Genomic DNA, 49567 nt, shown 5'->3' with positions numbered 1-49567 from the left:
GCGGGCAGGCCGGAGGCCGGTCGGAAGTCACCGCGGGCAGGCCGGAGGCCGGTCGGAAGTCACCGCGGGCAGGCCCACACGGTGATGTCGGCGTGGACGACCTCGGTGCCGCCGGCGTCGCGCAGGCTGACCGGGATGACGAGTTCCACGCCGCTGGTCACCGATTCCCAGTCCGGCCGATCGTCGAGCAGCGCGGTGGCGGTGAGCCCGGATCTGCCGGGGGCCAGGTACTGGACGTTCATGCCCTTGGGGATCCACCGGTGGGTCGTGGGGATCGTCGCCTCGGCGAGCATCCCCATCGCCACCTCGGCCAGATTGCAGGCCGCGATGGCGTGGAAGGTGCCCAGGTGGTTGTGCACTCCGAACCACGTGGGCCCGGAGACCACGCACCGCCCGGGGGCGAGCTCCCGTACGCGGGGGAGGACCGTGGCGAAGAAGGGCACGCGGACACACATTCCCGCGGAGAACGCCAGGGAGCGGGTGATCCCGCCGGGGAGTCGCTGCCAGAGCGCGTACGTGCTGGTGACCGTTGCCATGGCTGCACCTTACTCGGCGGTAAGTTGGTCGGGCGCGGTATATCCGCGCGCTGACCGGTCGTCCGTGCTGGTTGCACCACGTGCGGATGGGTACCACCTGCGCGGATCGCTGCGATCGACCGTGCGTTCCGGCCGCGGTACCGCCTCGATTTGAACTCGACCCCCGGCGTGGGTCATACTGTTCGGGTTGCCTTGACCGAGGTGATCTCTGTCGTGCGTGTTGCGACGTGATCTCGCGGTCGAGGTATGCGACGAGAACGACATGCAGTGATTGCGCCGGCACGATGGGCGCATCCGGTCCGCGTTCTCCCGCCGGTCGAGTTCGGGCCGAGGGAGAATCATGTGCGGGAATGCGACACGCCCGACCGCGTGGACCGGAGAACCATGACAGATGAACAGCGGCAACGGATTCCTCCTGGCCACGCGTGTGCGTGGATGCGAGAGTCCGCCACGTTCGTCCTCATGGATGCGCCTCGCGCTCGGCTTCATGCCGGCGTCGGGTCAGCACACTGCCGGGTTCTCCGGATCGACATCCGGAGACGAGAGACCTGACCAACGGTTAACCAGGGCAAGGAAGAGGACATAAGCGTGGCGGGACAAAAGATCCGCATCAGGCTCAAGGCCTACGACCACGAGGCGATCGACGCGTCCGCGCGCAAGATCGTCGAGACCGTGACCCGCACCGGGGCACGCGTGGTCGGACCTGTGCCGTTGCCCACCGAGAAGAACGTGTACTGCGTCATCCGTTCGCCGCACAAGTACAAGGACTCTCGCGAGCACTTCGAGATGCGCACGCACAAGCGACTCATCGACATTCTCGACCCGACGCCGAAGACGGTCGACGCGCTCATGCGCATCGACCTGCCGGCAAGCGTCGACGTCAACATTCAGTGAGCGCGGAGACAACCATGACTGACAACATCAAGCGTCCGGCCAAGGGCATTCTGGGCACCAAGCTCGGCATGACCCAGGTCTTCGACGAGAACAACCGCGTCGTCCCGGTCACCGTCGTGAAGGCTGACCCGAACGTCGTGACCGCGATCCGTACCGAGGAGCGCGACGGCTACAGCGCCGTCCAGGTCGCCTTCGGTGCCATCGATCCCCGCAAGGTGAACAAGCCGGTCACCGGCCAGTTCGCCAAGGCAGGCGTCACGCCTCGCCGCCATCTCGCGGAGCTGCGCGTCGCCGACGCCGCAGGCTACGAGATCGGCCAGGAGCTCACCGCAGCCGAGTTCGAGGACGGCGCTTTCGTCGACGTCACCGGAGTCAGCAAGGGCAAGGGCTTCGCGGGAACGATGAAGCGCCACGGCTTCAAGGGCCAGGGCGCGAGCCACGGTGCGCAGGCTGTCCACCGCCGCCCCGGTTCCATCGGTGGCTGCGCGACCCCCGGCCGTGTCTTCAAGGGCATGCGCATGTCGGGCCGCATGGGTAGCGACCGCATCACCACGCAGAACCTCTCGGTGCACAAGGTCGATGCCGAGAACGGTCTGCTGCTGATCAAGGGTGCGATCCCGGGCCGCAAGGGCGGCGTCGTGATCGTCAAGAGCGCAGTGAAGGGTGGTGCGCGAGCATGACCAGTCTCGAGAAGAAGACCGAAGCCAACCTGACGCTCGACGTCAAGGAGCTCGGTGGCAAGACCAACGGCACCGTCGATCTCCCCGCCGAGATCTTCGATCGCACCGCGAACATCGCGCTGATGCACCAGGTCGTCGTCGCGCAGCTCGCTGCGGCACGTCAGGGAACGCACTCGACGAAGACGCGTGGCGAGGTCCGCGGTGGCGGCAAGAAGCCGTACCGCCAGAAGGGCACCGGCCGCGCACGTCAGGGCTCGACCCGCGCACCACAGTTCGTCGGCGGTGGCACCGTCCACGGCCCGCAGCCGCGCGACTACAGCCAGCGCACCCCCAAGAAGATGATCGCTGCAGCTCTCCGCGGTGCTCTCTCCGACCGGGCGCGCAGCGAGCGCATCCACGTGATCACCGAGCTCGTCGCGGGACAGGTGCCCTCCACCAAGGGTGCTCGCACGTTCCTCGCGGAGCTCACCGATCGCAAGAAGGTTCTGCTGGTCATCGGCCGCGCAGACCTGGCCGCATGGAAGTCCGTCCAGAACCTCGACGGCGTTCACCCCATCGCGCCCGATCAGCTCAACACCTACGACGTCCTCGAGGCAGACGACGTGATCTTCAGTGTCGAGGCACTGAACACGTTCATCGCAGGACCGGCCAAGGCAGCAACGGATTCACAGGAGGAGGACAAGTGAGCACCATTGCCGATCCCCGCGACATCCTGCTGGCCCCGGTCATCTCGGAGAAGTCGTACGGGCTCATCGAGCAGGGGACCTACACGTTCATCGTGCACCCCGACTCGAACAAGACGCAGATCAAGATCGCTGTCGAGAAGGTCTTCGGCGTGACTGTGACCAGCGTGAACACCGCCAACCGGCAGGGCAAGCGCAAGCGGACCCGATTCGGCTACGGCACGCGTAAGAGCACCAAGCGCGCGCTCGTGACCCTCTCGGCCGACAGCAAGCCCATCGAGATCTTCGGAGGCCCGGTCGCGTAAGCGGCCGGAGCTCAGAGGGTCCTCGAGGATCAAGGGACGAGACAAACATGGCAATTCGTAAGTACAAGCCGACCACTCCCGGTCGTCGTGGCGCGAGTGTCTCCGATTTCGCGGAGATCACGCGTTCGACACCGGAGAAGTCGCTCATCCGCCCGCTGCACGGCCGCGGTGGCCGCAACGCACACGGCCGCATCACCACCCGTCACAAGGGTGGCGGTCACAAGCGCGCCTACCGGCTCATCGACTTCCGCCGCAACGACAAGGACGGCGTGCCGGCCAAGGTCGCTCACATCGAGTACGACCCCAACCGCACCGCCAACATCGCGCTGCTGCACTTCGCAGACGGTGAGAAGCGCTACATCATCGCGCCGAAGGGCATCTCGCAGGGTTCGCCCATCGAGTCGGGTGCCACGGCCGACATCAAGCCCGGCAACAACCTCCCGCTCCGCAACATCCCGACGGGTACCACCATCCACGCGGTGGAACTTCGTCCGGGTGGCGGCGCCAAGATGGTCCGCTCCGCCGGTGCCGGTGCTCAGCTCCTCGGTAAGGAAGGCGCCTACGCCACGCTGCGTATGCCGTCCGGTGAGATCCGTCGAGTCGACGTGCGCTGCCGCGCCACCGTCGGCGAGGTGGGCAACGCCGAACAGTCCAACATCAACTGGGGCAAGGCCGGCCGTATGCGCTGGAAGGGCAAGCGCCCGACCGTCCGTGGTGTCGTCATGAACCCGGTCGACCACCCGCACGGTGGTGGCGAGGGCAAGACCTCCGGTGGTCGCCACCCGGTCAGCCCGTGGGGACAGCCGGAAGGCCGTACCCGCAAGAACAAGCCGAGCGATCAGCTCATCGTCCGCCGCCGCCGCACCGGCAAGAACAAGCGATAATCAGGAGGGAGTAGCAGATGCCACGCAGTCTGAAGAAAGGCCCGTTCGTCGACGACCACCTCCTGAAAAAGGTGGACGTTCAGAACGACAAGGGCACGAAGCAGGTCATCAAGACCTGGTCACGCCGCTCGACCATCACCCCCGACTTCATCGGTCACACCTTCGCCGTCCACGACGGTCGCAAGCACGTCCCGGTGTTCGTCTCGGATGCGATGGTCGGACACAAGCTCGGTGAATTCGCGCCGACGAGGACCTTCAAGGGTCACATCAAGGACGACCGGAAGGCGAAGCGGCGATGACCAACTTCACCCCCACCGACAACCCGATCGCCCGGGCCACGGCCAAGCACGTTCGCGTGACGCCGATGAAGGCCCGTCGCGTCGTGGACCTGGTCCGCGGAAAGAGCGTCGAGGATGCCCTGAACATCCTCAAGTTCGCACCGCAGGCTGCCAGCGAGCCCGTCGCCAAGGTCGTTGCCTCGGCAGCGGCCAACGCGGAGAACAACCTGGATCTCGATCCGAGCACGTTGATCGTCTCGGCTGCATTCGTCGACGAGGGCGCGACCCTCAAGCGTTTCCAGCCTCGTGCCCAGGGTCGTGCGTTCCGCATTCGTAAGCGCACATCTCACATCACGGTCATCGTGGAGAGCCTGCCCAAGACCGGCGGCTCGACACGTGGTCGCCGGAAGGGAGCTCAGTAGTGGGCCAGAAGATCAACCCGCACGGCTTCCGCCTCGGCATCACGACCGACTGGAAGTCCCGCTGGTACGCAGACAAGCAGTACGCGGAGTACGTCAAGGAAGACGTGCAGATCCGCAAGCTCCTCGCCACGGGCATGGAGCGCGCCGGCATCGCCAAGGTGGAGATCGAGCGCACCCGTGATCGGGTTCGCGTCGACATCCACACCGCGCGTCCGGGCATCGTCATCGGTCGCCGCGGCGCCGAGGCGGATCGCATCCGTTCCGAGCTCGAGAAGCTGACCGGCAAGCAGGTCCAGCTGAACATCCTCGAGGTCAAGAACGCCGAGTCCGAGGCACAGCTCGTCGCACAGGGTGTGGCCGAGCAGCTCTCGAACCGTGTCGCTTTCCGTCGTGCGATGCGCAAGGCCATTCAGTCGGCCATGCGTCAGCCGAACGTCAAGGGCATCCGCGTTCAGTGCTCCGGTCGCCTCGGCGGCGCGGAGATGAGCCGTTCCGAGTTCTACCGCGAAGGTCGCGTTCCGCTGCACACGCTGCGTGCGGACATCGACTACGGCCTCTACGAGGCGAAGACCACCTTCGGTCGCATCGGCGTGAAGGTCTGGATCTACAAGGGCGACATCGTCGGTGGCAAGCGTGAAGCTGTCGCCGCCGCTGCTCCGGCAGGCGATCGTCCCCGTCGTGAGCGTCCGTCTCGTCCGCGTCGCAGCGGTGCCTCGGGCACCACGGCGACCAGCACCGAGGCCGGCCGCGCAGCGACCGCAACCGCTGATGCACCCGCTACGACCGAGCAGAAGGAGGGCTGACGCATGTTGATCCCCCGTCGGGTCAAGCACCGCAAGCAGCACCACCCCAAGCGTTCGGGTGCCGCCAAGGGCGGAACTCAGGTGACCTTCGGTGAATACGGCATCCAGGCTCTCGAGCCCGCCTACATCACCAACCGTCAGATCGAGGCAGCCCGTATCGCCGTCACCCGCCACATCAAGCGTGGTGGCAAGGTCTGGATCAACATCTACCCGGACCGTCCGCTCACGAAGAAGCCTGCCGAGACCCGCATGGGTTCCGGTAAGGGTTCGCCGGAGTGGTGGGTCGCCAACGTCAAGCCCGGCCGCGTGCTCTTCGAGCTCAGCTACCCGGACGAGCAGATCGCTCGTGAAGCACTGACGCGCGCGATTCACAAGCTGCCGATCAAGGCACGCATCATCACGAGGGAGGTTCAGTTCTGATGGCTACCGGTACCCCGGCTGCCGAGCTCCGCGAGCTCGGCGACGAAGAACTGATCACCCGCCTTCGTGAGTCGAAGGAGGAGCTGTTCAACCTCCGCTTCCAGATGGCCACCGGCCAGCTGGACAACAACCGTCGGCTGCGCGTCGTCCGCCACGAGATCGCGCGCATCTACACCGTGATGCGCGAGCGTGAGCTCGGGCTCGCCGCAGGTCCTTCCGAGGACACGGCAGGTGACGCAGCATGAGCGAGGAAACAGTGACCACTGAAGAAGCACGCAACAGCCGGAAGACGCGTATCGGTTACGTCGTCTCCGACAAGATGCAGAAGACGATCGTCGTCGAGCTGGAGGACCGTGTGAAGCACGCCCTCTACGGCAAGATCATCCGACGCACCACCAAGGTCAAGGCCCATGACGAGAACGGAGTCGCCGGCGTCGGCGATCGCGTTCAGCTCATGGAGACCCGCCCCCTGTCCGCCACGAAGCACTGGCGACTGGTCGAGGTCCTCGAGAAGGCCAAGTAGGACCTGCAGCACCCATGGACGACCCCGCACTCCTCGTGAGTGCGGGGTCGTTCTGCGTTCTCCTGTCCTCGCTACGATGGCCGGACGAGAGGGGATCGGCATGGACAGTGTGATGCAGTTCGCCGGCCAGTACTGGTGGCTGTGGTTCGTCTTCGGCGGGTCCATCGCGGGTGCGGCCAAGGCGGTCAGCGCCGCCAACGAGCGACGTGCGGATCGTCGCCTCGAGCGGTACCGCATCAAGCAGCAGGCCAAGGTCGCAGCGCTCGAACTCTCGAAGTCCACGAAGCAGGACGCGGAGACACAACGTCGATCCGTCGAGAAGGCGCTCGCCGAGCACGACGACGTGAACGCTCGGTGGTTCGCCTACGAGACCGACGTCATCAACCTGCTCGAGTTCCCCATGATGACGAACATGCGCGACCCGATGACGGTGGCCTTCCACCGCGCCAAGCTCGAAGCCGACTCGCTCCGGCCGTCGGCGGCGGACGAACTGGTCGGCGATCCGGAGGCGCAGCGGCTCTACCGCTCGGCCGTGCACGACTACGCCGTGGCGTTCACCGCCGCCGAGTCCGAGGCGAAGCGTCGTCGCCGCGGAAACTTCAGCGAGGCGGAGCAGAACCGACTCACTCGCGCGCAGTCGCTGCTGCGCATGGCCTTGGACGGCGCCTCGACCCCCGCCGAGCGGCAGGCGGCGTACCGCAAGGCGCGCACCGAGCTCGAGGGCCTGGTGACGTTGCCGACGACGGCGTACGCACAGATCGAACAGCGGATCGCGGGGGCGTTGGAGGCGTAGGCGCGGTCAGCCCGTGACGTCCACGTCGTCGACCGCCACCGTCTCGCCCCGGCGATGCGCCATGTAGTCGCGCAGCTCCCGCTTCACGACGGGAAGCAGCAGGTAGAGGCCGATGATGTTGACGAAGGCCAGGGCGAACAGCGCCGCATCCGCGAAGTCCAGTACGGATCCGAGCGACAGCACTGTGCCGACGACGGTGAAGAGGCAGAAGATGACGTTGAAGCTGTGCTTGGCGAGGGCGCTGCGGCCGAAGAGGGACGTCCACGCCTGCGACCCGTAGTAGGCCCACGTGATGGCGGTGGACAGCGCGAAGAGCGCCACCGCGACGGTCAGAATGTACGGGAACCAGGGGAGCACCGTCTCGAACGCGTCCGAGGTGAGTGTGACGCCGCCGGCAGGAAGAGCGCCGGTCTCCGCGACGATGGCGCGCTGGTCCTGCCAGGACTGCGTGTTCGCGATGACGATCGTCAGAGCGGTGGCCGTGCAGATCACGACCGTGTCGATGAACGGTTCGAGCATGGCCACGAATCCCTCGGTGACCGGATGACGCGTCTTGACTGCCGAGTGCGCGATGGAGGCCGATCCCAGTCCCGCCTCGTTCGAGAACGCGGCGCGCTGGATGCCGATGATCATGACGCCCAGTACGCCACCCGCCACGCCCGTGGGGGAGAAGGCGCCCGTCACGATCGCACTCATGGCGCCGGGGACCTGCTCGATGTTGACGGCGATCACCACGGCGCATCCCAGCACGTAGACGATGGCCATGGCGGGAACCAGCTTGGCCGTCACGGCGGAGATGGACTTCATCCCGCCGATGATGACCAGCCCGATCACCACGGCGACGACTAGCCCGAAACCGAACTTCGCGCCGTCCGAGCCGAGGAAGCCGTCGTCGCCACCGGTGACACTGCGCACCTGAGCGTAGGTCTGGTTCGCCTGGAACATGTTTCCGCCGGAGATGCCGAAGAAGATGATGATCACCGCGTAGACGGTGGCCATGATCTTTCCGACCCGGCTCATCCCGCGTTCCGCGAGCCCCTTGGTCAAGTACTTCATGGGACCACCGGAGACGGTGCCGTCCTCGTGGACGTCGCGGTACTTCACACCCAGCGTGCACTCGACGAACTTGGTGGCCATACCGAGGAAGCCGGCGAGGATCATCCACAGCGTGGCACCGGGTCCGCCCAGGGTGACGGCGACCGCGACACCGGCGATGTTGCCGAGGCCGACGGTGCCGGACACGGCGGCGGTCAGCGCACGGAAGTGACTGACCTCGCCGGGTGCGGTGGGGTCGTCGTGCTGTCCTCGAACCAGTTCCACCGCGTGTTTCGCGCCGCGGACCTGCAGAAACTTGAAGGTGATCGTGAAGATGATCGCGGCGGCCAGGAGCCAGAGCACGACCAGTGGTACCGATGCCCCGCCGATGTCGACGGAGAAAAAGACGACGGTGGTGACCGCCTCGGTGACGGGTTCGAAGGTGGAATTGATGGCATTCTCGATGGTGGTGAGGGTGCCACCGTCGGCCGCAAGGATCCGGGGTACGGAAGTCATGTCTCATTCGACCCCGGCATCCCGGATCCTGCACGCCTTCAGACGTATCTGACCGATCCTTTACCTGATCTTGACCTCAGACCAGACGCTTCTCGGGACTCACCGTCTTCGACGGATCCTTCTCGACGATGTCGCCCAGCGCCTCGTCGATCTTGGCGAGCACGTCGGCGTCGAGGGTGACGTCCTGCGCCTTGACGTTGTCGGCGATCTGCTCGGGACGAGACGCGCCGACGAGAGCGGCCGCGATGTTGTCGTTGGCCAGCACCCAGGCGATGGCGAGCTGGGACATCGTGATGCCCAGGTCGTCGGCGATCGGCTTCAGCTTCTGCACGCGCGTCAGCGTCTCGTCGTTCATGTAGCGCGAGATCATGTCCGCGCCGCCCTTGTCGTCGGTCGCGCGCGAGCCCTCGGGAAGCGGCTGTCCGGGAACGTACTTGCCCGTGAGGACGCCCTGAGCCAGCGGTGACCAGACGACCTGCGAGATACCGAGTTCCTTGGACGCCGGGACCACGTCGGACTCGATGACGCGCCAGAGTGCGGAGTACTGAGGCTGATTGGAGACGATGGAGAAACCGCGCTGCCGGGCCAGTGTCTGCGCTTCGCGGAGCTGGTCCGCGGTCCACTCGGACACACCGATGTACAACGCCTTGCCCTGCTGGACGACGTCACCGAAGGCGGCGATGGTCTCCTCGAGCGGCGTCTCGTGGTCGTATCGGTGCGCCTGGTAGAGGTCGACGTAGTCGGTGCCGAGGCGTCGCAGAGAGTTCTCGATGCCCTCGAAGATGTGCTTGCGCGAGAGCCCCGTGTCGTTCGGGCCCTTCTCGCCGACCGGGAAGTACACCTTGGTGAAGATCTCCAGACCTTCACGACGCTCGCCCGCCACCGCCTTGCCCAGCACGGTCTCGGCCGCGCCGTTGGCGTAGACGTCCGCGGTGTCGAACGTCGTGATGCCGGCGTCGAGAGCCGCCTTCACGCAGGCGGTCGCGACGTCGTTCTCCACCTGCGACCCGTGGGTGAGCCAGTTGCCGTAGGTGATCTCGGAAACCTTGAGTCCGCTGTTGCCCAGAAATCTGTAAGCCATGCGAACAACGCTACTCGCGCGCCGGCGCCATGACTTCTCCTCTCACTCGCGCGCCAGCGCGAGGACCTCCTCTTCGGTGGGGGGACTCTTCGGGTGGAAGGTGAGGCACAGGGGAGTGGCCGTACGCCGGAACTCCGAACCCTCGACGGCCGCGTAGAACTGACCTGCGGGGAGACGTCCGACGTCGGGTACGGAACCGCCCTTGGCGCGCGCCATTTCCTGCGCCGCCTGGATCTGGGCGGGACTGTTCAGCAGGCCGTAGAACTGGGTGGCCGCGTTTCCGGCGATGCGATTGTGCAGCCCCTTGGGTGCCTGTGTCGCAAAGACGAGGCCCAGGCCGTACTTCCGGGCCTGCGACGCGAGTGCGAGCGTGCTGTGCGTGGCCGGTGTCGCTTTGTCCGAGGGCGCGTAGTTCTGCGCCTCGTCCATGACGAAGAGTCCGCCGAGCGGTCGATCACCCGCCGGGTTCTTCTTGATCCAAGCGAACAGACCCATCTGCAGCTGATTGACGAAGCTCTGCTTCTGCTCCTCGGTGGTGAGCCCCGAGAGGTTGATGACGGACACGCGCGCCTTCTTTCCCTCGGCCGGGGTGAGCAGCACGCCCGGATCGACGGGAGTGCCGGACCCGGCGAACATCGGGTCGTTGGTCATCGCGGCCTTGAGGTTCTCCGCGAGGTCCGCGGCGATGCGAACCGCGTCCCGCATCTCGCTCGCATCCGCCGGCAGGTTCTCCAGCAGGTCGATGAAGTCGGACATGTCGCCGGCCGAGCGCCGGCCGAACCCGTCGAGTGCCGCGCGCAGCACCGCCTGGCGGTGCTTCGCCTTCTCCGTGGTGCCCGTCGCCAGTGCGGCGGGAGCCAGCGCCGCGAGGCCCGACTCGACGGACGCGTCGAACTCGTCCTTGTCGTTCACGACGCTGGCGAAGTCGGGGAGCGGCTGGAAACTGAGCGGCCGCCCCGACGACTTGCGCGGAGTCCAGATGACGACGTCCGTGTCCCGCAGGTACGCAGCAGCTTTCGCCTCGTCGCCCGGCGGCCACGTGCGCTCGTCCTCCGGCCACGGTGTCCCGAGGCGGGCGAGATCGTTGTTGATGTCGAGCACGATCGACGAGACACCGTGCAGGGCACACTCCTCGACCAGCCGGCGGATGAGCACGGTCTTACCGCTGCCCGATCCGGCGAAGATCGCCGTGTGCTTGCGCAGCGCCTCGAGCGGAATGCGGACCTCGGCGTTGGTGCTGAGCTCCGTCCCCATCTCGATCTGCTCCCGGCGCGGAGTTGCCGCTGGAGCCTGCGACACCTCGGGTTCGATGAGTGCCTGATCGTCGTCGACGACGCTCGCGTCGGGCAGCACCTCGCGGAACAACGCGATCTCGTGCGCCGGCTTGCGGGCGAGCAGCCACGACGTGAGGGCCGGCGAGTTCTCCGACCGGAGAGCGCCCAGGGCGTGCAGCGAGCGCCGATCGTCCTCGCTCAGCGGCACCTCGACACCACCGGCGCGGTGCAGCGCCGCCACGGTCTGTTCCGTCTTCGCGCCCTTGGGCCACGGTGCGTTGCGGATGAGGATCAACCGACGGCGCGGCATGTCGATGTGGAGACCCGCCGCGGTGACGGCCCGCTCGATACGGGCCAGGGCCGCACGGGCATTGGTGGAGGAGACGGCGCGGAAGCACCAGTGTTCCTCGTCGTCGGTGTCGCTGTCGACGGTGTGGCGGAGCCGTGCGTGCAGTGCCGGGCGGCCGCTCGGCGGAGGATCCTGCGCGAGGCTGTCGTCGGACGACTGGTGTTCGTGGATCCACGCGTCGAGACCGGCGGAGAGCAGTGCCGGGACGAGGCTGTCCTCGGTGCCGGGTTCGAGCGGTGTCGAGACGTCCGCGGCGCTGCGCAACTGCGCGTACCGCTCGTCGAGCGCCTCGAGTTCGGATCGCTTGGCCGTGGGGAGCGACGGTGTGTCGGATCCCCCTCCGCTGGAGGCGAAGTCGGTCAGTTCCGTCGCGACCCCCGTCTCGAGGCAGTGGCGGATGTGCTTGTCGACGGCGATGAGCAGCTGGCGGGGAGTGAAGTCCGGCGCCTTGTCGAACGCGTCGACGGCCACCGGCCATGTCGGGTGCGGGGTGGCGAAGCCGACCTCGCGGAAGCACGCCTCGAGGCGACGCTCGAGCAGCAGGCGGCCGACGTCCGACGACGGAATCGGCTTGAGCCGCTGCGTCACCCGGAACCGGTCACGCATCGGTGCGACCCCGCGAGCGGCGATCAGATCCCACGCGCTCGACAGCGCCGACAACACGGAGGCGGTGCGCGGCAACGTCTCACGGAGAGTCATCAGACCGTGGGCGAGCTGCTCGACCACCTTGTCCTCCTGCTCGTCCGCGTAGTCCTTGTCGGCGCCGGTGCGCGCCTGCGCGACGAGGGTGTCGATCTGATCGATGGCGAGGATGGTGGGACCCGTGATCGCGAGCAGTCGGGAGATGTTCTCCGCGATGCCCTGGTGACCGAGCTCCGCGCGGCGGATGCCCCACGACTCGAACTCGTCGGCGTCCACGTCGTCGATCGACTGCAGGTAGGCGTCGCCGATGTCCTGCACGGCCGCGTCGGGTGCGATCGAGAGGACCAGGGCACGCAGGGTGTGCTGGGAGGTCCGACGATGGCGGGGATGGGCCTTGTAGACGCCGGTGACGAACTCGTTCAGCGTGTCGGCGTCGATCATGGTCTCGCCCATGACCTGTCGCCGCTGGTCCTCGCTCACGCCGGCGATGTCGCAGAGCCGCCGCAGGACCAGGCGGAGCTGACTGTCGTCACCGCGACCCGATGGGCGGTTGAGATCGTCGAGCATGCCCATCAGCGTCGAGCGCCAGAAACCCGCGGCGTCGAGGAGCCGGATGAGGAAGAAGTAGCCGCCGCGCGACTGCACCTCCTCGCGGACCTGCCCGAGAAGGTGCGTCTTGCCGGAACCCGCGGGGCCCTGCACGACGACGCCGAGCGGACTGGCGTCGTCCGAGTTCTCGGCGTCGGTGTACGCACTCATGACCTCGGTGAACACCCGCTCGTGCATCCCGGGCACGTGGACGTCCGACTGGGACCGCCACACGTCGTCGGGTGTGGGGGCCCAGCTCAGCCGCACCGACTCGAGAGCGCGGATCTGTTCGGACTTCGTGGTCGTCATCGTGGAGCCGCCCATCACTGTTCGATCGCCAAGAGGTGGTTCTGCTGGTTGCCGACATCGACGGCCGCGGCGCGGTCCTCGTCGGTCAGCGTCTTCTGGTTCTCCTCGGGGATGAGGGAGACGTCGGGGGCGCGTCGCAGCCGGGCGAGCGCCTCGTCGAGATCCGTGCGCGAGATGTCGGACAGGGCGGGCCGCAGCCGCGACAGCCGCACCCAGGCCCCGGGCTCACGAGCGAGGTCCGCGTACGTCGACCGGATCCGCTGTTCGACGTCCGCGGCGGACAGTTCACTGCGGACCGCGGGGGCGACGATGGCGTTGGGTGGCGTCGGCGGCGCCGTGATCGACGTCGGAGTGTCGCGCGGGAAGAAGACCTCGGCGGGACGTACGTCGTCGCGGTGGAACCACCGGCCGAGGCCTGCCATGACGGTGAACAGGGCCTTGCCGGGGCCGGCCGCACCCTTCGGCGCCTGCGTGCCCATCAGGTCGGAGCAGTGCTTCCAGCCCTTGTCGGTGAGCTCGACGGTCATCGTCCGACCCTGCTTGCCCACCTCGATCAGGCCGAGCGACGCGAGGTGGTCCCGGTGGGGCTTCTTCAACTCGGGCCCGAGTGTCGACAGTTCGGGGTTGCGCACTGCGCGTGCCTCGGCCATCAGCACCATCAGCACGGACACCTCGGTGCCGGTCAACTCGTTCGCGCTCACGTGGGAGTCCCCTTCGATCGTCGTCGGTGCAGTGCCTGTTCGATCATCGTCATCACGCTCCCGTGGTCCGCGAGCACGTCCTCGTTGGTGAAGCGCAGCACGATCCAGCCGTGCGTCTGCAGCAGGTTGTCACGGGACCGGTCGTCGGCGAACTGAGCACGCGCACGGTGCTCGTGGCCGTCGATCTCGATGGCGACCTTCTCATCGACCCACGACACGTCCAGCGTGAACGGTCTGCTCAACGTCGTCGGCCGGACGGACCGGTTGTGGCGTCGGCCCGCCGCCCACTCGCGGGTGGAGAGGACGCGATCCAGCAGGATCTCCGCCGCGCTGGCCGCGTGCGGACGCCCCTCGACGGGCGGGTAGCTCAGCGGCCGGAAGCGGTCGACGATGGTGTCGACGTCGTCCGGGGTCGACGGAGTGCGCACGGTCAGCACCGGGAACCTGTCCACGGCGGGTGCACCGGCCCCGGTCAACCACACGCCCGTCCCGGTGCTGCACCACCATTCCGCGGCGGTCGCCACCGCTGCCGGGTCGGCGTCGGCGGGGACGTCCACGACGAGGACGGCGCGCTCTCGCCCGTGGACGTCGGCGATCACGCGGGCGGCACCGGCGGCTCGGGTCTCGCGAGCGAAGGCGTCGACACGCAGGGGGCGTCCGGACGTCGACGCGCCCGCGAGATGGGCCAGGTACGGGCCGAAGTGTTCGCTCGAAGACGCGTGCTCGTGAGCTCGTGCCCGAGCGGCGTCGCGGGCCAGCGACGAGCGGTCGCCGACGTCGCCGGGCAGCAGGAAGGGGACGAGGTCGAGCGCGGCCTGCTCGATCGCGGCGACGACGGCGTCCACCATCTCCGACGCGGAGCCGTTCGACAGGGTGAAGAAGAGTGCGGCCGGAGCATCGGACGGCAGCGGGTCCACCGACTCGGCGAGATCGCGCATCGCGGCGCCGGACAGTCGTACGACCCGGTCGAGCGGGGCGTCGTGCCACCAGGGCGTCGCGGTGTCGACGCGTGTCGTCACGTCATCACCCCCGCCCTGGTGTCGAGGCCGACCGGACCGGCCACCGCCCCGCGGCCGATTTCGGCCGACTTCAGGCCTGCCCTGTCGGTTACCATCCCCGAAACCGTACCCGGGGACGGGAACCCGTGTCGCGCGGGTCACCGTCCGAGCAGGCCACCCAGCGCGCCGCCGACACCGGCCTGCTGCCCGCCGCCCGTGCCGCCGACGAACCCGCCGGGCGGCTGCTCCGACGGCTGCACGACGACGAACCCCTGCCCGGAGAACTGCAGGGTGAAGCGCTCGCCGGTGCTGCGGCCGATGAGGGTGCCGAAGTTGAGTTGATCGTTGCTCTTCACCGAGGTCTGCAGGCTCGACGACCACGCGACCGCAGCCTGCGGATCCGCGAAGGTGGGCTGGTCGACGTTCAGCACGACGGGTTGCCCGTCGGTGGTGATGGCGATGCGCCCCTGCCCGGTGAAGATGCAGTTGAACAGGCCCGCGTTGCTGCTGGCGGCCGCACCCTGGACCCGGCCGATGCGGTACGACAGCGACGAGTCGAACGCGAGCACGTTGGCGCCGTTGATGGTGAGACCGTCGCTGCCGTCGAGGTCGATGATGTGCACGTCCTGGGCGGCGTTCGCGAGGAAGAGGTCGCCGCGGCCGGACACCTTCATCAGCGGCACACCCTCGCCCGTCACCGTGCGACGGATCATGTTGCCGATGCCGCCGGATCCCTGCGCCTCGAACTTCAGGTCGCCCTGGTAGGCCACCATCGATCCCGAGCGCGCCATGATCTCGCCGTTCATCGCGACGCGGGCCATCTTGCTGCCCTGCTTCTGGATGCCGACGCCCTGGACCTCGGCGTGGGTGGGGGCGAACAGTTCACTTCTCACGGCCAGTGCTCCCTGCGTCGGTACGGGTGGTGGTGCTGCTGTGGTGGGGACGACGGTCGGTGCCGGTGTCGTGGCCGGCGCGGGCTCGTCGTCGACGGTGATGCCGAAGTTCGTCGCGATGCCCGCGAGCCCGTCGTCGAAGCCCTGGCCCACGGCGCGGACCTTCCAGGCGTCGCCGCGTCGGTAGATCTCGACGCACACGACGGCGGTCTCGCTCGTGAGTCCGCTCATCCGGAACGACAGGTCCGGTCCGATGGAGATGGTCGGCTCCAGGCCGCCGAACGTGGTGGGGCCCGATCCGTCCAGGCTGGCGGTGACGGCCACGGTGTCGACGTCGCGGGGCACCGCACCGGTGTCCACGCGGATCCCGCCGCTGCCGTACGTCACGCCGGGGCCGACCGGGTTGTTGAAGAAGACCAGGTCCGCGTCCGATCGAACCCGGCCCGCGGAGTTCAGCAGGAGCGCCGAGACGTCCACGGCGGCGCCGGACACGGAGATGTCGAGGCTGTCCGAGGGTGCGGGGCGGTTCTCCCCCCGTGCGAGGCTGTCCACGGACCTCAGTGTGCCACCGGCGCCTGACAGAGTCCTGTGCCGTCGCCGCGGTGGAGGATTTGGATCCCGTCCGCGTGTTCCCTACACTAGAGCGGTTGCCCGTGGTAGACGCATGCGTCGGCCAGGGCCACAGACCGCGCGCGTCGGGTCGGTATCCGCCGCGTACGTACATCCAGGTCACTAGGAGACCCATGATTCAGCAGGAGTCGCGGCTTCGCGTCGCCGACAACACGGGTGCCAAGGAAATCTTGTGCATTCGCGTTCTCGGTGGCTCGTCACGCCGTTACGCCGGGATCGGCGACGTCATCGTCGCCACCGTCAAGGACGCGATCCCCGGTGGAAACATCAAGAAGGGCGAGGTCGTCAAGGCCGTCATCGTCCGCACCACGAAGGAGCGTCGCCGCGCCGACGGTTCGTACATCAAGTTCGACGAGAACGCTGCCGTTCTCATCAAGCCTGACAACGATCCCCGCGGTACCCGCATCTTCGGCCCGGTCGGCCGCGAGCTGCGTGAGAAGAAGTTCATGCGCATCGTGTCGCTGGCTCCGGAGGTGTTGTGAGATGAAGGTGCACAAGGGCGACACGGTTCTCGTCATCTCCGGTAAGGACAAGGGAGCGAAGGGCAAGGTCATCACGGCCTACCCCGAGACCTCCAAGGTCCTCGTCGAGGGCGTCAACCGCATCAAGAAGCACACCGCTGTCTCGGCCAACGAGCGCGGCGCCTCCTCGGGCGGCATCGTCACGCAGGAAGCCCCCATTCACGTTTCCAACGTTGCGGTCATCGACTCGGACGGCAACCCCACCCGCGTGGGCTACCGCACCGACGACAACGGCAAGCGCGTTCGGATTTCCCGTAAGAACGGGAAGGACATCTGATGACGACCACCGAGAACAAACTGTCGGATTCTCGCTCCGCAGGCTCCGCTCCGGCTCCGCGCCTGAAGACTCGCTACCGCGAGGAGATCAAGGACGCGCTGAACACCGAGTTCGAGTACGCCAACGTCATGCAGATCCCCGGCATCGTCAAGGTCGTCGTCAACATGGGTGTCGGCGACGCCGCCCGTGACGCGAAGCTGATCAACGGTGCGGTCGCAGACCTCGCCGCGATCACCGGCCAGAAGCCCGAGATCCGCAAGGCCCGCAAGTCGATCGCGCAGTTCAAGCTCCGCGAGGGCATGCCCATCGGCGCGCGCGTCACGCTGCGCGGCGACCGCATGTGGGAGTTCCTGGACCGTCTCGTGTCCATCGCGCTTCCCCGCATCAGGGACTTCCGTGGCCTGTCGGGCACGCAGTTCGACGGCAACGGCAACTACACGTTCGGCCTGAACGAGCAGTCGATGTTCCACGAGATCGACGTCGACAAGATCGATCGCCCTCGCGGCATGGACATCACCGTCGTCACGACGGCCACCAACAACGACGAAGGCCGCGCGCTGCTCAAGCACCTCGGCTTCCCGTTCAAGGAGAACTGAGCGTATGGCTAAGAAGGCACTGGTCAACAAGGCCAACAAGAAGCCGAAGTTCGCGGTTCGTGCGTACACCCGCTGCCAGCGTTGCGGCCGTCCGCACTCCGTGTTCCGCAAGTTCGGCCTCTGCCGTATCTGCGTGCGCGAGATGGCGCACCGCGGCGAGCTCCCCGGAGTGCACAAGAGCTCCTGGTGATCTGATCACCTGACACACCCCGACAGGCCCGAGCCATCACGGCTCGGGCCTGTCGGCGTTCCGGAGCGCTGCTCTCCTCCGGTCTCACGCCGCGTTGATCGCCGCGTCGGCTGTCGGCCCCTCGACCTCGACGGACGCGAGCGCCGACATCGCCTCGGTCAACAACCGCTCGATACCAGCACTGGCAACGGTGCAGGTGTTCTCGACCTTCTGCGCATTCTTCTGAATGGTGCCGGCGATCTTCTTGATCTCGTCGATCTTGCCGAGCTGCTCGATTGCTTCGGTGATCTTGGTGTCTGCGATGGCGATACCCTCGGTACTCGCTGTGCTCGATGATGCCGCGGCCACCGCACGAAGGAGCTGGACGACAGTGCGCAGGAAACTCGGATCGTCTGACGCCGGATCGAAGGCCATGACGATGCGCCGCTTTCCGAGGAGGCGGATCGACTCTCCGTTGTTCTGGTCCAGGGTCCGCACGAGACCGAGTGATGATCCCGCGCGCCGGTTACGCTCGGCTTCATCGAGGTAGTCGTTCCATGCTGTGCGCTTGGAGTCGGTCATCTCGACGACCACCTTGGCGTTGTCGTTCATCGTCAGAACGCCGTCCCCCTTCTTGGATCGTGAGATTGCGCCCGCAACGCTGCCGGTATCGGTGTACTCGTCACCGAGGCCCGTTGCGATGTCGATGAGAATCGCGTGAACGTCGTCTGCGTACGAATTGCCCTTGAGCGGTGTCAGTCGCGCAACGTCGGCGCGCGCCTCCCTCACCGTGAGCGCAGTCGTGACTGCGTCGAGTTTGGCGGCCAGTTCGGCGTGGTGCTTGTCGGTTCGCTCTGCCAGCTTCGTCTGTTGCGCAGCAAGTTCAGCCGCGTGCTTCGCCATCGGTGAGGTGGAGTCGGTGGGGTCGAACTGCTTCGCCGCCTTGGTGAGTAACTCAGTTGTGCTGGCGGTCGCTCTGCGTTCGAGGTCGCTCGCGAACTTCTCCAGCAAGGGAGCGAACCGGTTGATCACCTCCGGTTCATTCCCTCCGAACAAGGACGAGAGCTGACTCGTCATCTCCTGGTGTGCGCTGCGGACGGAGTCCGTGAAGGACTTGCGCGTTGCCGCGTCCGCGTCGAGCAGCGCCTTCTGTGCATCTGCTGCCGCCTTGGTCACGGCTTCCGAGGCGGACTTCGCAGCCTCCGATGTCACCTTGGCGGCATCGGTCGTCGTCTGAGCGGCCTTCTCTCCGAGTTCGTCGATCATGCGTTCCAGAACCCGAGCTTCCTGAGCCTGCCCGGTTGCGGACAGTGCGTGTGCGCCTACCGCCATCGCCTTCGTGACGAAGGCAGACAGGTCTGCCGCCGCGAGAACATCAGACTCGTCGACGACCGGACCACGCTCACCGTTAGTCCAGCGCTGGGCTTCGCGGGCGATCTCTCCGTCGAGCAGCGTCACGTGATTGATGACGACGGCTGTCGCGGTGTCGTCGAAGTGGGCGGGCGGGCGAATGCGGTTGGTCACGGGATCTCCTCGTGGTCTCGGCCCACCGCGTGGTGGGCGTGCATCCACCATCCATGCAACTAGCGCAAGTGGATAATTGAAGTGGTGTTAAGAGGGCTTAACACCACGTTTCAACGGACGCACGTCTCGTTACGTCTAAGGTTCAGGAGACCGAGTCGAGATCGACGCGAACTGGCTGACGAGAGACGGTGACGGACTGATGAGCACACTGACCATGCGGGACATCGCCACCTTGGCGAAGGTATCGCGGCCGGCCGTCAGTCAGTGGCGCAGGCGCACCACGGTGAACGGCAAGTCGATGCCGTTTCCGGCACCGACTCACACGGTCGGCCGAATCGAGCACTTCAGCAGCACGGAGATCGTCGAATGGCTCGCTCGAACGGGTCGAGGGAACAGTGGTGCAGACGCCGCGCTCGATGCTCCGGCGTTCGCGGTCCCGGCAGATCTCTCGTTCGAGGACGTGGTGACGCTACTCGCGTGGCGTGCAACAACGGGGCTCGAGCTGCAGGGGACGACGCTTTCGGATCGGATCGATGCCGCTGTCGAGGTCGATGGAGGCGATCGATTCCTGCTGACTGAAATTCGCGCACTCGACGAATCGCTCGACCTCATCGAGTTCACGGACCAGTTGATGGACGCCTCATTCGGTCCTGCAGATGCGCTGGCGCGACTCGAGATCGGCCGATTGGGCCGGGACCGCGGTGTACGGGATCTGAGCGAGGACGGGATCGAGGCAATACGGGCGATAGTCGACGCCGCCGTCGCGCACCGAGGTGGTGACAAAGTCCGACTTCTCGGGAAGGGCGATCCGTCGCTCGCGCTCGCCCTGTGTGCAATGGATGGCACGCTGACGACTGACGGTGACGAGGTAGGCCGGGCTGTCCGCCGGCGTGCCGCGATCCGCGGGATCGATGTCGACGACGATCGCCGAGCACCCGCGGTGTGTGTCGCATCCGTTCTCGGACTGGAGGAGGCACCGGCACTCGACCTTCTCGACGAGGTGGTCCTCGACCTGTCCGACGGGGAGATCGCGGTCATCGTGGGGTCGAGCCGAGTGCTTGCAGACGGTCTCCGCGGGGCTGCGCGCGAGAAGCGCGCCGGCACCATCAAAGTTGGCACGCTCGTCGCAGCTCTTCGGCTTCCGCGCGGGCTGTGGAGAGAGGCGCACCGGCAGAACGTCGCGGTATGGGTCTGCCGCGGCGGAAGCAAGCCGAAACGGGTGCACCTCGGCGACATAGATCGGATGTCCGATTCCGACCTCGGTGACCTCACTGCTGACGTCGCGGCCGCATTGACCGAAACTGCCCATCGGTCGTACCGGTTCACCCGACATGTATCCGCTGCGGATATCGTTGTGTCGTCCGTGGTTGTGCCTCGCGGTATCTCCGCCGTGGTGGAGCGGGGAGTGAATGCGAACGACCAGATCGACCGAGTACATCGGGCCACCCTTCGGACGTCTGTCGCCCAGGAAGCGCTCGACGTTCTGGTTGTCCCATCGCGTGCCGGATTCGTCATGAACCGTCGATCGCTGGGCGAGATGGAAGAGCGTAAGGAACTGCGCGTGCTTCCTCGCAGTCGGATCGACCCTGGCGCCGCGCATCCGACGGGAACGGTTGCCGTGCTACCTGATTGGGAGATCGCATTCGACCCGATCGATGCCGAGCGACTCTATCCGCGTGCGGAGCGGACGGAGGTGGGCGACGTCGTCTTCACCGAGACCCCCGCACCACGCGCATGGGTGGACGAGATGGGTGGTGCGCTCGTCGCCTCACCTGCACGAATTTTGCGCCTCGGACCTGGTGCTGCGGTCGGTCCGCGCTTGGTCGCCGGAGTGATCAACGCGATGGCAGCACAGGGCAGCGAGTGGCGAAGCTGGCGCATTCCGATTCCCGATGTTCGCGAGGCGGGGCGCCTCGAAGCCGCTCTGACGGAGATTGCCAGGTACGAGGCTGCGCTGAGAGAACGAGCCACCGCCGCCCGCGATCTCGGTGCCGCTTTGATCGAGGGCGTTGCTACAGGCGCTCTGTCGATCGAGTCTCCCGATTCCTGATACACCCCACGAAGCATTACTAGGAAGGGACCATCACTGATGGCTGGACGAAAGAAGGCGGAGCCGCAGGCTCCGTCGACGATGAAAGAACTCAAGGACACCTTGTGGAAGGCCGCGGACAAGCTGCGCGGCTCCCTATCGGCGAACCAGTACAAGGAGGTCATCCTCGGCCTCGTGTTCCTGAAGTACGTCTCGGACGCGTACGACGAGCGACGCGAGGCAATTCGTTCCGAGCTCGAGAAGGACGGTCTGGACGACGAGCAGATCGGCGACCTGATCGATGATCCCGAGGAGTATCACGGATACGGGGTGTTTGTCGTCCCCGTCGTCGCGCGGTGGGGATATCTGGCCGAGAACGCCAAGGGGAAGCCCGCGCGCGACGGTTCGGCCGCCAAGCAGATCGGTGAACTGATCGACGATGCTATGGCCGCGGTCATGCGAGCCAACCCGTCACTGTTGGGTACGTTGCCGCGCATCTACAACCGCGACAACATCGATCAGCGCCGCCTGGGTGAGTTGATCGACCTGTTCAACAGTGCTCGGTTCAGCCGACAAGGCGAGCACAAGGCCCGCGATCTGATGGGCGAGGTGTACGAGTACTTCCTCGGCAACTTCGCGCGCGCAGAGGGTAAACGGGGTGGGGAGTTTTTCACCCCGCGCAGCGTTGTGCGCGTGCTGGTCGAGGTGCTGGAGCCGACAAAAGGTCGCATCTACGACCCATGTTGCGGATCGGGCGGCATGTTCGTGCAGACAGAGCAGTTCATCTACGAGCACGATGGTGATCCGAAGCAGGTGTCGGTCTACGGTCAGGAGTCCATCGAGGAGACCTGGCGGATGGCGAAGATGAACCTCGCCATCCACGGGATCGACAACAACGGCCTCGGTGCGCGGTGGGGTGACACGTTCGCTCGCGATCAGCATGCTGACATCCAGATGGATTACGTGTTGGCGAACCCGCCGTTCAATATCAAGGACTGGTCTCGCAACGAGGAAGACCCGAGGTGGCGCTTCGGAGTGCCGCCGGCGCGCAATGCGAACTATGCCTGGCTGCAACACATTCTGTACAAGCTCGCGCCCGGGGGTAAAGCCGGTGTGGTGCTGGCGAACGGTTCGATGTCGTCGAACTCGAACGGCGAAGGCGATATTCGCGCTGAGATCGTCGACGCCGACTTGGTGTCGTGCATGATCGCCCTCCCCACTCAGCTGTTCCGCAGCACCGGCATTCCGGTGTGCCTGTGGTTCTTCGCGAAGGACAAGACGAAGGGCGCAGGTGGTTCGACCGACCGCACAGGACAGGTGTTGTTCATTGATGCTCGCGCGATGGGGTACATGGTGGACCGTGCCGAGCGAGCGTTGACCGATGAGGACATCGTGAAGATCGGCGACACCTTCCGTGCGTGGCGTGGTTCGAAGTCCGCCAACGACAAGGGGCTCGAGTATGAGGATGTGCTTGGTTTCTGCAAGTCAGTGAAGCTGGCGGACATCAAAGAAGTCGGGTATGCCCTTACCCCGGGACGGTACGTTGGAGCGGCTGCGGCGGCTGAGGACGGAGAGCCACTCGACAAGAAACTTGTGCGGTTGAAGTCTGAGTTGTTCGCAGCGCTGGACGAGTCTGATCGGTTGGGGACCGTTGTGCGCGAGCAGATGGAGCGAATCAGTGGGTGAATGGGATTTGACCCCGCTGCCTGAAGTGCTGCAATTCCGAGAGGGCCCCGGCATCATGGCGGCGGACTTCAGAGATGAGGGTGTCCCGCTAATCCGGCTTGCAGGGTTGAAGGATGGAGCGGACATATTCAGTAAGTGCAACTTCCTCGATCCGGCGCGTGTCGAAGAGAAATGGGAGCACTTTAAGCTACTGCCGGGCGATGTGCTGCTGAGTACTTCCGCCTCACTCGGTGAAGTTTCAACAGTTCCGGCGAGGGCAGCTGGCGCCATACCTTACACAGGTATCGTCAGCTTTCGACCAAAAAACGACCGAGTGCACCGAAGTTATGTTCGTCATATGCTAACCGACCCAGCTTTCGAGTCTCAGATTCGAGAAATGGGCGTCGGTTCCGTAATGACTCATTTTGGCCCTTCGCACCTTCGGCAAATGACTGTTAGGTTTCCTTCTGTTGCAAATCAGATCGCAATTGCTGAAGTCCTCGGTGCTTTCGACGACAAAATTGCGGCGAACGCACGAATGATACCGACTTGTGAGTCGCTTGCTGCTGAGTTGTGGCGCACATCTGGGAAATCCGCCGCGGTAGCACTTTCTAGCTTAGCTACATTTGTGAATGGTCGGGCGTATACCAAAGGCGCGAGTGGGACGGGTCGAGTTGTCGTAAGGATTGCCGAGCTCAATTCAGGCATCGGTGCCTCCACTGTTCGCAATGACATCGAAGTGTCAGAAAACAATACGGCTCGACCAGGAGATTTGCTGTTCGCTTGGTCCGGCTCTCTGACAGTCGCACGATGGTATCGACCCGAGGCAATTATAAATCAACATATATTCAAGGTGATACCTGTCGATGACTATCCGATGTGGTTCGTTCACCAAGCCCTCAAGACAAAGCTGGCCGACTTCCGTGCAACAGCCTCCGACAAAGCAACCACCATGGGCCACATACAGCGGCACCATCTTGACGAGGTGGTTCACGTGCCGACCATCGAGGAAGTAGGTCGCATCGGCCAGCAAATGCAAGGTTGTTGGGACCTCGCGCTCGCGACTGAGATCGAGAACCTCCATTTGGCTCGCACCCGTGACGAGATCTTGCCGCTCCTCATGTCGGGCCAGATGACGGTGAAAGACGCGGAAAGTCGGGCGTCGGATGTGCTCTGACCACGAACAGGGACTTCGAGTGCGAGCGCAGACAAAAAGCTTGATTGAAAGAGTCTGGTCAAGGTCCTGACGGAGTCGATCCGTCGGTGGTGTTGCAGTAACTCCAACACCTGTCAGAGTCACCGCCAGGTTGTTGGAGTTACTGTTAGAGACAGTGTGTGAGGGGGAGGTGGGCTGCCGTGATCGAAACATCCGCGCTGGTCGCGATGCTCCGCGACGTCGGCACTGACCTCAGTGTCGTAGATGTGAAGGCCGCAGCGGGTGGTCTGTCGAAAACTGTAGTAGCAACGCTGAGCGCCTTCGCCAACACAGTTTTCCTCGGCCTTGAGGAACAGTCCGGGTTCCCCCCCGCGCCCGGATTCAAGGCAGGACCGATCAGGGACGCCCTGGTCACCGTACGCCCCGCATCGCTGACGCCGGCGCTTCGAGCTCCGATCGACATCGAGGAGTTCGAGGGAGCTTCTGTCCAGCGGGCGGACATCCAGGAGCTTGATCCGCTTGAGAAACCGTGCTTCATCACCGCCCGTGGGGAGTACCAGGGCTCCTTCATTCGCAGTGGTGACGGAGACACGCACCTGGCGCACTACGAGGTCAGTCAGCTCCTCGGCAACCAGACACAGCCGTTGTTCGACATCGAACCGGTCGAACGCGCCACGCTGGACGACCTGGACAGTAACCTCGTCGACGACCTCGTGCGACGAGGACGGTGTCGGTCGCCGCGCACCTTTGCGAAGCTTGACACGACGACGGCACTGATTCTACTGGGCGCGACGTCGCCACCATGTCAGGCGGAAAGCGTTATGCGAGTATCGGTTGGACACCGCAGGAGTCGCCGCAGCGAAGTTTGTTCGAGCCGGATGCGGTGGAGCACACGGTATCGCCGCTGATCTGGACGCCATCCGCCAGGCAATTCGGGTGGGTCACAAAACTACTCGTCGCATCAGCGCGGCTCTGCGCATGCCTTCCTACACCGTTCTCGGTCGACTGAAGCTTCTTCAGGAGGCTGTCGAGGTCGAGGCAACCGGACCACGCAACAGTAGAAGCCAAAGCTACCAACTAAAGGATTAGGACGGCTAATGAGCAAGTTCAGCGAAGCCGAGTGGGAAGAGATTGCTCTCGAAATGCTGGCCGACCAGGAGTGGAAGCCGCTCGAAGGGGCGGCAATCGCGCCGGGCACCGATCTGGGCCGCACCTCCTGGGGCGAGATCGTGCTCCCCGAGCGCCTCCTCGCGAAGATGCGCGACCTCAATCCTGCTGTGCCGTATGACTATCTGGTGCAGGCGCACACGGCGATCCTGACACCGGAATCCCAGGATGCTATCGCCGAGAACCACCGCATCCACGAGTTCCTGGTCAAGGGCTACCGGGGCATCACCTACATCGACCACAACGGCATCGAACAGACGCCGACCATTCAGATCGTCGGGCATCGACCCGAGGAGAACGAGCTGCTCGCGGTCAATCAGATCACCGTGCGAACCTCTGACCACGAGCGACGATTCGACGTCGTGCTCTACCTCAACGGTCTTCCGGTGTCGATCATCGAACTCAAGCAAGCCGGTTCGGCTGCCGCGGATCTCCCGTCTGCACACGCGCAACTGCAGACCTACCTCCGCGAATTTCCGATGGCTTTCCGGACCGTCGTTCTGACCGTCATCAGTGACGGCATCACGGCCCGCTACGGAACCCCGTTCACGCCGCTCGAACACTTCTCCCCATGGAACGTCAACGACGACGGTGCTCCCGTCCAACTCGGGCAGGCGGTCGATGACCACCATCTCGGAATCGAGCTCGAGTTCCTCGTCGACGGAGTGTTCAACCCCGAACGCTTCCTGCAGCTGCTGCGCAACTTTGTTGCCTTCGACGCGGGAGCCGACGGTTTCATCAAACGAATCGCGAAGCCCCACCAGTACTTCGCGGTCACCCGCGCAGTCGGAAGCACCGTCACCGCCGCGGAGAGTAACGGCAAGGCCGGCGTCGTCTGGCACACCCAGGGGTCGGGCAAGTCCATGGAGATGGAGCTGTACGCGCATCTGGTCGCGCAGCAGCCGAAGCTCAAGAATCCGACCATCGTCGTCGTCACCGATAGACGCGAGTTGGATGGACAACTTTTCGAGACGTTCAACCGATCACAACTGCTCGACGAAACTCCGATCAAGGTCACCACCCGAGATCAGCTACGCGACGAGCTCACCCAACGCACCACGGGTGGAATCTACTTCACCACTTTGCAGAAGTTCGGGAAGACGAAGAGTGAGCGTGAGTCCGGTGCCGACCACCCGCTGCTCACGAATCGTCGCAACGTGATCGTCGTCGTCGACGAAGCTCACCGAAGCCATTATGACGACCTCAACGGATACGCTCGCCACCTGGCCGACGCGGTGCCCAACGCCACGCTCATCGCGTTCACCGGCACCCCGATCTCGTTCGACGAGCGAAACACTCGCGACGTCTTCGGCGAGTACATCGATGTCTACGACCTCGCGCGCGCAGTCGAAGACGGTGCCACCGTGCCTGTGTTCTTCGAAGCGCGTCTGATCCAAGTGACCCTGGCCGACGGTGTGTCTGAGGACGATCTCGACCGCGCCGCCGACGAAGCGACAGCGGGACTCGACGACGTCGAACGCGATCAGATCGAGAAATCTGTTGCCGTCATCAACGCCGTCTACGGGGCGCCCGAGCGCCTCGAGGCGTTGGCGTCTGACATCGTCCAGCACTGGGACCAGCGGTCGAAGGCCATGCAAGTATTCCTGAACAGCCCGGGAAAGGCCTTCATCGTCGGGGCGACACGGGACATCTGCGCACGACTCTACGACGAGATCACCACGCTCAGGCCCGAGTGGCATGACGACGCCGTCGATCGCGGAGTCATCAAAGTCGTGTACTCGGGATCGGCGAAGGACCAAGAACCCATCTCGAAGCACGTTCGCCGAGATGCGCAGAACAAGGTCATCCAGAAGCGGCTCAAGGATCCCGACGACGAACTGCAAATCGTGATCGTGAAGGACATGATGCTCACCGGGTTCGACGCCCCACCGCTACACACCCTCTACCTCGATCGTTCGCTCAAAGGCGCGCTCCTCATGCAGACGCTCGCCCGCGTCAATCGCACATTCCGCGGCAAGCCATCCGGGTTGCTCGTGGCCTACGCGCCCCTGGTCGACAATCTTCAGAAGGCTCTTGCGGAGTACAGCGACGCCGATCGAAAGAAAGCGCCCGTCGGCCGCAACGTCGACGAAGCCGTCGCGCTCACCATCGAACTCGTGCAGAAGCTCGAACATGTCTGCTCGCACTACGCATGGCGCGAGAAGTGGACAGTCGGGAACCGTGGGTGGGTAGAGGCCGCGGTCGGATTGACCAACCACTTACGCGCGCCCGACGCTCCGCGAGTCCCCACCGCAGACGGGGACGAATCGGTAGGAGATGCTTTTCGCCGGCTCGCGAGCAGCTTGGCTCGCGCCTGGGCGCTCGCCGGCGGCGCGACATCGCTCGACGAGCTCAAACCCACCATCCAGTTCTTCGAAGAAGTGCGCGTGTGGATGGGCAAGTTCGACGCGAACGACAGACAGAGCTCGGGAAAGCCGATCCCGGAGGAGATCGCGCGACTGCTTGCATCGGTCATCGCGACCTCGACCGCGTCCGGAGACATAGTCGACATCTATGAAGCTGCCGGCTTGCCGAAGCCATCACTCTCGGATCTTGGGCCGGACTTCCAGTCGAAAGCGCTCGCCACCCCGAACTCGCACCTTGCCATCGAAGCCCTGCGGGCCACCCTCACCGAGGAGTCGTCGAAAGCGACGCGCAACAACGTCGTGCGTCAACGCGACTTCTCCGAACGAATCACCGAGCTGATGAATCGCTACACCAATCAGCAGCTGACATCCGCAGAAGTCATCGCGGAGCTGATCGACTTGGCCAGAGAGGTTGCAGCGGAGAGTGACCGCGGTAAGAAGTTCATTCCAGAGCTCACCGAAGACGAGCTCGCGTTCTACGATGCTGTGGCGACCAACGAGTCTGCCGTCGAGCTGCAGGGTGACAAGGTGTTGGCCGAGATCGCCCGCGAACTCGTCGGGATCATGCAGCGAGACACCAAGTTCGACTGGACTGTTCGGGACGATGTCAGGGCCAAGTTGCGGTCGTCGGTCAAGCGCCTGCTGGTGAAGTACAAGTATCCGCCGGACAAACAACCCGCGGCCATCAGAACAGTGATCGAACAGATGGAAATGATGGCACCGCGCATCGCTGAGGCCAAGTATGACGCTCGAGGGGGAGAACATGACTGACCCGATCCACACCGCGCTCACCATTGTCAGAGACCGGTACTCACATGCCGCCGCGCTCGACACGCCCGACGGCTTCCGCGCGACAATGGCCGACATCACCGACGCCGTTCAGCACAGGGCTGGGAAGCTGTGGGAGGAGTACGCGCAAGCGAGCACCGACACCATGTCGGGCAGGTCCGCAGTAGGTTGGGCCTTCGAAGCCCATGACCGTGCCGTCGACGACGTGATGGGTGAGTACGTCGCTCGAACAGTTCCCGCGCAAGCGGTGCATGAGGGTCGTCACCGCGACCTGAGGGACGCCACGAAAACACTCGACCCTCCCGCCGAGCGCGTGCGGTCTGTAGGTGTCGAGTCCGAGAAACTGGGCAGTCCGGCCGAGTATTCGGGGTCAAGTCCGATCGAAGACGTTGCCCTTCCCCCGGAAGTTCCGTGGACGGCCGCCGACAAGTGGACGGCGTTGGAACGGGTCATCGCGCAGTACGGCATCGATCCGGGCCACTGGTACGACATCGAGTGGCCGCCGGAGGCCAGTCTCTACGACCCCGGTCACGTTGATGAGACCGAAATGGTGCTGTGCGAGCAGCACCAGGAAGCGTCTCCCGAGGGGTGCCCCGCGTGCGAGGGTTCTGTTCGTGAGGTGGTCGAGTCACTGGCTCGATGGGTTTTCCACGCAGACGTCCGCAGCTATCGGCTGAGTTTCGACGGTTCGGGGCGCGAGATCGAACACCATGTCGCCACGGAACGTGGGGTCGAAGTCGGGTCCATCACGCAGGACCCACGAGAAATCGGTATCGCTTCTCATCCCCGGTGAAAGCCGGGCGTTCAGGACCGGAGTTCTGCCAGCGCCTTCGCCAGTCGCGCGGCGCGGGTCTCCGGCTTCTTGGCACCGGTCAGTCCCACCGCTACCTGGTTCTGCTTCGTGTACGACCATGACTTCCACGTCGCAGCGGCACTCGTGTCGGCCGCGAGGGCGTCCGCGAGATCCTGCGGCACGTCGACGGTACGAACGGCGTGGTCAAGGACAATGTCGAGGTCGTACTCCCGGCCGGGTTCGATGTCGGCGTCGCGGCGTCGATCCTGACTCATCCCCAGCCAGTACTCGTCGCCCATCCGCGCGATCGACGAGCGGTAGGTGAAGCCCGAGACGGTCACCGCCACCTTCGGGCGCTTCCCGCCTCCCAAGGCCTCCACCGCCTCGTCCGGAATCCGGAATCCGGCGGTATTTCCCCCGGTCGACACCAACTCGGTGCGTAGCTTCATGGTCGCAATCCCTTCTGCGTGTCCGCACCATATGCCGCGCGCGGACACGGCGTCGGGCTTAGGGTTGCGCGACGGGGGAGCGAGCGGAGGAATCATGACTCAGACCGCGGAGACCGAGACCTCGGCCACGCCGGAACTCAAGCGGGTCCTCGGACCCGGACTGCTGTTGCTCTTCATCGTCGGCGACATCCTGGGCGCCGGCGTCTACGCCGTGACAGGCGACATGATCGCCAATGTCGGTGGAATGGCGTGGCTGCCGTTCATCCTCGCCTTCGTCGTGGCGACGCTGACCGCGTTCTCCTATCTCGAGCTGGTGTGCAAGTACCCGCAGGCCGCCGGCGCCGCGCTGTACACGCACAAGGCCTTCGGCATCCATTTCGCGACGTTCCTCGTCGCGTTCGCCGTCATCTGCTCCGGCATCACCAGCGCCTCGACGTCCTCGAACGTGGTGGCGGGCAACCTGTTGGCCGGCCTGCACGAGACCTTCAGTACCGAGGACGGCATCGGGTGGTTCGACGTACCCACCGGCGACACAGCGCAATTGGTGGTCGCACTGGCCTTCATGCTGCTGCTGGCGGCGATCAATCTGCGCGGTGTCGGCGAGTCGGTCAAGTTCAACGTGATCCTGACGATCATCGAGATGGCAGCGCTCGCCATCGTCATCGCGATCGGCTTCGTCGCGGTGGGAAGTGGTAGCGCCGAGGGCGACATCGCCAATCTGGTCGTGTTCGACGACGCCAACGAGAAGGGCTGGTTCCTCGCCGTCACCGTCGCGACCACCATTGCTTTCTTCGCGATGGTCGGCTTCGAGGACTCGGTGAACATGGTCGAGGAGACCAAGGAGCCCGAGAAGATCTTCCCGAAGATGATGCTTTCCGGACTCGGCATCGCCTGCCTCATCTACGTTCTCGTCGTCGTGGCCGTGATCGCGGTCCTGCCGCTGGACTACGACTCCGGCAGCGAGGGCATCCTGCTCCACGTCGTGCGACTCGGCGCACCGGGACTGCCGATCGACGAGATCTTCCCGTACCTGACGGTGTTCGCCGTCGCCAACACCGCGCTCATCAACATGCTGATGGCGAGTCGGTTGATCTACGGCCTCGGGCGTCAGCGCATCCTGCCCAAGTCGCTGAGCGCTGTTCTGCCGACGCGTCGCTCGCCGTGGGCGGCCATCATGTTCTCCACCGTCATGGCACTGGTGCTGATCGTGGTGGTCAACCAGCTGCAGGGGAACTCGGTCGTCAGCGCTCTCTCCGGAACGACCGGGCTGCTGCTGCTCTGCGTGTTCGCGGTGGTCAACGTCGCCAACCTGGTGCTCAAGCGCAAGAAGGAGACGACGGGCTTCAGTGCGCCGCTGTGGGTTCCGGTGACGGGCGGCACGCTGTGCCTGTTCCTCGTCGGACCGTGGGCGCGGACCGATGCGCAGATGATCCAGTACCGCATCGCCGGCGCGATGCTGCTCCTCGGTGTGGCGCTGTGGGTGGTGACGTTCTTCGTCAACCGTGCCACGCAGGGCAAGTCGCGCTTCATCGACGTGGATGCGCTCGACCGCGACGAGAAGGCGAACCTCGGTGACCGGGTGCGTGATCGGGGAGACGGCAAGGACTGACCGGCGGGGTCGACCCGCGCACGAGACGAGCCCCGGACCTCCCTGAGGACCGGGGCTCGCGTCGTCGAGCGTCAGCTCTCGAAGATGTCCAACGGCAGAGAGCCACCGCCACCGACAGGTGGGACGACAGGCGGGAGGCTGCCCTCCGGAAGCACTGTGACGGGGAGGTCGACGAGCGTGTCGACCGATGTGCCGCCGTCGTCACACGTCACCGCGACGCTGTAGAGCCCGGCCTCGAGTCCGTCGATGACGACGGTGCCGACGGCGGGAGCGATCGGCAGGAATGGCGTGGCGGGGCCCGAGGCGCTCGCCGTGTTGGTCTCGTCACCCACTTCGGTCGCGGTGACGGTGCAGTCCACCGCGCCCGTGAAGGCGAGAGCGGGTGTCACGGTCACCAGCGTGCTGATCGATTCGACGCCGGGCGTGGGTACCGCGACGACGGCGAGCACCGCCGCCGACGCCGTTCCCGACCCTGCCAACAGCGCCGCAGCAGCTGCCGCTCCCACCATTCCGACCTTGCCGAATGTGCGTACACCGGTCTTCACATCGTCCTCCATCACTCGTCGTGCGCGATAAACGTTGTGAATGGACACTAAAAGGCTGAACGAGAATGGCGGAGCGAAACGGACCAATCGGTCACCGAACTTGGTTCCGCGGCTGAACCCGACCGATGTCGCGGTGAACCGGTGCGTCAGTCCGGGCCGGCGCTGGGCACCGTGCACACCTCCCGTGAGGCTCACACCTGTTGCGGCAGGCCGGAGGGGGTGCTCGCCCACCGCAACCTGTGTGCACACCCCCTGCGGCACTGGCGAGTGCCACACCGGCACCTCACGCCGCACCCGGCCGACACCACTGCCGCGCACTTGTTCCGTGATGCGCACACCCCTTGCCGCAGGCTGCAGAGGGTGTCCGCCCACCGGAACCGGTGTGCGCACCCCTCGCAGCACCCCACGCCGTCCACCCGAGCCCACCGGAACCGGTGCGCGCACCCCTCGCAGCACCGGCACCACCCGCCCTACCTGCACCGATTTGGTCCCCGCAGGTCACTCCCTTACACTTGACCGGTTGCCCGGGTACCGTCATGCCTGCATACGACCCGAGCTACTCAGGTTTCTTGCCATGATGCTCGAAACACCCGCCAGTGCTCACGTCTGCACTGGCAGGAGCGCAACCCCTGACCGGCAACAGTCGGTCAGGACAGAACACTTCGCTGTAGGCCCACGACGGGACGAGTCAGGCCCTGCTACCAGGGCACCAGCTCGCACGTGCTGCATGGGAACCGCTGCGAGAAAGGGCCATGAACTCTGTCATGACCATGACCGACCCGATCGCAGACTTCTTGACGCGTCTGCGCAACGCCAATTCGGCGTACCACGATCAGGTGAAGCTGCCTCACTCGAAGATCAAGGCGAACATCGCCGAGATCCTCAAGCGTGAGGGCTACATCTCCGAGTACCGCACCGAGGACGCCGAGGTGGGCAAGACCCTCATCGTCGACCTCAAGTACGGCCCCAGCCGCGAGCGCAGCCTCGCCGGTGTGCGTCGGGTGTCCAAGCCCGGACTGCGTGTGTACGCAAAATCCACCAATCTGCCCAAGGTGCTCGGCGGCCTCGGCGTGGCGATCATCTCCACGTCCACCGGCCTGCTGACCGATCGCCAGGCGGCCAATCAGGGCGTCGGCGGCGAAGTCCTCGCGTACGTCTGGTAAGGGAGGCCACCACTATGTCGCGTATCGGAAAGCTTCCTGTGACAGTTCCCGCCGGAGTCGATGTCACCATCGCCGGCCAGGATGTCACCGTCAAGGGACCCAAGGGCACCTTGAGTCTCACCATCGCCGAGCCGATCACCATCGCCAAGAACGATGACGGATCCCTCTCGGTCAACCGGCCGGACGACGAGCGTCGTAGCCGCTCGCTCCACGGCCTCTCGCGCACTCTCGTCGCGAACCTCATCACGGGTGTGACCACCGGTTACACCACGAAGATGGAGATTCACGGCGTCGGTTACCGCGTGGCACTGAAGGGCAGCGACCTCGAGTTCGCTCTCGGCTACAGCCACCCGGTGCCGATCACGGCGCCCGACGGCATCACCTTCGCGGTCGAGACGCCCACCCGATTCTCGGTCTCGGGTATCGACAAGCAGAAGGTCGGCCAGATCTCTGCCAACATCCGTCGTCTCCGTCGTCCCGACCCGTACAAGGGCAAGGGCGTTCGGTACGAGGGTGAGCAGATCCGCCGCAAGGTCGGAAAGACAGGTAAGTGATGAGCAACTCCGCAGCAACGAAGGGTTCCGACGCGAACCCGAAGCGCATCCCGCTGGGCAAGGACGCCTCCACGCGTCGTCGCCTGTCCAAGACGCGCCGCCACTTCCGTCTTCGCAAGAAGGTCTCCGGAACCGCCGAGCGTCCCCGTCTGGTCGTCAACCGTTCCTCGCGTCACCTGCACGCACAGCTGATCGACGATCTGACCGGCCGCACTCTCGCGTCCGCGTCCAGCATCGAGGCCGATGTGCGCGCGACCGAGGGCGACAAGAAGGCCCGTGGCGCGAAGGTCGGCGCTCTCATCGCCGAGCGTGCCAAGGCGGCCGGCATCGAGGCAGTGGTCTTCGACCGCGGTGGCCACGGTTACGCCGGACGCATCGCGGCACTCGCCGATGCAGCTCGCGAAGGCGGGCTGACGTTCTGATGACCAACGCAGCGAAGATTCAGCTCACCAACGGAAGGACAGCCTGATGCCGGGACGTCAACGGCGTGACGGCGGCAGCGGACCCGCCGGAGCCAACGCAGGACCCAATGCAGGCGGAGGTGACAACCGCGGCGGAGACAACCGTGGAGGTCGCGACCGTCGCGACTCGCGGGGCGGCAACGCTCCCGAGAAGAACAACCTCGAGCGCGTCGTCGCGATCAACCGCGTCTCCAAGGTCGTGAAGGGTGGTCGTCGCTTCAGCTTCACCGCCCTCGTGATCGTCGGAGACGGCAACGGTCTGGTCGGCGTCGGCTACGGCAAGGCCAAGGAAGTTCCGGCCGCCATTCAGAAGGGTGTCGAGGAGGCTCGCAAGAGCTTCTTCCGCGTCCCGCTGATCGGTAGCACGATCACGCACCCCGTCCAGGGTGAGGCTGCGGCCGGTGTGGTCATGTTGCGCCCGGCAAGCCCCGGTACCGGTGTCATCGCCGGTGGCGCGGTGCGTGCCGTGCTCGAGTGTGCAGGTGTCCACGACATCCTCGCGAAGTCGCTGGGTAGCGACAACGCGATCAACGTCGTGCACGCCACCGTTGCGGCTCTCAAGAGCCTGCAGCGTCCGGAAGAGGTCGCGGCTCGTCGTGGTCTGCCGATCGAGGACGTCGCTCCCGCCGGCATGCTGCGCGCTCGCGCCCAGGCAGCAGCAGGAGCAGCTCATGGCTGACCTCAGAGTGACCCAGATCAAGAGCACCATCGGTCAGAAGAAGAACCAGCGTGACAGCATTCGCACGCTGGGCCTCAAGAAGATCCGCCAGTCGGTGATTCGCGAGGACACCCCGCAGACCCGCGGGCTGATCAACGTGGTGCGTCACCTCGTCGTCGTTGAGGAGGTCACCAAGTGACCATCAAATTGCATCATCTTCGCCCCGCACCGGGTTCGAAGAGCGCGAAGATCCGCGTCGGTCGCGGTGAAGGCGGAAAGCGCGGCAAGACCGCAGGTCGTGGCACCAAGGGCACGGGCGCTCGTAAGAACGTCCCGGCCGGCTTCGAGGGTGGCCAGATGCCGATCCACATGCGGCTGCCGAAGCTCAAGGGCTTCACCAACCGCAACCGGGTCGAGTACCAGGTCGTGAACCTGGTCGACATCGAGCGACTGTTCCCCGAGGGTGGCGAGATCTCCAAGGACGATCTGGTCGCCAAGGGTGCGGTGCGCAAGAACCGTCTCGTCAAGATCCTGGGCGACGGCGACCTGTCGGTGAAGGTGTCCATCACCGCCGACAAGTTCACCGGCAGTGCCAAGGAAAAGATCAACGCAGCCGGCGGATCCGTCACCGAGTTGTGAGTTCGGCGGCCCGCTCACTCGACGAGTGAGCGGGCCTCCGGCAGTACGGACCGATGGCCGTGGTACGACTCTCGTGCTGCGGCCATCGGCCGTTCGGTGCCACGGTGAGTGGGTTGTCCGGCTCGGCCCGGGCTGCGCACTCCGCGGCGCTGTTAGAGTTCGACGGGGTGCCAGTGCGCCCCGACCATCTCCCTCGTTAGTCACCCCGTCCAGGAGGATCGTTGCTTTCCGCCTTTGTGTCGGCCCTCAGGACACCTGACCTGAGACGGAAGATCCTCTTCACTCTCGGCCTCATCGCTCTGTACCGCTTCGGCGCGACGCTGCCGTCGCCCGGTGTCGACTACGGCAACGTCCGTCAGTGCATCGACCAGGTGTCGGGTGGCGACTCCGCCGGCATCTACTCGCTGATCAACCTGTTCTCGGGCGGCGCTCTGCTGCAGCTGTCCGTGTTCGCGATCGGCATCATGCCCTTCATCACCGCGAGCATCATCGTCCAGCTCCTCACCGTGGTCATCCCGCGGTTCGAGGAACTCCGCAAGGAGGGCCAGGCCGGCCAGGCGAAGATGACGCAGTACACGCGCTATCTCTCCATCGCGCTGGCGATCCTGCAGGCCACGGGTCTCGTTGCGCTCGCCTCGCGCGGGCAGCTGCTCCAGGGCTGCAACCTCGACATCATCGCGGACTCGTCCATCTTCGGACTGGTCACCATCGTGCTGGTCATGACCGCGGGTGCTGCCCTGGTCATGTGGTTCGGCGAGCTCATCACCGAGCGCGGCGTCGGCAACGGCATGTCGCTGCTCATCTTCGCCGGCATCGCCTCGCGCATCCCGTCCGAGGGCAAGTCGATTCTCGACAGCCGCGGCGGCATCGTCTTCGCGCTCGTCTGCCTCGCCGCTCTCGCCATCATCATCGGCGTCGTCTTCGTCGAGCAGGGCCAGCGCCGCATCCCGGTGCAGTACGCCAAGCGCATGGTCGGCCGCCGCATGTACGGCGGTTCGTCCACCTACCTGCCGCTGAAGGTCAACCAGGCCGGTGTCATCCCGGTGATCTTCGCGTCGTCGCTGCTGTACCTCCCCAATCTCATCGCCCAGCTGACCAATGCCAGCACGGCGGCGGATCCGAGTTGGTGGCAACGCGCCATCAACACGTATCTGGTGAACCCGGCGAACCCGGTGTACATCGCGATCTACTTCGGCCTCATCGTCTTCTTCACCTACTTCTACGTCGCCATCACGTTCAACCCCGAGGAACGTGCCGACGAGATGAAGAAGTACGGCGGATTCATCCCGGGCATCAGGCCGGGACGTCCGACGGCCGACTACCTCAATTTCGTTCTCAGTCGCATCACGCTGCCCGGTGCCATCTACCTCGGCACCATCGCTGTGCTTCCCAACCTGTTCCTCGACATCGGTAACTCCGGTGGCGCCCAGAACCTGCCCTTCGGCGGAACCGCGGTGCTCATCATGGTGAGCGTGGGACTCGACACGGTGAAGCAGATCGAAAGCCAGCTGATGCAGCGCAACTACGAAGGGTTCCTCAAGTGAGACTCGTCCTCCTCGGTCCTCCCGGAGCAGGCAAAGGTACGCAGGCGACGCTGCTGTCGGAGAAGCTGGGAATTCCCCACGTCTCGACGGGCGATCTCTTCCGCGCGAACATCGGCCAGAAGACGCCCCTGGGCATCGAGGCCAAGAAGTACCTCGACGCGGGCGACCTGGTCCCGAGTGCGCTGACCGTGGACATGGTGCGCGACCGTCTGGCCGAGCCCGACGCCACCAACGGCTTCATCCTCGACGGCTTCCCGCGATCGACCGATCAGGCCGACTCACTCGCCTCCATCCTCGAGGACGCGGGCACGACGCTCGACGCCGTCGTCTCCTTCGTCATCGACGAGGACGTCGTGGTCGAGCGCATGCTCGCCCGTGGGCGCGAGGACGACAAGGAGAGCGTCATCCGGAACCGGATGAAGGTCTACCGCGACGAGACGGCTCCGCTGCTCGAGTACTACAAGGGCCACGGTCGCCTCGTGACGGTCGACGCCGTGGGTGAGGTCGAGGACGTGAACAAGAAGGTCATCGACGCGATCCAGGGCGACGACTGACCCATGGCTTTCGGACGTAAGCGCAAGGTGGTCCCGTTCCGCAGCGCCGGTGAGCTCGATGCCATGGCTGCGGCCGGGGCCGTCGTGGGCGCCGCTCTCGTGGCGGTGCGCGACGCGGCGAAGCCCGGCGTGTCCACGCTCGAACTCGACGCCGTCGCCGAGTCGGTGATTCGCGCCGCCGGCGCGGTGCCGTCGTTCCTCGGGTACCACGGCTTCACGGGCAGCATCTGCAGCTCGATCAACGATCGCGTCGTGCACGGCATCCCGAACTCGTCCGACGTGCTCGCCGAGGGTGACCTCATCTCGATCGACTGCGGCGCCATTCTCGACGGCTGGCACGGCGACTCCGCCTGGACGTTCGGTGTCGGTGCCGTCATCGAGGCAGACGAGCAGCTGAGCGAGGCCACTCGGTTGTCGATGGAGGCCGGTATCGCCGCGATGCTCCCGGGCAACCGCCTGACCGACGTCTCGCACGCCATCGAGCAGGGCACGCTGGCCGCCTCGGCGGCGCACGGCCGCGCGTACGGCATCGTCGACGGCTACGGCGGCCACGGCATCGGTCGCGAGATGCACATGGAGCCGTTCCTCGCCAACGAGGGTGCGCCGGGCAAGGGCCCCGAGCTGGTGGTGGGTTCGACGCTCGCCATCGAGCCGATGCTGACACTGGGCACCCACGAGACCCGCGTGTTGGACGACGACTGGACCGTGGTCACCACGGACGGATCGCGATCCGCGCACTGGGAGCACACGGTCGCCGTCACCGAGGACGGGCCGAGGATTCTCACTCTGCGTCCCTGACGCAGATCCTCCCGACCCGTCCGGGTCGTCAGGCCCAGTGCTCGGCCGGAACCTGCTCCGACTCCTTCGGCGGCGGCGGGGGAGTGCCGTCTCCGAACGGCCTGCCGCCCAACGCTTCCCGGCCGTGTGGGCTCAACCAGCTCGACAGGTCCGGCCCCTTGGGCACGATGCCGGTCGGGTTGATGTCGGTGTGCACCTCGTAGTAGTGCGACTTGATGTGCACGAAGTCCGTGGTGTCGCCGAAGCCCGGTGTCTGGAACAGGTCTCGGGCGTAGGCCCACAGCACCGGCATCTCGGAGAGCTTGCTCCGGTTGCACTTGAAGTGGCCGTGGTAGACGGGATCGAACCGCGCCAGCGTCGTGAACAGGCGGACGTCGGCTTCGGTGATGGTGTCGCCCACCAGGAATCGCTGGTTCTCGAGGCGGTCGCTCAGCCAGTCCAGTCTCGCGAAGAGAGCGTCGTACGCCTTCTCGTACGCGCTCTGGGAGCCGGCGAAACCGCACTTGTAGACGCCGTTGTTGACGTCGTGGAAGATCAGCTCCGCCACCTCGTCGATCTCGCCGCGCAACGCTTCCGGGTACAGGTCGGGTGCGCCCTCACGGTGGTACCGCGTCCACTCCGTCGAGAAGTCGAGCGTCATCTGCGGGTAGTCGTTGGTGACCACCTCGCCCGTCGACACCTCCACCATGGCGGGCACGGTGATCCCGCGTGGGTAGTCGGGGAAGCGCGCGAGAAACGCGTCCTGCAGACGTGGGATCTTCAGCACCGGGTCGAGGCCGTCGGGATCGAGATCGAAGGTCCAGCTCCGCTTGTCGTGGGTCGGTCCGCACACTCCCATCGAGATGGCGTCCTCGAGACCCAGGAGCCGACGCACGATGATGGCGCGGTTGGCCCACGGGCAGGCGCGGGCCACGACGAGGCGGTAACGACCGGCCTCCACCGGGTAGCGCGACGACGGATCGTCGGTGATGCGGTCCTCGATGTAGTTCGTGTCGCGGTCGAAGCCGCCCTTCTCCACGTAGGACGGGGTACCGCTGTCGGTGCTCATGGTCGTAACTTACCCGGGGTCGGTCAATTCCATCCCGATGTGCACTCCCAGTTCGGTGAAGCCGAGCGAGAGGCCGAACAGCCGGGCGGTCGCGTTGTCCATCGGCACCGACCACTGCGGCACGAGTCCCGCGTCGATGGCCTCGTTCGTGGCCAGCCGTGCGGCGGTCGAGCCGTACCCCCGCCGGCGTCGTGACGGCACGGTGACCGCGACGGTGTCGGCGAGGAAGCCGCGCCACTCGACGTACCCGGCAGCGGCCGCGGGGAGAGCGTCGTCCTCACCGTCGGCGTCGTCGAACACCGTGAACCACGAGTCGACGCCGACCGCGCGGATCCCGGTGGCGTCGTCGGGAGGCACCAGTGCGAGGACGCGGTCCACGTCGTGCCCGTCGTGGGAGATCAGAGGGTGTTCGACGCGCACGTCGTCGTGACTGTCGTCGAGGAAGGCGAGGACCCGTGGTCCACCGCAACGACCCCGGCGCTGTCCCGCGAGCTCGGCGAGACCGTCCCGCGTCGCGAGCACGTCGTTGCCCAGTGCCTCGGCGTGGTCGAGGATGTCGCCGGGTCCGACCAGGACCGCGTGGCCGTCCAGGACGACGAACGTGAGGCGGGTCGCGTCGTCGTCGACCACGTGCAACCGCTCCGCGTCGTCGAGCGAGGCGTCGTCGGGAAGACCCAGTTCTCGCGCCCAGGCGAGACGGACGATGTCGATCTGGTGGGAGTTCATCGCCGTCCACGCTAGCGCCGCTTGTGGCGACCATGCTCGGCGCCGTATATTCCAAGCGGAATATACGGGCGAGGGGATCGACATGGAACGCGTGACACCGCTGGCCATCGCCGTGCTCGCGTGCCTGTTCGAGCGGCCGATGCACCCGTACGAGATGTATCAGCTCCTGCTCGAGCGCAAGGACGACCGACTGCTCAAGGTACGTCCGGGGTCGCTCTACCACGCGGTCGACCGCCTGGCGGAGCGTGAGCTGATCGTGGCGGTCGGCACCGAACGGGAAGGTAATCGGCCCGAGCGCACCACCTACTCGGTGACCGACTCGGGTCGGGCGGCTCTGTCGGACACCCTGCGTACTCTCCTGGCGGAACCCACGCCCGAGTACTCGCAGTTCACCCTCGCCTTGTCCGAGTCGCACAACCTCCCCGGGCCGGAGGTCGCGACACTCGTCCGTACCCGTATCGCTCTGCTGGAGAAGGATCTCGACGAGATGCGCGTCATCGATGCGATGGCCGTCGATCGCCACGTTCCCCGGCTCTTCTCCGTGGGCCTCGACTACACCCTCGCCCTGCGCGAGGCCGAACTCACCTGGCTCCGGGCCTTCGTCGACGACATCGACTCCGGACGTCTCCCCTGGCTGGACAGCATTCTCACCGAACGACAGGACCACCGATGACCAGCACCACCAGCCCGGCCGTGAAGGAGGCGTCCCCCTGGATCGCGCTCTGGACCCTGTGCCTCGGCTTCTTCATGATTCTCGTGGACACCACCATCGTCGCCGTCGCGCAGCCGGCGATCCTCGAGGGTCTGCAGACCGACATCTCGAACGTCATCTGGGTGACCAGTGCGTACCTGCTCGCGTACGCGGTACCGCTCCTCGTGACCGGCCGTCTGGGCGACCGGTTCGGGCCGAAGAACCTCTACATCGGCGGGCTCGTCGTCTTCACTCTCGCCTCGCTGTGGTGTGGCGTGTCGGGGTCGATCGAGATGCTCATCGCCGCGCGCGCCGTGCAGGGCCTGGGCGCCGCGATGATCACGCCGCAGACCATGGCCGTCATCACCCGCATCTTCCCCAAGGACAAGCGCGGTGCCGCGATGGGCGCCTGGGGCGCGGTCGCCGGCGTCGCGACCCTGGTGGGTCCGCTGCTCGGTGGCGTGCTGGTCGACGCGTTCGGGTGGGAGTGGATCTTCTTCATCAACCTCCCCGTCGGTGTCGTCGCCATCGCACTGGCCGTCACGTTCGTGCCGACGCTCCCCACCAACGACCACAAGTTCGACATCCCCGGCGTCGTGCTGTCCGCCGCCGGCCTGTTCTTCATCGTCTTCGGTCTGCAGGAGGGTCAGAAGTACGACTGGAACGGGTGGATCTGGACCTCCATCGCCGTCGGCGTGGTCGTCTTCGCCGCGTTCATCGTGTGGCAGTCGCGCAACCGCAACGAGCCTCTGGTGCCGCTCGGGTTGTTCCGCGATCGGAACTTCTCGCTCAGCAACATCGGCATCGCGGCCATGGGCTTCGCGATGACCGGCATGATGCTGCCGATCATGTTCTACGCGCAGAGCGTCACCGGACTGACGCCCACGCGTTCGGCCCTGCTGTTCGTGCCCATGGCGGTGCTCACCGGCGTGCTCGCGCCCAACGTCGGCCGTCTGGTGGACCGCGTGCACCCGCGCTACATCGCCGGTACCGGCCTGACCCTGCTCACCGTCGCCCTCGTCTGGCTCGCGATGGAGATGACACCGACCACGGCGATCGTCCGGCTCCTCATGCCCATCGCCCTGATGGGTGTGGCCAACGCGCTCATCTGGTCTCCGCTCGGTGCCACGGCCACCCGCAACCTGCCGATGTCGCAGGCCGGCGCGGGCAGCGGCGTCTACAACACCACCCGCATGATCGGGTCCGTGCTGGGCAGTGCGGGTATCGGCGTGCTGATGCAGTCCCGCATCTCCGCCGAGGTGCCGTTCGCCGGTGCGGCCGGCGCGTCGGGCGAGCTGTCCACGGGCCGGGTGCCGGCACAGGTGGCGGAACCGTTCGCCACCGCGCTCGCCCAGTCGCTGTACCTCCCGGCCGCGGTCCTGCTGGTCGGAGCGATCGCGACGCTCTTCTACGCGCGCCCGAACTTCGGTGGGCACGGGGCTGCGGTTCCGGATCCGTCGGTCGAGGCGAGTGTTCCGGCCGGGACGACGCCCGTCCGCTGAGGCGAGGAGGCCGGAGGCCGGTCGGGGTAGGCGGGCAGGCCGGAGGCCGGTCGGGGTAGGCGGGCAGGCCGGAGGCCCGAGGCCGGAGAACGAGGATGTGTGCGCACCTGGCATGCTCCGATCCATGAGTGAGAAGCCCACCCGTCTCGAGCGCACCACCACCGACGCGGGCGCCGAGGTCGCGATCCTCACGTTCGCCCACGGCGCCCTGAACCTGTTCGACCAGGCGATGTTCGATGCCGTGACGGCCGACGTCGCCGAGCTGGTGGCCGCTCCTCCGCGTGCGCTGCTGCTGCGCGCGGAGGGCAAGGTGGTCTCGGGTGGGGTCGACGTGCACGTCTTCGAGGGGCTGTCGGAGGCCGAGGGAACGGCGTTGTGGGAGGGGCTCTTCGCGGCCATCGCCCACCCGCTCGAGGCGCTGCCCTGCCCGGTGGTGTTCGCCGCGCACGGTCTGACGTTGACGGCCGCGCTGGAGATCGCCCTGGCCTGCGACATCATCCTCGCGTCGCCGAAGGCGAAGTTCGGTCTGGTGGAGACAGTGGTGGGTCTGACTCCGTCGATGGGTGGTCCGCAGCGGATGGCGGAGCGTGCGGGCAGCGGCCGGGCACGTGAGTTCGTCATGACGGGCGATCTGTACACGGCGGAGACGCTGCGCGAATGGGGAGTCGTCAACCAGATCCACGAGGACGTGGACTCCGCCGCCAGGGCTCTCGTCGCACGGCTCGCGGACGGGCCGACGCGCGCCCATGCGGCCACGAAGGAGATCATCGGTGCGTGGCGCTCCGGCGGTGTGCGCCATGCGGATTCGGTGACGTCGGCGGTGTCGGGTGCCCTGTTCGAGACCGAGGATCTGCAGGGCGCGGTGCGCAGCTTCCTCGATGTGGGGCCCGGAAAGGCGACCTACAGCGGGCGCTGATCAGCGCTGGGTGTCCACCAGCGCATTCCTCAGTCGAGTGACCGCGTCGTGGTCGAGGCCGAGCCAGTCCAGGTAGTTGTCGAACGAGCCGTGCGCCGTGGTCATCGCCTCGAGCCCAGCGCGGTAGTACTCCTCCCGCACGCCCAGCAGGTCGTCGTCGAGGTCGGCGGGGGCCACCTCGTCGTGATCGAGAATGTGGCGCCGGAGTGGAGCGACGGCGGCGTTGCTGCGCAGGTAGTCCGCGACGATGTCCTCCTCGACGACGCCGGCGGCGCGCAGCACGGTGGCGACGGTCCACCCCGCGCGATCCTTGCCGGCGGCACAGTGCACCAGCGACGAGGTACCGGACGACAGGGCCTCGACCACCGCCCTGATCGCCACCCGCGCGCCGGGCAGCGTCGGAAAGGCGCGGTAGGCGTCGTCGAGGTAGCCCCGGGCGGTGGTGGCGGGCACGGCGCGCTCGTGCGGCGCGTCGCGTTCCGCGGCGATGTAGGGGACGCGATGCACGGTGACCGTGTCCGGGGCCCGGTCCGAGCCCCATTGCGTCACCTCGGCGTCGCCGCGCAGGTCGAACACGTCGCTGACCCCGAGTCCGGCCAGCGTGGCCCGGCCCTCGTCGGAGAGGTGCGTGAGTGCCGACGCGCGGAAGAGCAGTCCGCTGCGGGTGCGTCCGCCGTCGGACGTGCGCAGGCCGCCGGTGTCACGGAAGTTCCACGCGCCGTGCAGGTGGAACTGGCCGGGTTCGGAACCATCCGTACTGCGTTCACTCACCTATCGACAGTAACGACGCGGTCTCCACGCGTCCGAGCCACCGTCCCACCAGGGGACCGATGTCCCCCACGGCGTCGCTCGACAGCAGTTCGCCGTGTCGCCACGGCACGGACTCCACGTCGGCGGGTCCGGTGCAGTACTGCGACCAGAAGTCCGACATGCGGCCGAGTTCGACGGCGGTGACGTCGGAGTCGATCATCAGGACGGCGCCGCTGTAGGTCGGCGGCACGTGCTCGTCGACGAGGGCGAACAGCGTGAGCATCGCCTTGGTGATCAGTCGCGCCTGGATGTCCGAGACCGGTAGCTGGTCGCCGCCCATCGCCGACCACACCGACCACAGCGCGTCCGGCGTCATGTCCGCCAGGTCGTCGGTCAGGTGCTGGTACGCGCCGAACATGGCGTCCGCCTGCGCCTTCTTGACCGCACTGCCCGGCACGATGCTGTGCACCGGGTCGAGCAGCGACAGCGACGCGACGGTGTGGCCCTGTGATTGCATCCGGGCCGCGACGGCATGGGCCAGCACACCGCCGACCGACCATCCGACGAGGTGGTACGGGCCGACGGGATCCACGTGCCGGATCTCCTCGACGTAGCGCTCGACGACGTCGTCCATCGACCGTGGTGCGAAGTCGGGGTCCGCCACCGCCGGCGTCTGCACGCCGTACAGGGGGCGGCCGGTCTCGAGGTGGCGGCCGAGCTCGAAGTACGGCCAGGCCAGCCCCATCATCGGGTGGATGCAGAACACCGGGGCGAGCTCGTCTCCGCCGCCCAGTCGGAGAACGGGACCGACTGCGTCGGACGAGGCGATCGACTCGTCGTCGTCCTCGCGGTCGAGATGCTCGGCGACGGCGCCGACGGTGCCGTGCGAGAACAGGAGTCGGAGCACGCGGTCGACCCCGGCGGCACGACCGAGGTGTGCGGCCACCCTGGTCGCGGTCAGTGAGGTCCCGCCGAGGGCGAAGAAGTCGTCGTCGAGTCCGATGTCGCCGACGCCCAGCACGAGGGCGAAGGCCTCGGCGACCATGTGTTCCGTCGAGGTCGTCGGCGCGCGGTACACCGTCGGTGCGAACGTCGGTGCGGGAAGGGCCGCCCGATCCACCTTGCCCGCGGTGGTGCGCGGAACCGCGTCCAGAGCGATGACGCGCGACGGCACCATGTACTGCGGAACCCGTTCCGCCACCGCCTCTCTGACAGAAGCGACGTCGATCCCGTCGCCGGCGACGTACGCGACGAGATGATCCGATCCGGTTCCGGCGTCGCGGTGGAGGAGGACCACCGCCTGCGTCACCGCGGGATGGGCGAGGGCGGCGTTCTCGATCTCGCCCGGCTCGATGCGCAGTCCGCGGAGCTTGATCTGGAAGTCGCTACGTCCCAGATACGCCAGCTCTCCGGCCGAGTTCCACCGCACCAGGTCGCCGGTGCGGTACAGGCGCGCGCCCGGCGGTCCGTACGGCGCGGCGACGAACCGGCTCGCCGTCAGCCCGGTCTGCCCGACGTACCCGCGGGCGAGATGTGGTCCGGACAGGTACAACTCACCGACGGCGCCGAGAGGAACCGGCCGCAGGCGGCCGTCGAGCACCACCGCGTCGACACCGCGGACCGGTGTGCCGATGCCGACGGGGCGGTCCGGCGTGATCGGTCCGTGCGCGGTGGCCCAGACGGTCGTCTCGGTGGGGCCGTAGTCGTCGTACATCTCGCGTCCGGCGGACCACGTCGCCGCGAGGTGATCCGGGAGGGCCTCGCCGCCCACGACGAGGACGCGCACGCAGTCGAGGCCGGCGGGGTCCAGGGAGTCGAGCACCCGGGGCGTGATGATCGTGTGCGTGACCCTCTCGTGGCGAATCAGCGCGCCGACCTCGTCGCCGCTGTGCACGTGCGCCGGCGCGAGAACGAGAGTGCCGCAGTGCGCCAGTGCCATCAGCATCTCGGCGATCGAGGCGTCGAAGGTCGGTGAGGCCACCGCGAGTACACGCACGTCCGGCACGTCGCCGCGCCGGGAACGTTGGTCCGCCAGCGCATCCGCCAGGCCCGCGTGGGTCACGGCGACGCCCTTGGGTCGGCCCGTGGAGCCGGAGGTGTAGATGACGTACGCGATCGAGCTCGGATGCAGCCCCGGACGACGCTCCGACGCGAGCACCGTGTGGGCCGGGTGACGGTCGAGCGCCGACACGACGTCCGGATCGTCGAGCACGATGCGCGGAATCCACGGCGCGGCGGTCGAATTGGCCTGCTCGGACCGGGAGTCCGTGATCACGACGACGGCGCCGGAGTCCTGGAGGATGTGCGCAATTCGGTCGGCGGGTTGCACGGGATCGACCGACAGGAACGCGGCCCCGGCCGCGGCGACGGCCCACACGGACAGGACATGGTCGATCGAGCGCGGCATCGCCAGCGCGACCACGACGTCGGGTCCTGCGCCGCATGCGATGAGTTCCCGCGCGAGACGATTCGCGCGCGCGGACAGGTCCGCGTAGCTCAGGTCGATGCCGTTCGCCCGCAGGGCGATCGCGCCGGGACGGGCCGCTACCGCGTCGGCCACGAGGTGGTCGAGAGTCCGGGCCGCCAGCGCGGGGGCACCGCTGCGGGGACGCATCGCGGCACGCTCCGAGGGCTCCACCGTTTCGAGGTCCCCGATCCTGACCGAGGTGTCGCGTGTCATCGACCGCAGTGTCCACACCAGTCTGCGCGAGACCCGCTCGATGGTGCTCCGGTCGAACAGATCGGTCGCGTAGGACAGCTCGATCAGCAGGCGCCCCTGGTCCTCGCGCAGCGTCACGGCGAGATCGAACTGCACGGGAGCGCCGCCGAGATCGAGCACCTCGACGGCCGGTGTGGTGACGGGGAATCGCGGCGGCGCAGTGTTCTGCAGAGTCAGCATCACCTGCACCACAGGGTGACTAGCAGTGGAACGCACCGGGTCGAGGGCCGTCACCAGGGTCTCGAACGGCAGAGCGGCATGCGCGAAGGCGTCCAGGGTGGTCTCGCGCGCCGCGGCGAGGTGGTCCGCGACGGTGCCGTCCTCGTCGATCGTGGACCGCAGGACCACCGTGTCCACGAACATGCCGACCACGTCGTCGAGTGCCGGATCGGTGCGACCCGCGACGGCCGTCCCGACGAGGAGATCGCGGGTTCCCGCCCACTGGGCGAGCACGATCGACAGCGCGGTGTGCGCGACCATGAAAAGGGTGACGTCGTGGGCCTGCGCGACGGATCGGAGCGCGCCCAGCGCGTCCGCGTCGAGAACGGTCCGCACCCGATCGCCCTGCTGTGACGGGGTTCTCGGCCGGGCGCGATCGGTCGGCAGCGCGAGATCGAGGGGTACGCCGGCCAACCGCTCCCGCCAGTGATCGAGGTGTCGCGACAACGCGGAGCCGGGATCGTTCAGCGATCCCAACGCTGCGCGTTGCGCGAGGGCATGGTCGGCGTACTGCACGGGCAGCGGTGGTAGGTCGAGTGGCCGTCCCTCCGCGCGAGCGGCGTACGCCGTGACGACGTCGCGCGTGAGCGGCGCCATCGACCACCCGTCCGCGGCGATGTGGTGCACGAGGATCACCAGCACGTGATCGGTCGGCGACACGACGAGAAGAGTGGCGCGCAGCGGGGTCTCGGTGGTGACGTCGATGCGCGCCGCCGCGGCCGTGCGTACCGCCGCGGGCACGTTTGTGGCAGTGGTGCGCACGAGGTCGAGGGGAACGTCGACCGTGGGCGACACCACCTGGTGCGGCACGCCGTCGAGGGCGGGATGGACGGTGCGCAGGATCTCGTGCCGGAGGGTCACGTCGTCGAGGGCGGACCGGAGCGCGTCGACGTCCAGCGGACCGGTCAGCCTCAGCGCGAGCGGGATCAGCTGTCCACCGCGGTCGGCGTCGACGCGGCCGAGGAACCACATCCGGTGCTGAGCGAAGGAGAGCGGCACCCTGTCCGGGCGCGGCGCCGCCGTCAGGGGAGTGCGCGCCGCGGTCGGCGCCGCGACCAGCACTGCGGCGAGCGCACCCACGGTGGGGTGGTCGAACACCGCGCGCACCGACACCTCGCGCTCCGTCGCCGCCGACACCCGCGCGGCCACCCGTGTCGCGGACAGCGAATGGCCACCGAGAGCGAAGAAGTCGTCGTCCAGCCCCGGCAGCTCCGGCAACTCGAGCACGGTGGCGAAGGCCTCGGCGACGGCGCGCTCGGCCGGGCCGACCGCCTCGCGACGCGGAACCGTCGCCACGGTCCCGGGAAGGCCGGAGGTCGGTCGGCGAGGGGCCGACGGGAGTGCGCGACGGTCGAGCTTGCCCGACGCCGTCAACGGGATCGCGTCCACGGTGACGATGTGCGCGGGCACCATGTACCGCGGCAGGCGGCGCGCGGCGTCGTGCCGGAGGTCGGCGGGGTCGACGGCACTCGTGCCGGACGGCACCACGTACGCCACGAGGTGGTCGTCCTGCACCAGCACCACGGCGCGATCGACCGACGGGTGCGCAGCGAGTGCCGCCTCGATCTCGCCGGGCTCGATGCGCAACCCGCGCAGCTTGACCTGGACGTCGGTGCGGCCCAGATACTCCAGATCTCCGCCGCTGGTCCATCGCACGCGGTCGCCGGTGCGGTAGAGCCGCGCGCCCTGAGCCGCGGCGACGAACCGCTCGGCCGTCGCGGTGGGGCGGCCCACGTACCCGCGCGCGAGGTGGGTGCCGTCGAGGTAGAGCTCGCCGACCACCCCGATCGGCACCGGGCGCAGGAACGTGTCGAGCACCCGCGCGCCGACTCCGCGGACGGGCCGCCCGATGGTCACGGCGTCGTCCGCCCGGAGCGGGCCGCTGCTCGTGGCCCAGACGGTGGTCTCGGTGGGACCGTAGTCGTTGAACAGGCGCCGACCGGGGGCCCATCGGGCGGCCAGTGCCGGTGGGCACGCCTCACCGGCGGTGACCAGGACGTGGAGTGACGGAACGTTCTCGGGGGTCAGTGAGTCGAGGACTCGCGGCGTGAGGAGAGCGTGGGTCACCGCGGACTGCGCCACGAGGCGACCCAGTGCCGGTCCGCCGAACACGTCCTGTGGAGCGACCACCAGGGGAGCGGACAGGGCCACGGCGATGAGCAGCTCGGCGATGGACGCGTCGAACGTGGGGGACGCGACCGCGAGCACACGTGCCTCCGCAGCCTCGCGCAGTCGCTGGTCCGGCAGCGCAGTGCCGCGCAGTCGCTGGTCCCACAGCGCGTCCACGAGGCCGCGGTGCGTGACGCCCACGCCCTTGGGGGTTCCGGTGGAGCCGGAGGTGTGGATGACGTACGCGAGGGTGTCGGGACGGATGGCACCGAGCCGGTCGGCGGGCGTCACGTCGGCCTCGGACTCCGCGCCCGTGTCGAGGACCGTCGGTGACACCGTGGCGAGACGTACCAGTGCGGCGGGAACCGTCACGGCGGTGACGGCGACGTTGGCGCCCGTCTCGGTGAGCATGTGCCGCAGTCGGTCCGGTGGCCCGTCGGGGTCGATCGGCAGGAACGCCGCGCCGGTCTTCGCTACCGCCCACACCGCGGTGATCTGGTCCACCGAGCGCGGCAGCGCGACGGCGACGACGGTGTCGGGCGCGGCGCCGAGGGCGATCAGTGCCCGCGCCCAGCGGTTGGAGCGGCGGTCCAGCTCGGTGTAGGTGAGCGTGCGCTCCCCGAT

50 protein-coding genes (1 of these 50 running past the window's edge) are annotated in these 49567 nt (G+C 66.5%); 35 read left to right on the top strand and 15 right to left on the bottom strand.

Annotation, left to right across the window (positions count from 1 at the left end):
• Positions 1–59 precede the first annotated feature (59 nt).
• On the bottom strand, positions 60–536 hold the full coding sequence (locus tag HQ306_RS12490) for a hotdog fold domain-containing protein (protein WP_222631702.1): 477 nt from the start codon (positions 534–536) through the stop codon (positions 60–62).
• A gap of 588 nt (positions 537–1124) precedes the next feature.
• Between HQ306_RS12490 and rpsJ the strand changes: the two genes are divergently transcribed.
• The 12 genes from rpsJ to HQ306_RS12430 all read left to right on the top strand — a co-directional run bounded on the left by rpsJ (position 1125) and on the right by HQ306_RS12430 (position 7221).
• On the top strand, positions 1125–1430 hold the full coding sequence (rpsJ, locus tag HQ306_RS12485; protein WP_003938093.1) for a 30S ribosomal protein S10: 306 nt from the start codon (positions 1125–1127) through the stop codon (positions 1428–1430).
• Positions 1431–1444: 14 nt separating this feature from the next.
• The gene (rplC, locus tag HQ306_RS12480) at positions 1445–2110 is read left to right on the top strand and encodes a 50S ribosomal protein L3 (protein WP_027504646.1); all 666 of its coding nucleotides are present in this window, start codon (positions 1445–1447) and stop codon (positions 2108–2110) included.
• Positions 2107–2796: a 50S ribosomal protein L4 gene (gene rplD, locus HQ306_RS12475; RefSeq protein ID WP_027504647.1), complete on the top strand. Its 690-nt coding sequence runs from the start codon at positions 2107–2109 to the stop codon at positions 2794–2796. The genes rplC and rplD overlap by 4 nt, the downstream gene beginning before the upstream one ends.
• Positions 2793–3098, top strand: a complete 306-nt coding sequence (rplW, locus tag HQ306_RS12470; protein WP_027504648.1) for a 50S ribosomal protein L23 — start codon at positions 2793–2795, stop codon at positions 3096–3098. Before rplD ends, rplW begins: the two co-directional genes overlap by 4 nt.
• Before the next feature lie 47 nt (positions 3099–3145).
• On the top strand, positions 3146–3982 hold the full coding sequence (rplB, locus tag HQ306_RS12465; protein ID WP_027504649.1) for a 50S ribosomal protein L2: 837 nt from the start codon (positions 3146–3148) through the stop codon (positions 3980–3982).
• Positions 3983–3999: 17 nt separating this feature from the next.
• Positions 4000–4281 (top strand): 30S ribosomal protein S19, encoded by a 282-nt coding sequence (gene rpsS, locus HQ306_RS12460; protein ID WP_027504650.1) that lies wholly within the window; start codon positions 4000–4002, stop codon positions 4279–4281.
• Positions 4278–4682, top strand: a complete 405-nt coding sequence (rplV, locus tag HQ306_RS12455; protein ID WP_027504651.1) for a 50S ribosomal protein L22 — start codon at positions 4278–4280, stop codon at positions 4680–4682. The genes rpsS and rplV overlap by 4 nt, the downstream gene beginning before the upstream one ends.
• Entirely contained in the window at positions 4682–5485 is an 804-nt protein-coding gene (gene rpsC, locus HQ306_RS12450) for a 30S ribosomal protein S3 (protein WP_027504652.1), read from the top strand. Before rplV ends, rpsC begins: the two co-directional genes overlap by 1 nt.
• A 3-nt stretch (positions 5486–5488) precedes the next feature.
• A complete protein-coding gene (gene rplP, locus HQ306_RS12445; RefSeq protein WP_027504653.1) occupies positions 5489–5905 on the top strand; it encodes a 50S ribosomal protein L16 in 417 nt (138 codons plus the stop codon).
• Positions 5905–6150 (top strand): 50S ribosomal protein L29, encoded by a 246-nt coding sequence (gene rpmC / locus HQ306_RS12440; protein ID WP_027504654.1) that lies wholly within the window; start codon positions 5905–5907, stop codon positions 6148–6150. Before rplP ends, rpmC begins: the two co-directional genes overlap by 1 nt.
• Positions 6147–6428: a 30S ribosomal protein S17 gene (gene rpsQ, locus HQ306_RS12435; protein WP_042575434.1), complete on the top strand. Its 282-nt coding sequence runs from the start codon at positions 6147–6149 to the stop codon at positions 6426–6428. Before rpmC ends, rpsQ begins: the two co-directional genes overlap by 4 nt.
• Positions 6429–6528: 100 nt before the next feature.
• On the top strand, positions 6529–7221 hold the full coding sequence (locus HQ306_RS12430) for a hypothetical protein (protein ID WP_056442399.1): 693 nt from the start codon (positions 6529–6531) through the stop codon (positions 7219–7221).
• A gap of 6 nt (positions 7222–7227) precedes the next feature.
• Here the strand turns inward: HQ306_RS12430 and HQ306_RS12425 are convergent, their stop codons facing one another.
• From HQ306_RS12425 to HQ306_RS12400, 6 genes are all read right to left on the bottom strand, one after another.
• Positions 7228–8772, bottom strand: a complete 1545-nt coding sequence (locus HQ306_RS12425; protein ID WP_222631700.1) for a sodium:alanine symporter family protein — start codon at positions 8770–8772, stop codon at positions 7228–7230.
• 76 nt (positions 8773–8848) lie between these two features.
• On the bottom strand, positions 8849–9853 hold the full coding sequence (locus HQ306_RS12420) for an aldo/keto reductase family protein (RefSeq protein ID WP_222631698.1): 1005 nt from the start codon (positions 9851–9853) through the stop codon (positions 8849–8851).
• A 42-nt stretch (positions 9854–9895) separates the two neighbouring features.
• The gene (locus HQ306_RS12415) at positions 9896–13015 is read right to left on the bottom strand and encodes a helicase HerA domain-containing protein (RefSeq protein ID WP_222631696.1); all 3120 of its coding nucleotides are present in this window, start codon (positions 13013–13015) and stop codon (positions 9896–9898) included.
• 14 nt (positions 13016–13029) lie between these two features.
• Positions 13030–13716: a hypothetical protein gene (locus tag HQ306_RS12410; protein WP_222630467.1), complete on the bottom strand. Its 687-nt coding sequence runs from the start codon at positions 13714–13716 to the stop codon at positions 13030–13032.
• Entirely contained in the window at positions 13713–14735 is a 1023-nt protein-coding gene (locus HQ306_RS12405) for a DUF559 domain-containing protein (RefSeq protein ID WP_308115343.1), read from the bottom strand. Before HQ306_RS12405 ends, HQ306_RS12410 begins: the two co-directional genes overlap by 4 nt.
• Positions 14736–14872: 137 nt before the next feature.
• Positions 14873–16168, bottom strand: a complete 1296-nt coding sequence (locus tag HQ306_RS12400; RefSeq protein WP_222632587.1) for an AIM24 family protein — start codon at positions 16166–16168, stop codon at positions 14873–14875.
• Positions 16169–16350: 182 nt separating this feature from the next.
• On the opposite strand from HQ306_RS12400, the gene rplN reads away from it, so the two are divergent.
• From rplN to HQ306_RS12380, 4 genes are read left to right on the top strand one after another with little or no spacing between them, the layout of a single operon-like run.
• Complete coding sequence (rplN, locus tag HQ306_RS12395) at positions 16351–16719, top strand: 50S ribosomal protein L14 (RefSeq protein ID WP_027504662.1); 369 nt, start codon at positions 16351–16353, stop codon at positions 16717–16719.
• 1 nt (position 16720) lies between these two features.
• Positions 16721–17035, top strand: coding sequence for a 50S ribosomal protein L24 (gene rplX / locus HQ306_RS12390; protein ID WP_027504663.1), 315 nt, complete (start codon positions 16721–16723; stop codon positions 17033–17035).
• A complete protein-coding gene (gene rplE, locus HQ306_RS12385) occupies positions 17035–17631 on the top strand; it encodes a 50S ribosomal protein L5 (RefSeq protein WP_222631694.1) in 597 nt (198 codons plus the stop codon). The genes rplX and rplE overlap by 1 nt, the downstream gene beginning before the upstream one ends.
• A gap of 4 nt (positions 17632–17635) precedes the next feature.
• Positions 17636–17821 carry a type Z 30S ribosomal protein S14 gene (locus tag HQ306_RS12380; protein WP_027504665.1) on the top strand — a complete coding sequence of 62 codons (186 nt, stop codon included), beginning with the start codon at positions 17636–17638 and terminating at the stop codon, positions 17819–17821.
• An 84-nt stretch (positions 17822–17905) separates the two neighbouring features.
• Here HQ306_RS12380 and HQ306_RS12375 read toward each other — a convergent pair whose 3' ends face one another.
• Together HQ306_RS12375 and HQ306_RS12370 are read right to left on the bottom strand one after the other, a co-directional pair.
• Positions 17906–19258, bottom strand: coding sequence for a Fis family transcriptional regulator (locus HQ306_RS12375; protein WP_308116137.1), 1353 nt, complete (start codon positions 19256–19258; stop codon positions 17906–17908).
• Between the two features lie 706 nt (positions 19259–19964).
• The gene (locus HQ306_RS12370; protein ID WP_222631692.1) at positions 19965–20492 is read right to left on the bottom strand and encodes a hypothetical protein; all 528 of its coding nucleotides are present in this window, start codon (positions 20490–20492) and stop codon (positions 19965–19967) included.
• Between the two features lie 75 nt (positions 20493–20567).
• Here HQ306_RS12370 and HQ306_RS12365 point away from each other — a divergent pair, with 75 nt between their 5' ends.
• The 6 genes from HQ306_RS12365 (at position 20568) to HQ306_RS12340 (ending at position 29289) form a co-directional block, all read left to right on the top strand.
• Positions 20568–21374, top strand: coding sequence for a hypothetical protein (locus tag HQ306_RS12365; protein ID WP_222631690.1), 807 nt, complete (start codon positions 20568–20570; stop codon positions 21372–21374).
• Between the two features lie 39 nt (positions 21375–21413).
• A complete protein-coding gene (locus tag HQ306_RS12360) occupies positions 21414–23039 on the top strand; it encodes a class I SAM-dependent DNA methyltransferase (RefSeq protein ID WP_222631688.1) in 1626 nt (541 codons plus the stop codon).
• Positions 23032–24195 (top strand): restriction endonuclease subunit S, encoded by a 1164-nt coding sequence (locus HQ306_RS12355; protein ID WP_222631686.1) that lies wholly within the window; start codon positions 23032–23034, stop codon positions 24193–24195. The genes HQ306_RS12360 and HQ306_RS12355 overlap by 8 nt, the downstream gene beginning before the upstream one ends.
• A gap of 179 nt (positions 24196–24374) precedes the next feature.
• Positions 24375–25082 (top strand): helix-turn-helix domain-containing protein, encoded by a 708-nt coding sequence (locus HQ306_RS12350; protein ID WP_222631684.1) that lies wholly within the window; start codon positions 24375–24377, stop codon positions 25080–25082.
• A gap of 189 nt (positions 25083–25271) precedes the next feature.
• On the top strand, positions 25272–28478 hold the full coding sequence (locus tag HQ306_RS12345; RefSeq protein WP_222631675.1) for a type I restriction endonuclease subunit R: 3207 nt from the start codon (positions 25272–25274) through the stop codon (positions 28476–28478).
• A complete protein-coding gene (locus HQ306_RS12340; protein ID WP_222631672.1) occupies positions 28471–29289 on the top strand; it encodes a hypothetical protein in 819 nt (272 codons plus the stop codon). The genes HQ306_RS12345 and HQ306_RS12340 overlap by 8 nt, the downstream gene beginning before the upstream one ends.
• Before the next feature lie 11 nt (positions 29290–29300).
• Here HQ306_RS12340 and HQ306_RS12335 read toward each other — a convergent pair whose 3' ends face one another.
• On the bottom strand, positions 29301–29738 hold the full coding sequence (locus HQ306_RS12335) for a DUF1905 domain-containing protein (RefSeq protein ID WP_222631670.1): 438 nt from the start codon (positions 29736–29738) through the stop codon (positions 29301–29303).
• 94 nt (positions 29739–29832) lie between these two features.
• On the opposite strand from HQ306_RS12335, the gene HQ306_RS12330 reads away from it, so the two are divergent.
• Complete coding sequence (locus tag HQ306_RS12330) at positions 29833–31347, top strand: APC family permease (RefSeq protein ID WP_051613170.1); 1515 nt, start codon at positions 29833–29835, stop codon at positions 31345–31347.
• Between the two features lie 71 nt (positions 31348–31418).
• On the opposite strand, the gene HQ306_RS12325 is transcribed toward HQ306_RS12330, so the two are convergent.
• Complete coding sequence (locus HQ306_RS12325; RefSeq protein WP_222631668.1) at positions 31419–31904, bottom strand: hypothetical protein; 486 nt, start codon at positions 31902–31904, stop codon at positions 31419–31421.
• 752 nt (positions 31905–32656) lie between these two features.
• On the opposite strand from HQ306_RS12325, the gene rpsH reads away from it, so the two are divergent.
• The 9 genes from rpsH (at position 32657) to map (ending at position 38263) form a co-directional block, all read left to right on the top strand.
• Positions 32657–33055: a 30S ribosomal protein S8 gene (rpsH, locus tag HQ306_RS12320; RefSeq protein ID WP_027504667.1), complete on the top strand. Its 399-nt coding sequence runs from the start codon at positions 32657–32659 to the stop codon at positions 33053–33055.
• 14 nt (positions 33056–33069) lie between these two features.
• On the top strand, positions 33070–33609 hold the full coding sequence (rplF, locus tag HQ306_RS12315; protein ID WP_027504668.1) for a 50S ribosomal protein L6: 540 nt from the start codon (positions 33070–33072) through the stop codon (positions 33607–33609).
• The gene (rplR, locus tag HQ306_RS12310) at positions 33609–34031 is read left to right on the top strand and encodes a 50S ribosomal protein L18 (RefSeq protein WP_037184745.1); all 423 of its coding nucleotides are present in this window, start codon (positions 33609–33611) and stop codon (positions 34029–34031) included. The genes rplF and rplR overlap by 1 nt, the downstream gene beginning before the upstream one ends.
• A gap of 46 nt (positions 34032–34077) precedes the next feature.
• A complete protein-coding gene (gene rpsE, locus HQ306_RS12305) occupies positions 34078–34749 on the top strand; it encodes a 30S ribosomal protein S5 (RefSeq protein ID WP_027504670.1) in 672 nt (223 codons plus the stop codon).
• On the top strand, positions 34742–34927 hold the full coding sequence (gene rpmD / locus HQ306_RS12300; RefSeq protein WP_027504671.1) for a 50S ribosomal protein L30: 186 nt from the start codon (positions 34742–34744) through the stop codon (positions 34925–34927). Before rpsE ends, rpmD begins: the two co-directional genes overlap by 8 nt.
• Positions 34924–35367, top strand: a complete 444-nt coding sequence (rplO, locus tag HQ306_RS12295) for a 50S ribosomal protein L15 (RefSeq protein ID WP_027504672.1) — start codon at positions 34924–34926, stop codon at positions 35365–35367. The genes rpmD and rplO overlap by 4 nt, the downstream gene beginning before the upstream one ends.
• 221 nt (positions 35368–35588) lie before the next feature.
• Entirely contained in the window at positions 35589–36911 is a 1323-nt protein-coding gene (gene secY, locus HQ306_RS12290) for a preprotein translocase subunit SecY (protein WP_027504673.1), read from the top strand.
• The gene (locus HQ306_RS12285) at positions 36908–37465 is read left to right on the top strand and encodes an adenylate kinase (protein WP_204868926.1); all 558 of its coding nucleotides are present in this window, start codon (positions 36908–36910) and stop codon (positions 37463–37465) included. The genes secY and HQ306_RS12285 overlap by 4 nt, the downstream gene beginning before the upstream one ends.
• Positions 37466–37468: 3 nt before the next feature.
• The gene (gene map, locus HQ306_RS12280) at positions 37469–38263 is read left to right on the top strand and encodes a type I methionyl aminopeptidase (protein WP_222631665.1); all 795 of its coding nucleotides are present in this window, start codon (positions 37469–37471) and stop codon (positions 38261–38263) included.
• A 28-nt stretch (positions 38264–38291) separates the two neighbouring features.
• Here the strand turns inward: map and HQ306_RS12275 are convergent, their stop codons facing one another.
• Positions 38292–39311: a glutathione S-transferase family protein gene (locus HQ306_RS12275; RefSeq protein ID WP_222631663.1), complete on the bottom strand. Its 1020-nt coding sequence runs from the start codon at positions 39309–39311 to the stop codon at positions 38292–38294.
• Between the two features lie 9 nt (positions 39312–39320).
• On the bottom strand, positions 39321–40037 hold the full coding sequence (locus tag HQ306_RS12270; protein ID WP_222631661.1) for a GNAT family N-acetyltransferase: 717 nt from the start codon (positions 40035–40037) through the stop codon (positions 39321–39323).
• A gap of 82 nt (positions 40038–40119) precedes the next feature.
• Here HQ306_RS12270 and HQ306_RS12265 point away from each other — a divergent pair, with 82 nt between their 5' ends.
• The 3 genes from HQ306_RS12265 to HQ306_RS12255 all read left to right on the top strand — a co-directional run bounded on the left by HQ306_RS12265 (position 40120) and on the right by HQ306_RS12255 (position 43146).
• Positions 40120–40710, top strand: coding sequence for a PadR family transcriptional regulator (locus HQ306_RS12265; protein WP_056441868.1), 591 nt, complete (start codon positions 40120–40122; stop codon positions 40708–40710).
• Entirely contained in the window at positions 40707–42230 is a 1524-nt protein-coding gene (locus HQ306_RS12260) for an MFS transporter (protein WP_056441871.1), read from the top strand. The genes HQ306_RS12265 and HQ306_RS12260 overlap by 4 nt, the downstream gene beginning before the upstream one ends.
• 124 nt (positions 42231–42354) lie before the next feature.
• Positions 42355–43146: an enoyl-CoA hydratase/isomerase family protein gene (locus HQ306_RS12255; RefSeq protein ID WP_222631659.1), complete on the top strand. Its 792-nt coding sequence runs from the start codon at positions 42355–42357 to the stop codon at positions 43144–43146.
• On the opposite strand, the gene HQ306_RS12250 is transcribed toward HQ306_RS12255, so the two are convergent.
• On the bottom strand, positions 43147–43917 hold the full coding sequence (locus tag HQ306_RS12250) for a tyrosine-protein phosphatase (protein WP_222631657.1): 771 nt from the start codon (positions 43915–43917) through the stop codon (positions 43147–43149).
• Positions 43910–49567: the 3' end of an amino acid adenylation domain-containing protein gene (locus HQ306_RS12245; protein WP_222631649.1), read on the bottom strand. The gene runs 11994 nt beyond the window's last position; the window shows 5658 of its 17652 coding nt (coding positions 11995–17652); its start codon lies off the right edge, out of view — the gene reads right to left on this strand; the stop codon is at positions 43910–43912. Before HQ306_RS12245 ends, HQ306_RS12250 begins: the two co-directional genes overlap by 8 nt.

Source organism: Rhodococcus sp. BP-160, from assembly GCF_019836205.1.
Classification (GTDB): domain Bacteria; phylum Actinomycetota; class Actinomycetes; order Mycobacteriales; family Mycobacteriaceae; genus Rhodococcoides.
This window is presented reverse-complemented; position numbering and strand designations above follow the sequence as displayed.

What these genes read in the sequence shown, in the direction of transcription:
- HQ306_RS12490 (WP_222631702.1), bottom strand. Translation starts at nt 536, where the DNA reads ATGGCAACGGTCACCAGCACGTACGCGCTCTGGCAGCGACTCCCCGGC.
- HQ306_RS12430 (WP_056442399.1), top strand. Translation starts at nt 6,529, where the DNA reads ATGGACAGTGTGATGCAGTTCGCCGGCCAGTACTGGTGGCTGTGGTTC.
- rplP (WP_027504653.1), top strand. Translation starts at nt 5,489, where the DNA reads ATGTTGATCCCCCGTCGGGTCAAGCACCGCAAGCAGCACCACCCCAAG.
- rpsS (WP_027504650.1), top strand. Translation starts at nt 4,000, where the DNA reads ATGCCACGCAGTCTGAAGAAAGGCCCGTTCGTCGACGACCACCTCCTG.
- rpmD (WP_027504671.1), top strand. Translation starts at nt 34,742, where the DNA reads ATGGCTGACCTCAGAGTGACCCAGATCAAGAGCACCATCGGTCAGAAG.
- HQ306_RS12265 (WP_056441868.1), top strand. Translation starts at nt 40,120, where the DNA reads ATGGAACGCGTGACACCGCTGGCCATCGCCGTGCTCGCGTGCCTGTTC.
- rpmC (WP_027504654.1), top strand. Translation starts at nt 5,905, where the DNA reads ATGGCTACCGGTACCCCGGCTGCCGAGCTCCGCGAGCTCGGCGACGAA.
- rplN (WP_027504662.1), top strand. Translation starts at nt 16,351, where the DNA reads ATGATTCAGCAGGAGTCGCGGCTTCGCGTCGCCGACAACACGGGTGCC.
- rplF (WP_027504668.1), top strand. Translation starts at nt 33,070, where the DNA reads ATGTCGCGTATCGGAAAGCTTCCTGTGACAGTTCCCGCCGGAGTCGAT.
- HQ306_RS12425 (WP_222631700.1), bottom strand. Translation starts at nt 8,772, where the DNA reads ATGACTTCCGTACCCCGGATCCTTGCGGCCGACGGTGGCACCCTCACC.
- HQ306_RS12380 (WP_027504665.1), top strand. Translation starts at nt 17,636, where the DNA reads ATGGCTAAGAAGGCACTGGTCAACAAGGCCAACAAGAAGCCGAAGTTC.
- HQ306_RS12255 (WP_222631659.1), top strand. Translation starts at nt 42,355, where the DNA reads ATGAGTGAGAAGCCCACCCGTCTCGAGCGCACCACCACCGACGCGGGC.
- rplD (WP_027504647.1), top strand. Translation starts at nt 2,107, where the DNA reads ATGACCAGTCTCGAGAAGAAGACCGAAGCCAACCTGACGCTCGACGTC.
- HQ306_RS12415 (WP_222631696.1), bottom strand. Translation starts at nt 13,015, where the DNA reads ATGACGACCACGAAGTCCGAACAGATCCGCGCTCTCGAGTCGGTGCGG.
- HQ306_RS12345 (WP_222631675.1), top strand. Translation starts at nt 25,272, where the DNA reads ATGAGCAAGTTCAGCGAAGCCGAGTGGGAAGAGATTGCTCTCGAAATG.
- rplB (WP_027504649.1), top strand. Translation starts at nt 3,146, where the DNA reads ATGGCAATTCGTAAGTACAAGCCGACCACTCCCGGTCGTCGTGGCGCG.
- HQ306_RS12260 (WP_056441871.1), top strand. Translation starts at nt 40,707, where the DNA reads ATGACCAGCACCACCAGCCCGGCCGTGAAGGAGGCGTCCCCCTGGATC.
- HQ306_RS12420 (WP_222631698.1), bottom strand. Translation starts at nt 9,853, where the DNA reads ATGGCTTACAGATTTCTGGGCAACAGCGGACTCAAGGTTTCCGAGATC.
- HQ306_RS12360 (WP_222631688.1), top strand. Translation starts at nt 21,414, where the DNA reads ATGGCTGGACGAAAGAAGGCGGAGCCGCAGGCTCCGTCGACGATGAAA.
- rpsQ (WP_042575434.1), top strand. Translation starts at nt 6,147, where the DNA reads ATGAGCGAGGAAACAGTGACCACTGAAGAAGCACGCAACAGCCGGAAG.
- HQ306_RS12340 (WP_222631672.1), top strand. Translation starts at nt 28,471, where the DNA reads ATGACTGACCCGATCCACACCGCGCTCACCATTGTCAGAGACCGGTAC.
- rplV (WP_027504651.1), top strand. Translation starts at nt 4,278, where the DNA reads ATGACCAACTTCACCCCCACCGACAACCCGATCGCCCGGGCCACGGCC.
- HQ306_RS12330 (WP_051613170.1), top strand. Translation starts at nt 29,833, where the DNA reads ATGACTCAGACCGCGGAGACCGAGACCTCGGCCACGCCGGAACTCAAG.
- rplE (WP_222631694.1), top strand. Translation starts at nt 17,035, where the DNA reads ATGACGACCACCGAGAACAAACTGTCGGATTCTCGCTCCGCAGGCTCC.
- rpsH (WP_027504667.1), top strand. Translation starts at nt 32,657, where the DNA reads ATGACCATGACCGACCCGATCGCAGACTTCTTGACGCGTCTGCGCAAC.
- HQ306_RS12325 (WP_222631668.1), bottom strand. Translation starts at nt 31,904, where the DNA reads ATGGAGGACGATGTGAAGACCGGTGTACGCACATTCGGCAAGGTCGGA.
- rplR (WP_037184745.1), top strand. Translation starts at nt 33,609, where the DNA reads ATGAGCAACTCCGCAGCAACGAAGGGTTCCGACGCGAACCCGAAGCGC.
- HQ306_RS12365 (WP_222631690.1), top strand. Translation starts at nt 20,568, where the DNA reads ATGTCCGATTCCGACCTCGGTGACCTCACTGCTGACGTCGCGGCCGCA.
- HQ306_RS12335 (WP_222631670.1), bottom strand. Translation starts at nt 29,738, where the DNA reads ATGAAGCTACGCACCGAGTTGGTGTCGACCGGGGGAAATACCGCCGGA.
- HQ306_RS12270 (WP_222631661.1), bottom strand. Translation starts at nt 40,037, where the DNA reads ATGAACTCCCACCAGATCGACATCGTCCGTCTCGCCTGGGCGCGAGAA.
- map (WP_222631665.1), top strand. Translation starts at nt 37,469, where the DNA reads ATGGCTTTCGGACGTAAGCGCAAGGTGGTCCCGTTCCGCAGCGCCGGT.
- rplX (WP_027504663.1), top strand. Translation starts at nt 16,721, where the DNA reads ATGAAGGTGCACAAGGGCGACACGGTTCTCGTCATCTCCGGTAAGGAC.
- rplC (WP_027504646.1), top strand. Translation starts at nt 1,445, where the DNA reads ATGACTGACAACATCAAGCGTCCGGCCAAGGGCATTCTGGGCACCAAG.
- rpsE (WP_027504670.1), top strand. Translation starts at nt 34,078, where the DNA reads ATGCCGGGACGTCAACGGCGTGACGGCGGCAGCGGACCCGCCGGAGCC.
- HQ306_RS12275 (WP_222631663.1), bottom strand. Translation starts at nt 39,311, where the DNA reads ATGAGCACCGACAGCGGTACCCCGTCCTACGTGGAGAAGGGCGGCTTC.